Genomic DNA, 54,787 nt, shown 5'->3' with positions numbered 1-54,787 from the left:
CTGACGGCTGCGGGCGGTTCACCGGCTTCGACGGTGGCCACCCGGTCGATCGACTGATCGGCCGGGTGGTTACTGTGCAGTCACTTACCGGCGCGTACACGCGTCCGGACCGACTGCACACCACCATCGGAGGCTCCTATGGTTTCGCCCGGCAGTGAACTCGGCGGATCCGCACCGGTACTCGACAAGGACGGCGTACGCCTGACTGTCGACGAGGCCGTCGCCACGGTGACGCTGGCCAACCCGGCCAAGCGCAACGCCCAATCTCCCGCGCTGTGGAGGGCGTTGGCCGAGGCAGGCCGGATGTTGCCGGGCAGTGTCCGTGTCGTCGTGCTCCGCGGTGAGGGCAAGTCCTTCTCCGCGGGCCTCGATCGCCAGGCGTTCACGCCCGAGGGCTTCGACGGTGAGCCGTCATTCATCGATTTGGCGCGTGGCGACGACGGCGTCCTCGACGCGACGATCGCCGAATACCAGGAGGCGTTCACCTGGTGGCGGCGCAGTGACATCGTGTCCGTCGCCGCCGTCCAGGGGCATGCCATCGGTGCGGGCTTCCAGCTCGCGCTCGCCTGCGATCTGCGGATCGTCGCCGACGACGTGCAGTTCGCCATGCGCGAGACCAGCCTGGGCCTGGTGCCCGACCTCACCGGCACGCACCCCCTCGTGGGACTTGTCGGCTACGCCCGTGCGCTGGAGATCTGCGCCACCGGGCGGTTCGTCCACGCGCCCGAGGCCGAGCGCGTGGGCCTGGCCAACCTCGTCGTGCCCGCGGACCAACTCGACGCGTCCGTGAACGACCTGGCGGCCGCGCTCCTTGCCGCGCCGCGCGACGCGGTCATCGAGACCAAGGCGCTGCTGCAGGGCGTGTCCGGCCGTACGTACGAGGAGCAGCGCACCGCCGAGCGTGCCGCGCAGGGGCGTCGCCTGCGGGACCTGGCGGGGCTCGGCGACTGACGTCGTCACTCCACCGCGGTGACCAGGACGGCGACCGTCGGGTGGTCCGTCGGGTGGTCCGTCAGCGCGTCACCGACCGCCGTGCGGACCGCGAGCGCCACGTCCAGGGCGCGGTGTTCGCGGTCCGTCGCGAGCTCCACGCGCGCGTGGCGGCGCGGCAGGGCGCTGTCCTGCGCCGGTGACGCGTCGAGGTGGACGGCGCTGCCGAAGCCGCCGAGCGCACCCGTCAGCCGCCGCACGCCCGGTACGCCGAGGGCCGCACTCGCCGCGCGGGCCTCGTCGCCGCTTCCGTCCGGCGCCTGCGCCCCGTCCGGTGCCTGCTCCACCTCCCGCGGTACGTCCACGGGGGCCTGCCCCGCGTCGAGCAGCGTCGTCACGCTGAGGTTCACCTCGTCGACCACCAGGCCGAGCCGCTCGTCGGCCGCCGCGAACAGCGCCGCCCGGAGCCGGGCCGCCGCCGCGGGAAGCGGCTCGGTCGGCTCGGCGGCGAACTCCGCCGTGATCCGCAGCGGACCGGGCGGCAGCGCGCTCGGCGGTGACGGCACGGAGGGCGCGTACGCCGTCGAGGGATCGGCGAGCGCCACCCGCAGGCCGCCGAGCCGCACTCCGCTCACCCGATCCGCCGCATGGCGCAGTACTCCGTTCGCGCACGCCTCGGTCAGCCAGGAGCCGTCACGCGGACCTCCCAGGGGGAGAACCCGCCCCAGGCCGAGCTGTCGCCGTACCGCATCGGTCCATCCGTCACCGGTCATTGCCCCAGCCTGCCGCATCCCTGGCGCGCGAGGACGTAACCGCACTTAGTGTGGGCGAAGGAGTAGATCCCCTTTCGAAAGGGACACACGGCGATGACCGACACCGGACAGCGGAACCGGCCTCAGGAGACCCTCACGAAGGAGTCCCCGGACGAGGTGGCCGGCAAGAGCAGTACGACCAAGAGGGGCGGCGGCGACCCCGCGACCCGGGGGCGCACCACCATCGCGGACGGCGTGGTCGAGAAGATCGCGGGGCTCGCGGCCCGCGACGTCGACGGCGTGCACGCGATGGGCGGCGGGCTCGCCAGGACGTTCGGGGCCGTACGCGACCGGGTGCCCGGCGGTTCGGGGTCCAAGTCGGTGTCGCGCGGGGTCAAGGCCGAGGTCGGCGAGGTGCAGACGGCCCTCGACCTGGAGATCGTCGTCGAGTACGGCGTCTCGATCGCGGACGTCGCGCGCGATGTGCGGGAGAACGTCATCGGCGCGGTCGAGCGCATGACCGGGCTCGAGGTCGTCGAGGTCAACATCGCGGTGAGCGATGTGAAGCTTCCGGACGAGGAAGACGATGAGCCGCAAGGCCGCCTTCAGTAGCGTGGTGGCGGTTCGGGAGCCGGGTGTCAGACGCGTCTTGCCAAGGAGCACACGATGAGCATGGCCGTGATCGGCATGGTGGCCGGAATGGCGCTCGGCTTCGCCGGGTACTTCGGCGGGTTCGGGGCGTTTCTGCTGGTGGCGGCCCTGGGCGCCATAGGGTTTGTCGCGGGCCGGTTCCTTGAGGGGGACCTGGAGCTCGGTGACTTCTTCCGTACCCGTGGCGACGACCGGCGGCGGTGAGCCGTGGCGCCACAGGTCGCGCCCGCGGAGCGCGGTGCGACCCGGATCGCCGACCGGGTCGTCGCGAAGATCGCGGCACAGGCGGCACGTGAGGCGCTGACGGCGGTGCCCGCGGACGGCTCCCCGCCGCACGCGACCGTCACCGTGCGCCATGACGTGGCCCGCGTGCGGATCAGCGTCGAACTGGACTACCCCTCGGACATCGGCGGGCAGTGCGGCGCGGTGCGTCGCCAAGTCGCCCAGCGGGTAAAGGCGTTGGCGGGGATGGAAGTGCCGGAGGTCGCGGTCCACGTCGAGCGGCTGCACTCGGCACACATGCATGCCGCGGCGCAGGGGAGGACGCGATGAGCGAGGCTTCGGGGTCTCATGTGGCGGGCGGCGGTGGCGGCACGCAGCCGCTGCCCGTCGTCGAACGCGCCGAGAGCGAACTGGACCAGTCGGCGTCCGCGGCGTCCTACGACGCGCCGCCCACCCTGGCCGACGACGAGGCCAAGGCGACCCGTTTCTGGTCACCGCGGCGCGTGCCCGCCGCCGTCCTCGCGCTGCTGATCCTCGGCGCCGCGGGGCTTTTGCTGTACGACATCGCGGCCGTGCGGGCCGGGCACTCCGCCATGGGATGGCGGCCCGACCTCGCCCGCGAACTCGGCGAGCGGCCCCTGGACAGCACGGCGGTCCTCGTCGGCGCCGGGGTGGCCGCGGCCGCCGGCATCTGGCTGATCTTGCTCGCCGCGACGCCCGGACTCCGGGCGGTCCTCGCGATGCGGCGCGGGGACGAGGACGTGCGGGCGGGGCTGCATCGGGGCGCCGCCGCGATGGTGCTGCGGGACCGGGCGATGGACGTGTCCGGCGTACAGTCGGTGCGGGTCCGCATGACGCGCTCCAAGGTGGACGTCCACGCGGTCTCGCACTTCCGTGAACTGGACGACGTACGAAGTGACTTGGACGCCACGCTGGCCGAAGGCATCAGGGATCTGGGCCTCGGCCGCAGCCCCGGCCTCTCGGTCCGGGTGGCACGGCCTGGCAGGAAGGGCTGAGCTCGCGATGCTGAAGACGGTCAACCGTGTGCTCATCGGCCTGATCGGCCTGGTGCTCCTGCTCGGCGGCGGTTCGGTCCTCGCCGTGGGGCTCGGGGCGTCGCCGCCGTCGTGGTGGATCCACGACGGGAAGCGTGACGTCCTGCTGAGCGACGCGGACCGGGCGCGATGGCGGGACGAGGGCTGGTTCTGGCCCGCGGTGATCGCCGTACTCGCGGTGTGCCTGCTGCTCGCCCTGTGGTGGCTGGTGGCGCAGTTGCGGCGGCGGAGGCTGGCCGAGGTCCTCGTGGAGACCGGGGACGGAGAGGGCGCGCTGCTGCGGGGGCGGGCCCTGGAGAGCGTGCTCGTCGGGGAGGCGGAGTCCCTGGAGGGCGTGCAGCGGGCCGCGGTCTCCCTCACGGGCCGCCGCAACGCGCCGGAGGCACGCGTCTCCCTGCTCCTGGAGCCCCACGCGACGCCCGGCGAGGCGCTGCGGCAGCTCTCCGCGGAGGCGCTGACGCATGCGAGGGACTCGGCGGGGCTCGCCCGGTTGCCCGCGGTGGTGCAGTTGCGGGCGGTCAAGCACCGGGCCGAGCGGGTGAGTTGAGGGAGCCGCTTCTCATGTGACGTCGGCCGGTCCCGAGGCTCGGGACCGGCCGACGTCACACACGGCAGGTGCGGTCAGAACCCGTGCCGTGCCCCGCCGTCCACCGGCAGCATGACCCCTGTCAGATACGACGCCGCGGGCGAGAGGAAGAACGCCGCCGTACGGCCGAACTCCTCCGGAGTCCCGTACCGCCGCAGCGGAATCCGCGACTCGTGTCCCGCCCGAGCGGCCTCGGGATCAGCGGAGAGCGCGTCCAGCTGCCGCACCCGGTCCGTGTCGATACGGGACGGGAGCAGCCCCACGACACGGATGCCCCGGGGGCCGACCTCATCGGCGAGCGACTTCGCGAAGCCGGCGAGTCCCGGACGCAGTCCGTTGGAGATGGTCAGGCCCGGAATCGGCTCGTGCACGGAGGCGGAGAGCACGAAGCCGATGACGCCGCCCTCGCCGAGCTCCGCCGCCGCCGAGCGCGCCAGCCGCACCGCCCCGAGGAACACGGACTCGAAGGCCGACTCCCACTGCTCGTCCGTGTTGTCGGCGGCGAAACCGGGGGCCGGGCCGCCGACGCTGATCAGCACACCGTCGAAGCGCCCGAAGTGCTCGCGCGCGGCGGCGATCAGCCGGCCGGCGACGGCCGGATCGGCGTTGTCCGCCGCGAGGCCGCGGGCGTTGTCGCCGAGCTCGGCCGCGGCCTCGGCCACCGTCTTCTCGTCCCGGCCGGTGATCAGTACCTTCGCGCCGTCCGCGACCAGGGCACGCGCGGCGGCGTTGCCCAGGCCGCGGGTGGCGCCGGTGATGACGTAGACGCGGTCCTTCAGTCCAAGATCCATGGCCCTATCCTGCCGCGTCCCGGCCACGGAACGCGAGGCGCGTCAGACGGCAGCAGGCGTCGACTCCGTCGCGGGCGCCGCCTCCGTGGCGGCCGCGCGGCGGTCCTTCACCTCTCTGCGCACCAGGATCACCCAGCCGATGGGGACGCCCGAGCAGAACAGCCACCACTGGACGGCGTACGCCATGTGCGGGCCGATGTCGCCGTGCTCGGGCTCGCCGATCAGCTGAGGGGAGTTTCCGGGGGACTCCGGCGAGGTCAGCTCGACGTACCCGCCGAGCACCTCCTTGCCGAGGGTGTGCGCCTGCTGCCCGCTGCTGATCAGCATGATCTGACGGTCCGGCAGCCCCTGGAGGTCCTTGATGCCGCTCTGCGCGGACGTCTCGTCGGCCATCAGGCGGCCGGTGACGGTGATCTCGCCCCTGGGCGCCGCGGGGACCTTCGGGAACACGGTCTGCGGTCCGTTCGCCGGGATCCAGCCCCGGTTGACCAGCAGGACCTTGCCGTCGTCGAGGACGAAGGGGGTCAGGACGTGGAAGCCGATCTCCTCGTCGGAGTTCGTGCGCCGCCGCACGACGACCTCGTGCTTCGTGTCGAACGTCCCCTGCGCGCTCACCCGGCGGTAGCGCTCGGAGCGGGTGACGGAGTGACCTGGCGAGGTCAGTTGCTCGGCCGGCACCGGCTCGGCGTCCAGCGCCTCGGAGATCTCGGCGTTCTGCGCGACGCGGTGCTCATGGCGGTGCAACTGCCAGAAGCCCAGCTCGATCATCGTGGGGATGAGGACGAGGCCGATGAGGGTGAGGATCACCCACTGCCGGGACAACAGGAAGCGGTACACCCCACGACGGTACAACTCGGTCGTGGGGTGCCCGGTGGTGGGGTCCGGTCACACCCTGTCGACGATGCCCACCTGCCCCTCCGCCCGGGAGCAGTGCGCACCGCAGTACCACTGCCCCTCGACCTCCACGCCCTGGCCGATGATCCGGCAGCGGCAGTGCTCACAGATGGGCGCCATGCGGTGAATGGCGCAGGAGAAGCAGTCGAAGACGTGCACCGCGCCTTGCGCGTGCACCTCGAACGACATGCCGTAGTCGTTTCCGCAGACCTCGCAACGTGCCATGCGCCACAGGGTGGGACGCGCGGCGCCCGCATGCGAGCAAGCAGGCGGGAACCGGCCCGATAATCACCCGTCTGACGTCCGCGGGCGGCTCAGGCCCCCGTCGCGGGAGCCGCCGGAGCGACGTCCTGGAGGAGCTGGCCGAACGCGGCCTCGTCGATGACGGGCGTGCCGAAGGACCGCGCCTTCACGGTCTTCGACGTGCCCGAGTCCGGGTCGTTCGTGACGAGCAGGCTGGTCAGGCGCGACACGCTCGTCGCGATGTGGAGCCCGGCCTCGACCGCGCGGTCCTCGAGCAGCTCGCGCTCGATGGAGGTGTCGCCGGAGAACGCGACGCGCATGCCCTGTTGGAGTGGTTTGCCCGTTTCGTACCGCCCCGGGTTGGGGTAGGGGCAGGCGGGCCGCTTGCGCGAGGGGCGCCAACTCCCCGGGCCGTACGACGAGTACGAGGAGGCGGCCGGGCCCGGCCCTGTCGACTGGCGGACGATCCGGGCCGCGCCGTCGGACCACTCGGTGAGCGGACGGCACTCCAGGAGGGGAAGTCGCACCCCGCCGCTCGCCGCGGCCTTGAGGCTGGGGCGGAACGCCTCGGCGAGCACGCGCGCGTCGTCGAGGGCGTTGTGCGCGTTGCGCTGTTCCACCCCGAAGTGCGCGGCGAGCGACTCCAGCTTGTGGTTGGGCAGCGGGAGGCGCAGCTCCTTGGAGAGGGCGATGGTGCACAGGCGCTGGCGCACGGGGGCGGTGAGCTCCGCGCGTGCGTACTCCCTGGCGATCATCGACCAGTCGAAGACGGCGTTGTGTGCGACCAGGACGCGGTCGGCGAGGCGCGCGGCGAACTCGTCGGCGATGTCCTTGAAGAGCGGCGCGTCCGCGAGGAGATCGCTGGTGAGGCCGTGGATCCACACGGGTCCGGGGTCGCGCTGGGGGTTGACCAGCGTGTACCAGTGGTCCTCCACCTCGCCCCGGGCGTCCACGCGGTAGACGGCAGCCGACACTATGCGGTCGTCGCGGGCGAGGCCTGTGGTCTCGACGTCGACGACCGCGTACCCCGTTGGGTACGCGGCCGGCCACGAGGCTGCGGACGCTGCGGTCGTCTGGTCTTCGAGCATGGTCCATGAGGATACGGGCCGCGACTGACAGTCAGGTCCCCGGTCCGGTGCGCGGGTCGGCCGCGTGACCGATTCCGTCGCCGCGAGGTGCGGTTCCGTCGGTCTGGGTGCCCAGCAGTCCGGACACCAGTGCCCTCACCGACAGGGTGAACAGCGCCTCGGGGTCGACGGGCCGGGCGAGCGCGCGGGCGAGTGCCGGGTCCTGTTCGGCGGTCCGCGCGCCCCACAGTTCCTCCTCGCCCGGCCGCTGCACGGGCGCGCGTTCGCGGTTGCGCTCGACCAGGAGGTGGCCGACGACATGCACCTGGACCGCGCGCACGGCGTCGGCGGCGCGGGCGCCGCGCAGGCCCGCCGCGTGCACCTCGTGGACGAGGACCTGCTGGGCGGGCAGGAACATCCGCTCGGTGAGGCCGCGTTCGTGCACCATCGCGACGAGGTGCGGATGGTCGCGCAGCTGCCGGCGCAGGGCGCGCGCCACGGAGACGATGCGCCGGTCGGGGGTGCGGCCCGTGGGGTGGATGGCGCCGAGGTCGGCGAGGGTGCGCTCGACGAGGGCGTCGAGGAGCGACTCGCGGTTGCCGACGTGCCAGTAGATCGAGGTGACGGCGGTGCCGAGCTCGGCGGCGAGCTTGCGCATCGTCAGGGCCTGCGGGCCGTGCTGCTTCACGAGGGCCGTGGCGGCGGCGAGGACCTGTTCCCGGTCGAGATGGCCGCGTTCCCGGTCCGGATGCGTACGCGTCTCTTCACTCTTCACGCCTCCTGTTGTAACTGTGTTACAGAACCGCCCGCAAGACCTCTTGTAGTCCTGACGAAGGGTGGTACGACATGGCACGCGTACGTTATGGAGCGCGCACCGATGCGGAGATCACCGCGGCGCGCACCGCGAGCTCGAAGCTGCCCGACATCTGGTCCACCGGTGTGGTGGCCGTCTGGGAGAGCGATCCTGACGCGGTGGCGGCCGTCCTGCCGCCCCCGCTCAAGCCGACGTCCCGCCCCCTGGTGCGGGCCAACATCAGCAAGGTCGACCTGCCCGGGTATCCGCTCGGCGCGGGCTCGGTGGCCGTCGCCGCCGAGCACGGCGGGGTGGAGGGCTGGTATCCGCTGGTCATGCCGATGACCCACGAGCGGGCCCTGATCGGCGGGCGTGAGGTCTTCGGGGAACCGAAGAAGCTGGGCGAGGTCGAGGTGGAGCGCGACGGGCTTGTCGTCCGCGCCTCGCTGGCCCGGCACGGCATCGCGTTCGTGGAGGTGCGCGGCGCGGTCAGCGGCGCCCTGCCCCTTCCCGAGCCGGTCCAGAAGACGGACTTCTACTTCAAGTTCCTCCCGGCGGTGGACGGTTCGGGCTTCGACGCGGATCCGGTGCTCGTGCACTGCGTGCGCAACGAGAAGGTCCGCAAGCTGGAGGGCATCACCGGGGACGTCGTCCTGCGCGAGTCGATGTACGACCCGGTCGCCGACCTCCCCGTACGCGCGCTCGTCGAGATCACCATCGGCGAGAAGACCACCGACCAGAAGGGCCGGGTGGCCGAACGGGTCAGCGCGCAGGCGCTGTTGCCCTACATCCACCAGCGCTACGACGACCCGCAGCAGATCCTCGACGGCCCGCCCGAGGGGAGCGTCTGAGATGGAGCTGCGGGAGGGTCAGGTCGCCGTCGTCACGGGCGCGGCGAGCGGCATCGGCCTCGCCATGGCGCGGCGGTTCGCGGCGGACGGCCTGAAGGTGGTTCTCGCGGACGTCGAGGAGGGCGCCCTGGAGAAGGCGGCCGCCGGGCTGCGCGAGGACGGGGCGAGCGTGCACGCGCGCGTGGTCGACGTCGGCTCCCGGGAGCAGGTCCTCGCGCTCGCCGAAGCGGCGTACGAGGCATTCGGCGCCGTCCATGTGCTGTGCAACAACGCGGGGGTCGGATCGGGCGCCGAAGGGCGCATGTGGGAGCACGAGCCGAACGACTGGAAGTGGGCCTTCGAGGTCAACGTGTGGGGTGTCTTCCACGGCATCCAGGCCTTCGTGCCCCGGATGATCGCGGGCGGCGAGCCGGGCCATGTCGTCAACACGTCCTCCGGCGACGGCGGCATCGCACCGCTGCCGACGGCCTCCGTGTACGCGGTCACCAAGGCGGCCGTCGTGACGATGACGGAGTCCCTGTACGCGCATCTGAGGGCGGAGCACGCGCGTGTGGGTGCCTCCGTGCTGTTCCCGGGGCCGCACATGCTGCGCACGGGGCTGTGGGAGTCGCACCGCAACCGCCCCGACCGGTACGCCAAGTCCCGCCCCCGCAAGACCCCTTACCGCAGCCTCGGCCAGTGGGAGTCCGCGATGAAGGAAGCGGGCCAGGAGGTGGAGTTCACCCCGGTCGAGCAGGTCGCGGACTTCGTGGCGGAGGGGATCGCGGCCGACCGCTTCTGGCTGCTCCCGCCGAGCGAGCACAGCGACCGGCAGATCAACGCCAGGTCGCGGTCGATGCTGGACCGCGCCAACCCGGCGTACCTGGAAAGCTTCATCCTCGACTGACTGAGGGACGTGTGATGACGGCTCAGCAAGGCGCCCGGCAAGGCGCTCAGCACAACGACCCGTACCTGATCATCTCCTCCGACTGCCACGCCGGGCTTCCCACCGAGGAGTACCGGCCCTATCTGGACGGCCGCTTCCACCGGGACTTCGACCAGTTCCTCGGGGAGCGCGACGCCCGCCGCGCGGAGGCGACGCGGCTCGGCATCCGCAACGACGCGTTCGCCGCCAAGTGGTTCCAGGACAACGAAGAGGGCCTGCGCGGCGGTTGGGAGACCTCGCAGCGCCTCAAGGAGCTCGACGGCGACGGGGTGGCCGCCGAGGTCGTCTTCCCCGACGCGGACGCCGTGGACAGCCAGACGGCCGCGCCCTTCGGGGTGGGCCTCGGCCTCTCGGGGGACCAGGACCCGGAGCTCGGCATGGCGGGCGCGCAGGCGCACAACCGCTGGCTCGCCGACTTCGTGTCCGAGCATCCCGAACGGCACTGTGGTGTCGCCCTTTTGCCCATCACCGGGGAGGTCGACCGGGTCGTCGCCGAGGTGCACCGGGCCAAGGAGTCCGGGCTCGGCGCGCTGATGATCCCCTCCATGTGGGTCGACAAGGCGCCCTACCACGACCGCCGTTACGACCCGGTGTGGGCGGCGGCCGCCGAGTGTGCGATGCCGGTGGTGACCCACTCCGGGGCGGCGCCCCGCCATGAGTACGGCGACCATCTGGGGATCTACGTCTCCGAAGTGACCTGGTGGCCCGCGCGGCCGCTGTGGTTCATGCTCTGGTCGGGCGTCTTCGAACGCCATCCGGGGCTGAAGTTCGGCGTCGCGGAGTCCGGCTGCTGGTGGCTGCCGAACCTCCTGTGGTTCATGGACCGCCTCTACCTGGGCGCGCACGGCGGCAAGAAGCTCTCCCCGTTCGCGGAGCTCAAGCGGCCCCCGCACGAGTACCTGGACCGGCAGATCTTCATCTGCGCCACCAACACCAAGCGCCGCGAACTCGCCCAGCGCTACGAGATCGGCGTGGACAACATCCTCTGGGGCAGCGACTTCCCGCACCCCGAAGGGACCTGGCCCGACACACGCGCGTGGCTGAAGAAGACCTTCCACGACATCCCGGTGGGGGAGACCCGCCGGATGCTGGGTCTCGCGGCGGCGGAGGTCTTCGGCTTCGACACCGAGAAGCTGGCGCCGCTGGCCCGCCGCATCGGCCCGACGCCCGCCGAACTCGGCCAGTCCACCGAGGACGCGGCCCAGTCGGCCGTCGAGGCCTCCTGGGCGCGCTCGCGCGACGTGGGCCGCCACTGGCTGACCGACCACGACTTCCCGGTACTGGGGGCGGACACATGAGTTCACAGCGCACGACCGACAAGAGCGCGGAGCGCTACACCGTCATCTCGGCGGACTGCCACGCGGGCGCCGATCTCCTCGACTACAAGCCCTACTTGGAGTCCCGCCACCACGACGCGTTCGACGCGTGGGCGGCCACCTACGTCAATCCGTACGAGGACCTGCTCGCCGACACCGCCGACCGCAACTGGAACTCGGAGCGCCGTCTGGCTGAGCTCGAACAGGACGGCATCGTCGCCGAGGTCGTCTTCCCGAACACCATCCCGCCCTTCTTCCCGACCGCCTCCTTGATGGCACCGGCGCCCACGCGGGAGGAGTTCGAGCAGCGCTGGGCGGGCCTGCGGGCGCACAACCGCTGGCTCGCCGACTTCTGCGCCGCCGCCGACGGCCGCAGGGCGGGCGTCTTCCAGATCCTCCTGAACGACGTGGACGAGGCCGTCAAGGAGATCCACTGGGCGGCCGACGCGGGCCTGAACGGCGGTCTGCTGCTGCCCGGCACACCACCGGGCAGCGGACTCGCCGAGCTCTACTCGGCGACGTACGACCCGATCTGGGCCGCCTGCGCCGAGCGTGGCGTGCCGGTCAACCACCACGCGGGGTCGGCATCGCCGCCGCTGGGCGAGGAACCGGCCGCGCGGGCCGTCTTCATGGTGGAGACGACGTGGTTCTCGCACCGGGCGCTGTGGCACCTGGTGTTCGGCGGAGCCTTCCGCCGCCACCCAGAGCTGCGGCTCGTCCTCACGGAGCAGGGCTCGGGCTGGATCCCGGGCGTGCTGGACATGCTGGATTACTACCACGGGCGCCTGGTCGCGGCGGCGTCGAAGGCGGCCACCGGCGGGACGGCGGAGTCGAAATTCGGTGCGGGCCTCGCCGAATCGATGGGCAAGGGCCCGTCCGAGGTCTGGCGCGAGAACTGCTTCGTCGGCGCGAGCTTCATGCGCCCGCACGAGGCGCAGATGCGGAACAGGATCGGCCTCGACAAGATCATGTGGGGGAGCGACTACCCGCACGACGAAGGCACGCACCCGTTCTCGCGCGAAGGCCTCCGCATCGCCTACGCGGGCCTCCCGAAGGACGAGATAGCGGCCATGGTCGGCGGCAACGCGGCCCGGGTCTACGGCTTCGACCTGGAGCGCCTCGACGCGATCGCGGCGAAGGTCGGACCGACCGTCCAGGAACTGGACGAACCCCTCAAGGAGACGCCCGCCGGCGCGACGAGCCCGGTGTTCGCCCCGGGAGGGTCGGTACGCGTCTGGTGACGGCGTGCCCCTGCCCGCCTCGCTCACCCGGGGGTGAGACCCTCCCCGGGTGAGCGATCAGGCAGCTGAACACGACGAAGCACACGGCGGCGCTCTCGCCTCCCGCCTCAACTGGCTGCGGGCGGCCGTGCTCGGGGCCAACGACGGCATCGTCTCCACGGCGGGTCTCGTCGTCGGCGTCGCGGGCGCCACGGGCGACCGCAGCACGCTGCTCACCGCGGGCCTCGCCGGGCTGCTCGCCGGGTCGATGTCCATGGCCGCGGGCGAGTACGTCTCGGTGTCCACCCAGCGCGACTCCGAGAAGGCCGCGCTCGCCATGGAGAAGCGCGAGCTGCGGGAGCAGCCCGAGGCCGAACTGGCCGAGCTGACGGACCTCCTGGAGGGCCGCGGGCTGAGCCGGGACGTGGCCAGGGAAGCGGCGGAGCAGCTCACCGAGCGGGACGCGCTGCGGGCGCACGCGCGCGTGGAGCTCGGTATCGACCCCGACGACCTCACCAACCCGTGGCACGCGGCCTGGGCCAGTTTCGTGGCCTTCACGGTGGGCGCGCTGCTCCCGCTCCTGGCGATCGTGCTGCCGCCCGCCGACTGGCGCCTCGCGGTCACCTTCGTCTCGGTCCTCGGCGCGCTCGCCCTCACGGGCTGGAGCAGCGCACGCCTCAGCTCCGCGCAGGTGCGGCCCGCCGTGGTGCGCAACATGGCGGGAGGGGCGCTCGCGATGGCGGTGACGTACGGGGCGGGGGCGCTGCTCGGGGCGGTGGGTGTCTGAGCCTCCGCGGGTGCCCGGGGTGCCCGGGGTGCCCGGGGTGCCCGGGGCGTCCGCGGGTGTCCGGTCGTCCGTGGTTGTCCGAGCGTCCGCTTTTGGCGGGGATCACCAACATCCGTCTTCTTACCCCTGGTAATACTTGTCGGTAACTACGTCTAGCGGCGGCCCGCCAGAGGCCTTTACGGTGCACGCATGCCGCCGAACCTGCCCGATGTCGTGCTGTGGTCCATACCTGCCTTCGTGCTGCTCACCGTCGTGGAGATCGTGAGCCACCGGATCCATCCGGACGAGGACGAAGCCGGGTACGAGACGAAGGACGCCGCCACCTCCATCACCATGGGGCTCGGCAGCCTCGTCTTCGACTTCTTGTGGAAGATCCCCATCGTCGCGATCTACACGGCGGTCTACGCACTGACGCCGCTGCACATCCCCGTCCTGTGGTGGACGATCCCGCTGATGCTGCTCGGGCAGGACTTCTTCTACTACTGGTCGCACCGCGGGCACCACGTCATCCGCATCCTGTGGGCCTGCCACGTCGTGCACCACTCCAGCCGCAAGTTCAACCTCACGACGGCGCTGCGCCAGCCCTGGACGAGCCTGACGGTCTGGCCCTTCTACATCCCGCTGATCGCGCTCGGCGTGCACCCTGCGGCGCTCGCGTTCTGCTCGTCGGCGAACCTCGTCTACCAGTTCTGGATCCACACCGAACGCATCGACAAGCTCCCGCGCCCCTTCGAGTTCGTCTTCAACACGCCCTCGCACCACCGCGTCCACCACGCGTCGCAGGGCGGCTATCTGGACCGCAACTTCGGCGGCATCCTGATCATCTGGGACCGCATGTTCGGCTCCTGGGTCGCGGAGACGGACCGCCCGGTCTACGGCCTCACGAAGAACATCACCACGTACAACCCGCTGCGGGTGGCCACGCATGAGTACGCGGCGATAGCCAAGGACCTCCGGGGGGCGACCAGCTGGCGCGAGCGCGGCGGAAGGCTGTTCCGCGGGCCCGGCTGGCAGCCACAGGCCCCCGTGGCACCGCCGCAGGCACCGTCGCAGCCGGAGCCGATGACGGAGCCGATGAAGGAGAGCGCGGCGTGAGCCCCGGTCCCGTCGGGTCCGCCAGGGCCAAGCTGTTCCTCGTGGCGTTCGGCATCGCCGCGCTCGGCGACCTGGGGGCACTGCTGGCGGGCTGGGACACAGGGCACGCCATCTTCAAGCCCCTCCTCATGCCGCTCCTGGCGGGGTACGTACTCACGGTCAAAGGCCCGCCCCTCCTGACCGCGGCGCTCCTCTTCGGCTGGGGAGGCGACACCCTCCTCCTCTTCGACGCCGACCCCGCGTTCCTGGCGGGGATGGGCTCCTTCGCGGCGGGGCACATCTGCTACCTCGCCCTCTTCAAGCGCCACGGCACGGCACGCGCGCGTGGCGCCTGGCTGGTGGCCGGGTACGCCACCGCCCTCATCGCCACCGTCGCCCTCCTCTGGCCGGACCTCCCCGCGGACATGCGCGGCCCGGTGGCGGGCTACAGCCTCCTGCTCACCGCCATGGCGTTCGCCGCCACGCGGCTGGGCCTCACCGCGGCGGCCGGCGGTGCGCTCTTCCTCCTGTCGGACACGCTCATCGCGACCGGCGTCGCCGAATGGCCGCAGGCTCCGCGCCCCGACTTCTGGATCATGCTCACCTACATCGCCGCACAGTTCCTGCTGGTCAGCGGCGTACTGGCAGCGCAGCCCACCCGCCCTACGAAATCCAGCCAGCCCGCGCCGCTCACCAGCGAATCGGCAGCGGCAACGCCGTCAGGAGAGCCGACACCGCCACCACGACACCCAGCGCGATGACCTCCCCCCGCGCGGGGGAGTACGCGGAGGCAGGGTCGGTGGCCCTGCGCAGGCGTCGGCGCGCGAGCAGCGCGAGGACGGCCACGGCCACCACGAGGAGCACCTTGGCGAGCAGCGTGCGTCCGTAGGCCGTGTCCGTCAGCTGGTCGAGCACCGTGCTCGCCGGCATCCGGCGCAGGGTGCTGCACACCCCCGTCACCGTGATCGCGGCGAACAGGACGGCCGCCACGCGCGCGTAGAGCCCCAGTACGGCCGCGCCCGCCTCCGGAGCCGACGTCCGCCACAGCCGCAGCATGCGCAGCACCTGCAGCAGGCCCCCCGCCCACAGCACCCCGCAGGTCAGATGCACCAGCGTCAGACCGGTGCCGACGAGCGCGCTGTCCTCCGCCGGAGGGTGCGCCCGCAGGGCCTCCGCCACGATCACCGCGGCCAGCGGAAGCGCGGCACTGGACGGGCGGCGCGAGCGCGCGCACAGCAGCGCCACGATGAAGGCGTTGACCTCCAGGAGCGCCAGCCTGCCGTCCCTCGACGCGTAGAGACCGCCGATGTCCATGTCGGAGAGCTGATGCGGCACGAGGTTGCCGGTGGCCACCACCGAAGCCAGGCCGAGCGAGGCGACGATGCCCGCCCCCGCCCCGTACGCCGCCCAGCTCCGTGGCTCACGGTCCAGCGGCGCCCCCGGCACCCTGCGGGCCAGACGGATCGCGTACACCTCGCCCAACTGCACGCACAGCGCGGCGAACATGACCGTCCGCAGGAACGTGATCCCGGCGGTGCCGGGCGCTTCGGCCTCCCCGGTGCCGCTCAGCGCCGCCGACGGGCCGAGCAGCGGGACGAGCGCGGCGACGGTCACCAGGACGAGCACGGCGACGGCGCCGCCCGTCGAAGGACGGCGGCGCGGCGCGCGACGGGAGGCGAGGGGCGCGGCGGCGACCGCGTCCGCCGTGGCCTCGCCGCCGGGGTCGGCGGACGGCTGTATGGAGCTCACCACATGATCTTCACCAGGTGTCCCCTTAACGGGCAAGTCCTGGCAAACAACTGGTGGAATCCCCTTCCGCCCGCCGGGCCGCTCTCAGCGCCATTCGGGCGTATCCGCGCCCCAACGGCCGCTCGGGCGAGCCCAGTTCACCGGTCCGCCCGCGAAACTCACCGGCGGCAGCGCGTACCGCAGCCGGCCCAGCGGACCCTCCGTCTCGGCCAGCCAGGCACCGGGATCGTACGAAGAGGCCCCGTCACCCGGGTCGCCCGCCTCGTCCCCCGCCAGCAGCCACCCCGCCGTCCGCGCCAGAGCGACCCGCACGCACCGGGCCCCGCCCTCGCCCGACACCTGCTCGGTGAGCGAGCGCAGGACGGCCGCGGCCAGCAGATAGCCCGTGCCGTGGTCCAGGGCCTGCGCGGGCAGTGCGCCCGGCCCGTCCGCCGCCCCCTCCACGGCCGCGATCCCCGTGGCGACCTGCACCAGACTGTCGAACCCGCGCCGCCGCGCCCACGGCCCGTACCCGCCCCACGCCGACAGCTGCGCCACCACGACCCCGGGTCTGCGCTCGGCCAGCGCCCGAGGGTCGAGCCCGAAGCGGTCGAGGGCGCCGGGCCGGTAGCCGGTGACGACCACGTCGGCCCGCGCGAGCAGCTCGTCGAAGGTGCGCCGGCCGCTGCGCTCCGCCAGGTCGAGCGTCGCCGACCGCTTGCCGAAGCCGGTGTCGGCGTGCTGGTCCGGGAGTTCGGGCAGCCGGGGCGGGTCGACCCGCAGGACGTCCGCGCCGAGCAGCGCGAGCGTGCGGGTCGCGACCGGACCGGCGATGACGCGGGTGAGATCGAGGACGCGGAGCCCCGCGGCGGGCAGCACGGGGGAGCCGGTGAGCGCGGGAAGGGGCCGTGCGGGCCCGTCACCGACCCGCTCGCGGCTCACCAGCGGCCGCTCGGCCACCGCGACGCCCTGCGGGTGCGCGGCCCACTCCTGGGGCGTACGCAGCGCCACCGCGAGGCCCCCGGCGGCGTACACGGCGTCCTCGACGTCCAGGGAGGACCGTTCCGCGAGCCGCGCGGCCACCGCGTCCACGGAGGGGTCCGGGGAGTTCAGCGCGGCCAGCAGCGCCTGCCGGTGGTGGGGGTAGTTGGCGTGCGTCCGCACCCAGCCGTCCGCGGTGCGCCAGAAGCGGGACAGCGGCGCGAAGGAGACGGGGGCGCGACCGTCCACGAGGAGGTGCCGCTCACTGGTGAATGCCGTGGCCACCGCCCCGTCGTCGACCCGCACCCCGGGCACGGCCCGCCCGGTGCGGGCCGCGGTCAGCTCGGCGGCGGCCAGCGCGCAGGCTCCGACGCAGCCGCGGGCCAGCTCGCGCACGGGAAGCCTCGCGGGCAGCGTGCCTCCCCGCACGAGGGGCGTGACACGGGAGAGGAGAGCGGGGTCGCCGCCGAGCGCGGCCCAGGCCGCCCGCGTACCGGCCATCGGTGACTGCGTCATGCCGACGGCTCGGTGGCTGCGGCCGCCCACCCCAGCTTGATCTCCTTCTCCGGCTCGGAGGGCTGCAGGTCCCATCCCAGCGGGGTCGCGGTCCGCACCACGTAGGAGCCGCCGACACCGCGGTAGAACCGCAGCGGGACCACGCACTCCTTGGGCAGCTCCGGGGTCTTGGGGTCCTTCGGGGCCGACAGCTTCTTCGTCCACTTGTCGAGGTGCTTGTCGACCCGCGCGCGGTAGAAGTCGGCGTCCCCTTCGTGCCGCAGCTCCGGCCAGGTCACGGCCCACAGCGGCCACAGCTCCATGCGGCCGAGGGTCGCGTCCATGACCTTCTCGAAGCCGCGCTCGTAGCCGGGAATGATGTACGTGAAGATCTCGGTGATCATCGCGATGCCGATGAGGACGATCGCGAACGCCAGCCACAGCACCCACCACACGGGCAGCACGATCACGGTGGCGATGAACTGGAGCGCCAGCTGCCAGGTGGGCCGGGCGGGCCTGGGCACCCAGCTGTCCGTGTCGACGGAGCCGAATGCGGGGTTCCGATACTCATACATGGGACGAGATCCTCTCGCGAAGGGCCGGGCGGCATGCAACCGCCCGGCCCGGCTCGCCTTGCGAACCCGCTACTTCCGTACGGCGTCGAGGGCGTCGATCATGCCCACGCCGTAGAAGCCGTTCTTGTTCTTGCCGCCCGCGCACACCGCGTCGATCTTGCCGTCGCCGTCGATGTCGTACGGATCGGTGCACTTCATGGCGTCGGCCTCACCGTAGAGCAGCGCCTTCACCGTGGCCGAAGACGCGTGCGGATGGGCCGACTTGACGAGCGCGGCCACGCCCGCGGCGTGCGGTGACGCCATCGACGTACCCGCCTTGTAGCCGAACTTGCCGCCCGGGAGCGTCGACAGGATGCGGCCGTCCGTGGCCGGTGCGTCCGGCGTCTGGAACTTGGTGGAGTCGCCGCCCGGCGCCGCGATGTCGACGACGCCGTTGCCGTAGTTCGAGTACGAGGACTTGATGCCCTTCGCGCCCGTGGCCGAGACGGTCACGACACCCGGAAGCTGCGACGGCAGGTCGAGGCAGTCCGCGGTCTTGATCGTCCGGGGCACCGGGGTGGTGTCGTCCGGGCTCGAGTCGTCGACGATCTCGTCCTGCGCGAGGTCCGTCTCGGCGTTTCCGGCCGCCGCGACGTTCACCGCGCCCTTGCGCTCCGCGTACCGGGTGGCCCGCCCGACGGCGTCGACCAGGGCCTTCTGGTCGGCGTCCGTCTTGCAGTTGAACAGCCACGGGTCGGTGTAGTAGCTGGAGTTGGTGACGTCCACGCCGTGGTCGGCCGCCCACATGAAGCCGCAGACCACGGCCTCCGTGTAGTACATGCCGGTCGCCGGCTCGGCCACCTTCAGGCTCGCCACCTTCACGCCGGGAGCGACACCGGTGACGCCGGTGCCGTTCTTCGCGGCGGCGATCGTGCCCGCCACGTGCATGCCGTGGTCGCTCTCCCCGGACACCGGACGCCACGCGCTGTCCTTCTGCACGGGCACGCCGCCCAGGCAGCTCGCGGACGCCTTCGCGTCGAAGTTCGGCGCGATGTCCGGGTGCGTGTCGTCCACGCCGGAGTCCAGGACGCCGACGGTGACCCTGGAGCTGCCCAGCGACACCTTGTGGGCCTTGTCCGCCTTGATGGCCGGCAGGTCCCACTGGAGCGGCTCCAGCTCGTCCTGACCCGCGCCCGCCTGCCCGGCCGCCTTCTTGGCCTCGGCGGCGGTCAGCGGCCGGTCGGCCTCAAGGGCGTCGTCGGACTGCGCGGACAGCGGCGCGGTGCGGGTGGCCCCCGCCGACGCGACGCCCTTCACCTTGCGGATCTTCTCGGCGAAGTCCGCGTCCGACGCGTGGACGACGATCACGCCGATCCTGTCGTACGCGATGACGACCTTGCCGCCCGCCTTGGTGATGGCCTTCTTCACGTACGCCGACGTCTTGCCGGACGGTGAACCGCCGTGCCCGGAGCGGACGTTGACGACATAGCTCATCGACGTGCCGTCCGCGAGCGCCGTGTCCAGGGCGGACACGGCGGACGACACCGGGCCGCCCGGCCGGGAAGCGGCGTCCGGCTGGGCCGACGCCGTGCCCGGCAGGAAGGCGACGGCCGAGGCCACCGCCATGCCGAGCGGAAGTGCGAGCACGCGCCGGGAGCGCGTGAAAGGTGCGGTCATGGTGTGGGTCCCCATCACTTCTTCACGGCGTCGAGCGCGTCGACGATCCCGCTGCCGTAGAAGCCGTTCTTGTTCTTGCCGCCCTCGCAGACCGCGTCGACCTTGCCGTCACCGTCCGGGTCGTACGGCTCCGTCGGGCAGCCCGGGTTGTCGGCCTGCTTCTTGAGCAGCCGCTGGATCTCGGCGGGGCTCGCCTTGGGGTGCGTCGACTTCAGGAGCGCGGCCACGCCCGCGGCGTGCGGCGATGCCATCGAGGTGCCCTGCAGCCAGCCGTACTGGTTGCCCGGCATCGTGGAGAGGATGCGGCCGTTCTTCGACGGGGTGTCCGCCGGGATCTGGCGGGCGTCGCCACCGGGGGCCGCGACGTCGATGACGCCCTTGCCGTACGTGGAGTAGTACGACTTGAGGTTCTGCACGCCCGTCGCGCTGACCGTGACCACACCCGGCAGCTGCGTCGGGATGTCGAAGCACTCGGACGGGTCGATGGTGCGCGGCACCGGCGTCGAGTCGTCGGGGCTCGAGTCGTCCAGGATCTCGTCGGAGGCGAGGTCGTGGTTGGAGTTGCCCGCCGATGCGAGGTTCAGGGTGCCCTTCTTCTGGGCGTACAGCTGGGCGCGGTTGACCGCGTCGACGATGGCCCGCTGGTCCGGGTCGTCCATGCAGTTGTAGAGCCACGGGTCCACGTAGTAGCTGTTGTTCGTGACCTCGATGCCCTTGTCGGCGGCGAACACGAAGGCACAGACGACGCTCTCCGGGTAGAACAGCTCGCTGACCGGGTCGGCCACCTTGATGCCCGCGACCTTCACGCCGGGCGCGACACCCGCGACGCCCACGCCGTTGCGCGCGGCGGCTATCTCGCCCGCGACATGCGTGCCGTGGTAGTGGTCCGGCTTCTCCGGGCGCCAGGCGCCGGGAGAGGTGTCCGCCTTGCCGCCGACGCAGCTCGCCGACTGCGAGGCCGAGAAGCTGGGCGCGAGGTCCGGGTGGGTGTCGTCGACTCCGGTGTCGATGACGCCGACGGTGACCTTCTTGCTGCCCGGGTTGATCTTCGCTGCCTTGTCGGCGCCTATCGCGCGCAGATCCCACTGGTCGGCCTCGAGCGGCTCGGCGCCCGAATCGGCCTGCGCCTTGAGCGACTTGGCCTCGGCCTTCGACAGGAGGGTCGGGGCGCCCTCCTCCGTCGTGCCCGCAGCGGTCAGGGGCGAGGTGCGGGTCGCGCCCGCGGACTGGACCCCCTTGACCTTGCGCAGCTGCTTGCCGAAGTCGGGGTTGGCCGAGTGCGCGACGATGACGCCGATCTTCGGGTACGCGACGACGACGGAGCCGTCAGCCCTGGCGATCGCCTTCTTGACGTACGCGATCGTCTTGGAGTCCGTGCGGGTGTTGACGACATACGCGAGCTTGGGGGCCTCGGCCTTCGCCGACGCGGTGGCGGGTGCGTCGGCGGGGACCGCGGTCGCGACACCCGGGGCGAAGCCGACCGACGCCGCGAGCGCTATGCCCAGGGGCACGGTGAGCGCGATGCGACGTCTGGAACGCAGATGAGCCATGGGATCTCCACATCATCCGGATACGTGAACTGCCCGAACACAACTTGTGATCGGGCAGGTACATGACGGGTCGTTCAGGGTGAAGCTATCCCCCGAACTCCCAGGCCAGCAATGGATTCCGGAAGAAAGCAGTGCGTCTCGCCGCGCCGGACGTGCCGCCGTGACGTTGAACAAGTAACCGAAGCAACATCGACCCCTGTCGGATCACGTCCTGTGGCCTTAGCATCGCCATCCGTGGCTCACGTGATCCGCGTCACTGCCGGACCGAAGAGAGTCAATGGATCAGCTGTCCGTCCCCACCGCACCCGCACCACGAGGAGAAGACTCCGTGGCCCCCGATGCATCCCCACCGTCCAAGGACGGAGAAGCCCCCGCTCCCCATGCGCCGTCCACGGAAGAATTCCTCCAGGAGCAAGCGAGCCCCGAGTTCGGTGAACTCCGCAAGGCGCACCGCTCCTTCGCCTTCCCGCTGACCGTCGCCTTCATCGTCTGGTACCTGGCGTACGTCCTGCTCTCGAACTACGCGGGCGACTTCATGGGCACCAAGCTGTTCGGCAACATCAATGTCGCCCTCGTCCTCGGTCTCGCGCAGTTCCTGACCACGTTCCTCATCGCCTGGTTCTACTCGCGCCACGCCGCCGCGAAGCTCGACCCCAAGGCCGAGGCCATCAAGTCCCGTATGGAGGGCGGCGCATGAGCCCCGCGCTGAACACCACAGTCCTGGCCGCGACGTCCGACGCCTCCGAGCACCGGGCGCTGATCATCAGCCTCTTCGCGGCCTTCGTCGTCGCGACCCTCTTCATCACCGTCTGGGCCGGTCGCCAGACCAAGAGCGCCGCCGACTTCTACGCGGGCGGCCGCCAGTTCACCGGCTTCCAGAACGGCCTGGCGATCTCCGGCGACTACATGTCCGCCGCGTCCTTCCTCGGCATCGCGGGCGCCATCGCGCTCTTCGGGTACGACGGCTTCCTCTACTCCATCGGCTTCCTGGTCGCCTGGCTGGTGGCGCTCCTCCTGGTCGCCGAGCCGCTGCGCAACTCCGGCCGCTACACGATGGGCGACGTCCTGGCCTATCGCATGCGCCAGCGTCCGGTGCGCACCGCCGCGGGCACCTCGACGATCGTCGTCTCGATCTTCTACCTGCTCGCGCAGATGGCGGGCGCCGGTGTCCTGGTCTCGCTGCTGCTCGGCATCACCAGCGACGCGGGCAAGATCCTGATCGTCGCCCTCGTCGGCGTCCTGATGATCGTCTACGTCACCATCGGCGGCATGAAGGGCACCACGTGGGTGCAGATGGTCAAGGCCGTGCTGCTCATCGCGGGCACCGTCCTGATCACCTTCCTGATCCTCCTGAAGTTCAACTTCAACGTCTCCGACCTGCTCGGCACCGCCGCCTCCAACAGCGGCAAGGGCTCGGCCTTCCTGGAGCCCGGTCTCAAGTACGGCGTGAGCGGCACCTCGAAGCTGGACTTCATCTCGCTCGGCATCGCCCTGGTGCTCGGCACGGCGGGACTGCCGCACATCCTGATCCGCTTCTACACCGTGCCGACCTCCAAGGCCGCGCGTAAGTCCGTGAACTGGGCGATCGGCATCATCGGGTCCTTCTACCTGATGACGATCGTCCTCGGCTTCGGCGCCGCCGCCCTGCTCAAGCCCGGCGACATCATCGCCTCGAACAAGGCGGGCAACACCGCGGCGCCGCTCGCCGCCCTGGAGATCGGCGGCGGTGGCGACTCCACCGGCGGCGCGCTCCTGCTCGCCGTGATCTCGGCGGTCGCCTTCGCCACGATCCTCGCGGTCGTCGCCGGTCTGACCCTCGCCTCGTCCTCGTCGTTCGCGCACGACATCTACGCCAACGTCATCAAGAAGGGCAAGGCCACCGAGAAGGAGGAGATGAAGGCCGCTCGCTGGTCGACCGTCTTCATCGGCATCGTCTCCATCGCGCTCGGCGCCCTGGCCCGTGACCTCAACGTGGCGGGCCTGGTCGCCCTCGCCTTCGCCGTCGCGGCCTCCGCGAACCTGCCGACGATCCTCTACAGCCTCTTCTGGAAGCGGTTCACCACGCAGGGCGCGCTCTGGTCCATCTACGGCGGACTCGTGGCCGCGGTCGGCCTGGTGCTGTTCTCGCCGGTCGTCTCGGGCAAGCCCACCTCGATGTTCCCCGACGCGAACTTCGACTTCTTCCCGCTGGAGAACCCGGGCCTGATCTCCATCCCGCTGGGCTTCCTGCTCGGCTGGCTCGGCACGCTGCTGTCGAAGGAGGAGCCCGACAAGGGCAAGTACGCGGAGCTGGAGGTACGGTCCCTCACGGGAACCGGAGCCCACTGATCCCCTCTGAATGAGCAGGTCAGCGGCCGCGTCGTAGATCGTTGGTAGATCTCTACGACGCGGCCGCACCGCTCCTCGTGGGATCGGGCCCCCGTCGATGTCGGTCCCGTCACGTAGGCTCGTGGTATCTGAACCGGACAGGCTGAATCAGGATCAGGGAGGGGGCCCACGTGCTCATCGACACTTATGGCCGAGTGGCCACCGATCTGCGGGTTTCGCTGACCGACAAGTGCAACCTGCGGTGCACGTACTGCATGCCCGAAGAAGGCCTGCAGTGGCTGTCCAAGTCCGAGCTCCTCAGCGACGACGAGATCGTGCGTCTCGTCCGGATCGCCGTGACACAGCTCGGCATCACCGAAGTCCGCTTCACCGGCGGCGAGCCGCTCCTGCGCCCCGGCCTGGTCGGCATCGTCGAGCGCTGCGCCCAGCTGGAGCCGCGCCCCAAGATGTCCCTGACGACGAACGGCATCGGTCTCAAGCGCACCGCCGCCGCCCTCAAGGCCGCCGGCCTGGACCGGGTCAACGTCTCCCTGGACACGCTGCGCCCCGACGTCTTCAAGACCCTCACCCGCCGCGACCGGCACAAGGACGTCCTGGACGGTCTCGGGGCGGCCCGTGACGCGGGCCTGACCCCGGTCAAGGTGAACACGGTCCTGATGCCCGGCCTGAACGACGACGAGGCCCCGGACCTCCTCGCCTGGGCCGTCGAGAACGACTACGAACTTCGTTTCATCGAGCAGATGCCGCTGGACGCCCAGCACGGCTGGAAGCGCGACGGAATGATCACCGCCGGTGACATCCTGCAGTCTCTGCGTACGCGCTTCGAGCTCACCGAAGAGGGCTCCGGCGAGCGCGGCTCCGCGCCGGCCGAGCGCTGGGTCGTGGACGGCGGGCCGCATCGCGTCGGCGTCATCGCCTCCGTCACCCGCCCGTTCTGCTCGGCCTGCGACCGCACCCGGCTCACGGCCGACGGCCAGGTCCGCACCTGCCTGTTCGCCACCGAGGAGACCGACCTGCGGGCGGCCCTGCGGGCGAACGGCGAGGACAGCGAGGCCGGTTCGGACGAGGAGATCGCGCGCATATGGAAGCTCGCGATGTGGGGCAAGAAGGCGGGCTCGGGCCTGGACGACCCGACGTTCCTGCAGCCGGAGCGCCCGATGTCGGCGATCGGCGGCTAGTCCTCCGGGGCTTCCCAGTCGGCCAGCGGCACGGTGTCCTTCAACATGCCGCGCACACCGAGGAATTGGGAGAGGTGCTCGCGGTGTTCCTCACATGCGAGCCACGTCTTGCGGCGCTCCGGAGTGTGGATCTTCGGGTTGTTCCACGCGAGCACCCACACGGCGTCGGCGCGGCAGCCCTTGGCGGAACAGATCGGTGTTTCGTCGCTCACAGATAACGTCCAAGTGCGTTCAAAACAAGGCGACGCCGAGCAGCCACGGGGGGAGCTGCCCGGCGTCGGTCTGTCGCTCCGACGGGGGATGCGGAGCGCGTACGAAGTATGTCATGGGGGACCCGCTGCCTGGCACCGGAACTACATGATTGATCTGAGCTTTTCTTGAGCTTGGCGCAACGTCGACGGTCAGTTCTGGTGGCCCGACGGAGCGTTGGGCTCGCCCCGCGCGGGGCCCGTGCCGGCTTCCGGGACGGGTTCCGCGGACTCGTCGCGCGCGAGGGGCGGCGCGAGCATCGGCCGGGACGGCGCCGGTACGAAGGTCGACGGCAGTGAAGGGGCGTTCTCCCGGCCCGCGTTGGCGATCACCACGGAGACGTACGGCAGGAGGATGCCGAGCACCAGTGCGACGAAAGCAACGTGCCGCTCGACGTTCCACAGCACCGCCGCGGCAATGACCGAAAGCGTTCGGATCGACATCGAGATCACGTACCGCCGCTGCCGGCCGCGCACGTCGTCCTCGAGTCCCTGCCGGGCCCCTGTGATCCGGAAGACCTGGGCGCCGCTCTGCTTCCGCATCACATTCCACCGCCTGCTCACAAGAAGCCGGGCACTCCCCGGCCCGGACCCGCTCCACGTTACGCCGGGGCTGCGCAGCCTTCGAGACCGGGGCAGGTTGCTTCTCGGTGTCCTGACTGCGTCATGCCACGTATGGGGGTGCCCGACATGCGCCGTATGGAGGATCGGCCGACACTGACCGTAATGCTCATGTTGAGCCGAATGAGGAGGCAGCTATGAGCTGGTTGTGGGCCATCGTCGTCGGATTCGTGCTGGGGCTGATCGCCAAGGCGATCCTGCCCGGAAAGCAGCACAGTCCGCTCTGGCTGACCACGATCTTCGGCATCATCGGCGCGATCATCGGCAACTCGCTTGCCTCTGGATTCGGCATCGATGACACCAAGGGCATCGACTGGGGCCGGCACGCCCTCCAGCTGGTGGCGGCCCTCGTCGTCGTGGGCGTCGGAGACATGGCGTACAAGATGATCAGGGGTAACAAACAGCGGGCCTGACCTGCGGGTACGCGGCATGCGAGAGGGGCCGGTCCGTGTGGGCCGGCCCCTCTCGTGCGTCTGCGGGAACGCGGGTCAGCCCGCGGTGACCTCGACCGCCGCCAGGTTCTTCTTGCCCCGGCGAAGCACCAGCCAGCGGCCGTGCAGGAGCTCGTCGCGGGACGGTACGGCGTCCTCGGAGGCGACCTTCGCGTTGTTCACGTAAGCACCGCCCTCCTTGACCGTGCGCCGGGCCGCGGACTTGCTCGCCACCAGGCCGACCTCCGCGAGGAGGTCCACCACCGGGCCGAGCTCGGCGACCTGGACACGCGGCAGCTCGGAGAGGGCCGCGCTCAATGTCGCTTCGTCGAGGTCGCCGAGCTCACCCTGGCCGAACAGCGCCTTGGACGCGGCGATGACCGCGGCGCACTGGTCGGCGCCGTGCACCAGCGTCGTCAGCTCCTCGGCGAGCGCGCGCTGGGCCGCACGGGCCTGCGGACGCTCCTCGGTGAGCTTCTCCAGCTCTTCGAGCTCCTCGCGGGACTTGAAGCTGAGGATGCGCGAGTACGTCGAGACGTCCCGGTCGTCCACGTTCAGCCAGAACTGGTAGAAGGCGTACGGCGTGGTCATCTCCGGGTCGAGCCAGACGGCGCCGCTCTCGGACTTGCCGAACTTGGTGCCGTCCGCCTTGACCATCAGCGGCGTGCCGACGGCGTGCACCGTGGCGTCCGGCTCCAGGCGGTGGATCAGGTCGATGCCCGCCGTGAGGTTGCCCCACTGGTCGCTGCCGCCGGACTGCAGCGTGCAGCCGTAGCGCCGGTAGAGCTCCAGGAAGTCCATGCCCTGCAGCAGCTGGTAGCTGAACTCCGTGTACGAGATGCCCTCCTGGGACTCCAGGCGGCGGGCCACGGAGTCCTTGGTGAGCATCTTGTTCACGCGGAAGTGCTTGCCGATGTCCCGCAGGAACTCGATCGCGGACATCCCCGCGGTCCAGTCCAGGTTGTTGACCATCAGCGCGGCGTTCTCGCCCTCGAAGGACAGGAACGGCTCGATCTGCGAGCGAAGCCGGGCCACCCAGTTCGCGATCGTCTCCGGGTCGTTCAGGGTGCGCTCGGCCGTCGGCCGCGGGTCACCGATCTGACCCGTGGCGCCGCCGACCAGCGCGAGCGGACGGTGCCCGGCCTGCTGGAGGCGGCGGACCGTGAGGACCTGCACCAGGTGTCCGACGTGCAGGCTGGCCGCGGTGGGGTCGAAGCCGCAATAGAACGTGACAGGGCCGTCCGCGAGCGCCTTGCGCAGTGCATCTTCGTCCGTGGACAGGGCGAAAAGCCCGCGCCACTTCAGCTCGTCGACGATGTCCGTCACGGTCTTGTGTCTCCTTGAGAGGCTGCTGGAAAAGCTCTGGCCGGTACCGGTTGGTACCGGCCAGTCTATGGGCGTCACACGCCTTGGCTGACCGAGCTCATGTTGAAGTCGGGGATGCGCAGGGCGGGCATCGCGGCCCTGGTGAACCAGTCGCCCCACTCCCTGGGCAGCGTCTTCTCCGTGCGCCCCGCCTCGGCGGCCCGCGAGAGCAGGTCGACCGGCGACTCGTTGAAGCGGAAGTTGTTCACCTCGCCCACGACCTCGCCGTTCTCGACGAGATAGACGCCGTCCCGGGTGAGCCCGGTGAGCAGCAGGGTGGCCGGGTCGACCTCGCGGATGTACCAGAGGCAGGTCAGGAGCAGTCCTCGCTCCGTGCTCGCGACCATCTCCTCCAGGGAGCGGTCGGTGCCGCCGTCCAGGATGAGGTTGTCGATGGCCGGGGCCACCGGCAGGCCGGTCAGGGCCGCGCTGTGCCGGGTGCTGGTCAGATGCGAGAGCTCGCCGGCGCGCATCCACTCGGTGGCGGTCAGCGGCAATCCGTTGTCGAAGACGGAGGAGTCGCCGCCGGACGCGTGCGCGAGGACGAACGGGGCGGACTCCAGGCCCGGCTCGTTCGGGTCGCTGCGCAGCGTCAGGGGCAGCTCGGCGAGCCGGTCGCCGACGCGGGTGCCCCCGCCGGGCTTGGAGAACACCGTCCGGCCCTCGGCCGCGTCCCGGGCCGACGCCGACCACAGCTGGTAGATCAGCAGGTCCGCGACCGCGGTCGGCGGCAGGATCGTCTCGTACCGCCCGGCCGGCAGGTCGATGCGCCGCTGGGCCCATCCCAGGCGCTTGGCGAGCTCGGCATCGAGCGCCGCCGGGTCGACGTCCTTGAAGTCCCGGGTCGCGCGCCCCGCCCACGCGGACTTCGTGCGGTCCGGGGACTTGGCGTTGAGCTCAAGGGTGCCGTTGGGCTGGTCGTGCCGCAGGCGCAGCCCCGTCGACGTACCGAGATAGCTCGTCGCGTGTTCGTGGTTCGCGAAGCCGTACAGCTCGCGCCCGCCCGCGCGGGCGGCGGCGAACGCCTCGCCGAGCGCGGGGGCGAAGTCCGCGAAGACCGCGGACGACGTCTCGACGGGGGCGTCCCTGAAGTCCGCGGACTCCTCGGACCCGGCCACCAGCGGCTGCGCGTCCTCGGCGGGAGCGGCCCCGCGCGCGGCGTGCTCGGCGGCGCGGACCAAGGGCTCCAGCTCGGCGGCGGTCACGGCCGAGCGGGAGACGACGCCGGATGCGGTGCCTTCCTTGCCGTCGACGGTCGCGACGACGGTGAGGGTGCGGCCGCGGGTGACGCCGTTCGTGGTCAGGGAATTGCCCGCCCAGCGCAGGTTCGCGGTCGAGTGCTCGTCGGCGATGACGACGCAGCCGTCGGCGGTGGACAGTTCGAGTGCGCGCTCGACGATCTCGTGCGGCTTGTTCATCCGGCTTGTCCGGTTCGTACGAGAGGTCATCGCCCTGCCTCCTGCGTCGTGTTGAGGATGTTGACGCCTCGGAACAGGGCCGAGGGGCAGCCGTGGGAGACCGCGGCGACCTGGCCCGGCTGGGCCTTGCCGCAGTTGAAGGCGCCGCCGAGCACGTACGTCTGCGGGCCGCCGACCGCCGCCATCGAACCCCAGAAGTCGGTGGTCGTCGCCTGGTACGCGACATCGCGCAGCTGGCCGGTGATGCGGCCGTTCTCGATGCGGTAGAAGCGCTGCCCGGTGAACTGGAAGTTGTACCTCTGCATGTCGATCGACCAGGACCGGTCGCCCACCACATAGATGCCGCGGTCGACGCCCCCGATCAGGTCCTCCGTGGAGAGCCCGCCGGGATCCGGCTGGAGCGACACGTTCGCCATCCGCTGCACCGGCACATGGCCGGGGGAGTCCGCGTAGGCGCAGCCGTTGGAGCGCTCGAAGCCGGTGAGTTTCGCGATCCGCCGGTCCAGCTGGTAGCCGACCAGGGTGCCGTCCTTCACCAGGTCCCAGGACTGCGCGGCCACGCCCTCGTCGTCGTACCCGATGGTCGACAGGCCGTGCTCGGCCGTCCTGTCGCCCGTCACATTCATGATCGACGAGCCGTACGCGAGCTTGCCGAGCTGGTCGAAGGTGGCGAACGACGTCCCCGCGTACGCCGCTTCGTAACCGAGCGCGCGATCGAGCTCGGTGGCGTGGCCGATGGACTCGTGGATGGTCAGCCAGAGGTTCGATGGGTCGACGACCAGGTCGTACGAACCGGCCTCCACGCTCGGCGCCCGCATCTTCTCGGCGAGGTGCTCGGGGATGCGGGCCAGCTCGGCGTCCCAGTCCCAGCCGGTTCCCGTGAGGTACTCCCAGCCGCGCCCGGCCGGCGGCGCGATGGTCCGCATCGAGTCGAACTCGCCGCTCGACTCGTCGACCGCGACCGCGGTGAGCTGCGGGTGGAGCCGGACCCGCTGCTGCGTGGTCACCGTCCCCGCGGTGTCCGCGTAGAACTTGTTCTCGTGCACGGTCAGCAGTGAGGCGTCGACATGCGAGACGCCGTCGGCGGCCAGGAGGCGGGAGCTCCACTCGGCGAGCAGCCCGCTCTTCTCCTCGTCCGGCACGGAGAAGGGGTCGATCTCGTACGAGGAGACCCACGTCCGGTCCGCGTGCACGGGCTCGTCGGCGAGCTCCACCCGCTCCTTGGACCCCGCCGCCTTGATGACTTTGGCCGAGAGCTTCGCCATCGCCACGGCCTGGGACGCGACCTTCGCCGCCGCGTCCATCGTCAGATCCACGCCCGACGCGAACCCCCAGGTCCCGCCGTGCACGACACGGACCGCGTACCCGAGGTCCGTGGTGTCCGACGTACCGGACGGCTTGGCGTCCCGCAGCCGCCAGGACGCGCTGCGCACCCGCTCGAAGCGGAAGTCCGCGTGGTCCGCGCCCAGGGCACGCGCGCGGGCCAGCGCGGCGTCGGCGAGAGCCCTGAGCGGCAGCGCCGTGAAGGCTTCATCGATGGAATGAGGCACGGATGTCTCCCTGCTGTCGGCACCGGTCGGTCAGATCATGTCGCGCGTGAGGGCCCGGCGGCCAGAGTTTTCTGTAGGGACCCGACAGTGAGTCCGGTAAGCCACTGTCGGTCGTCGATTCTCCGTATGGAGCACCGTACCGATAGGTTTTCGAGGTACCAGACCGCTATCGAAAGGGTGATCCGTTGAGCCGCTCGGTTCTCGTCACCGGAGGAAACCGGGGCATCGGCCTCGCCATCGCCCACGTCTTCGCCGACGCCGGTGACAAGGTCGCGATCACCTACCGCTCGGGTGAACCGCCCCAGGCCCTCACCGAGCTCGGAGTCCTCGCCGTCAAGTGCGACATCACTGACACCGAGCAGGTGGAGCAGGCCTACAAGGAGATCGAGGAGAAGCACGGCCCGGTGGAGATCCTGGTGGCGAACGCCGGGATCACCAAGGACCAGCTCCTCATGCGGATGTCCGAGGAGGACTTCACGTCCGTCCTCGACACCAACCTCACCGGCACCTTCCGTGTCGTGAAGCGCGCCAACCGCGGCATGCTGCGCGCCAAGAAGGGCCGCGTCGTGCTGATCTCCTCCGTCGTCGGCCTGATGGGCGGCCCGGGGCAGGCGAACTACGCCGCCTCCAAGGCGGGCCTGGTCGGCTTCGCGCGCTCGCTCGCCCGGGAACTCGGGTCGCGCAATCTCACTTTCAACGTCGTGGCGCCCGGTTTCGTCGACACCGACATGACCAAGGCGCTCACCGACGACCAGCGGTCGAACATCATGGCGCAGGTGCCGCTCGGCCGTTACGCGCAGCCCGAGGAGATCGCCGCCGCGGTGAAGTTCCTCGCCTCGGACGACGCCTCGTACATCACTGGAGCCGTCATCCCGGTTGACGGCGGATTGGGCATGGGTCACTGATCACCATGAGCGGAATTCTCGACGGCAAGAAGATTTTGATCACGGGCGTTCTGATGGAGTCCTCCATCGCGTTCCACGCGGCCAAGGTCGCGCAGGAGCAGGGCGCCGAGATCATCCTCACCGCCTTCCCGCGGCCCACGCTCACCGAGCGCATCGCCAGGAAGCTGCCCAAGCCCGCCAAGGTCATCGAGCTCGACGTGACCAACCAGGAGCACCTGGACCGGCTCGCGGGCCTGGTCAAGGACGAGCTCGGCGGCCTCGACGGCATCGTGCACTCCATCGGCTTCGCTCCGCAGGGCGCCTTCAACTTCCTCGAGGCGACCTTCGAGGACGTCGCGACGGCGATGCACGTCTCGGCGTTCTCGCTGAAGTCGCTCACCATGGCCTGCCGCCCCCTGATGCCGAACGGCGGCTCCGTCGTGGGGCTGACCTTCGACGCGCAGTTCGCCTGGCCGAAGTACGACTGGATGGGCCCGGCCAAGGCGGCCCTGGAGGCCACCTCGCGCTACCTCGCCCGCGACCTGGGCAAGGAGAACATCCGCTGCAACATGATCTCCGCGGGTCCGATCGGCTCCATGGCGGCCAAGTCCATCCCGGGCTTCGCCGACCTCGCGGACGTCTGGAACACCCGCTCCCCGCTGGACTGGGACATGGCCGACCCGGAGCCCGCGGGCCGCGGCATCGTCGCGCTGCTCTCGGACTTCTTCCCGAAGACCACGGGCGAGATCATCCACGTCGACGGCGGCGTGCACATGATGGGTGCCTGAGCAGGCATTACGTACGTTCCTGACGCCCCGTCCCCGCGATGAGCGGGAGGCGGGGCGTCACCCGTTCGGTCCACCGGCCAGGCGGGGCCGGGGCGCAGGCGCGCACCCTGAGGTGTGCGCCCGTCACCTCCTGCGGTGCTCGCCGCTCTCACCCTGCTGATCGCCCTGCCGTACGGCGCCGCGTCGCATGCCGTCGGAGAGGCGAAGGCTCCACGCGCGCGCGTGGAGGCCGTCGAACCGCGGCCGTTCGGCTCGGAGTGCCGCACCAGCGTCGAGGGTTCGGAAGCGGTCGTCCACTGCCACAACCCGTACCCCGAGACCGACCGGGTCCGGCTGCACGTCGAGTGCGAGCAGTGGTGGGACATCGACAGCGACGGCGTCTCCGTGGCGGCCGGGCCCGCCGAGACCGTGCGGCTCACCGGACGGTGCTGGAAAGAGATCCGGTCGGTGTGGGTCAGCCACCAGAAGTGACGGTCACGGTCGTGCGGAGTCGTCGAACAGCTCCCGGCGGCACATGAAGGGGTAGCCGGCGGCCTCCTTGGCCGCCGCCTCCGCGTCGTTCTCCCGGATCGCGTCGACGAGCCGGGCGTGATCCATGTGGCTCTCGGGGGTGAGTTCCTCGCCGATGTCCTCGCGCAGCCAGTCCACCATGACCTCGCCGAGGTCCGCGTACATCGCCGTCATCGCGTCGTTGTGGGACGCGGCCACGACGGCCAGGTGGAAGGTCGCGTCGGCCGCCACGAAGGCTTCCGCGTCACCCGATGCCCACGCCTCCTCGCGGCGCTCCAGGAGGGCGTCCAGCTGCTTGAGGTCGCGCTCCGTGCGGCGCTGTGCGGCCAGTTTCGCCGCGCTCGACTCCAGCGTGCTGCGCAGTTCCGCGATGTGCCGCGGATCCGTTTCGGCGAATCTGCGCTGCATGACGCCGGCCAGTTCGCTCGTCGCGACCACATAGGTGCCTGAGCCCTGGCGGATGTCGAGGAGGCCGTTGTGCGCGAGGGCGCGGACCGCCTCGCGGACGGTGTTGCGCGCCACGCCGAGCTGCTCGACCAGCTCAGGCTCGGTGGGGATGCGGGAGCCGACCGGCCACTCTCCCGAGGAGATCTGGTTACGCAGCTCGGCGATGACCTGTTCGGAGAGCGCCGAGCGGTGAGGGGTGGTCAGCGGCATGACGTTCCTTCGTGCGCGAGGGGAGAGACGGGACCGGAGTGGGCGGGCTGTGCGGGACGAGGTTACGGAAGATGTGACGCGATCGGATTGGACAGCCAATCATCCCATGATTCTATGATGGCCCCATGGCTAGTGAGGAAACCACGACGATGACACCGGCACAGACGACACCGATACGTACCGAAGCGGCGCACGGGGCAGCGGAGAAACAGCCCTCCACGCGCGCGTGGACGACGCGTCTGGTCATGGTCGGCATCGTCCTGGCCGCCCTCAACCTCCGTCCCGCCATCACCAGCCTCGGCTCCCTCCTCGAAGAGGTGCGTGACGGGCTCGGCATGAGCGGCACGCTCGCCGGTCTCCTCACCTCCGTCCCGCCGCTGTGCTTCGCGGTCTTCGGTGTCATGGCGCCGCGGCTCGCCCGCCGGTTCGGCCCCAGCGCCGTGGTCTGCGCGGGCATGGTCGCCATCGCCACGGGCCTGGTGATCCGCCCCTTCCTGGGTGGCACCGCGGGCTTCCTCGCTGCGAGCGCGCTCGCCCTCATGGGTATCGCGGTCAGCAACGTCCTGATGCCGGTGATCGTCAAGCGCTGGTTCCCGGACCGGGTCGGCTCGATGACCGGGCTCTACTCGATGGCGCTCGCGCTCGGCACGTCGATGGCGGCCGCCATCACGGTGCCCATGACCGATGCCATGGGCGGCAGTTGGCAGTCCGGGCTCGCGGTGTGGGCGGCGCTCGCCGTCGTCGCCGTCGTGCCGTGGGTGCCGCTCGTGCGCGACAAGAGCGCGGCGTCCGCGGCCCCGGAGCACGTCAGCTCCGAGGTGCGCAAGGAAGACGCCGGGCTGCGCATCACACGCAGCCGTACGGCGTGGGCGCTGGCCTGCTTCTTCGGGCTCCAGGCCACTGCCGCGTACATCACCATGGGCTGGATGCCGCAGATCTTCCGTGACGCGGGAGTCCCGGCGGGCGAGGCCGGTGTGCTGCTCGCCGTCACCATGGCGATGGGCGTGCCGCTGGCCTTCGTCATCCCGCGGGTCGCCACACGGCTGCCGAACCAGGGCCCCGTGGTGGTCGTGCTCGGCGCCTGCGGCCTCGCCGGATACGCGGGCCTCTACCTCGCCCCCGAGGGCGGCGCCTGGGTGTGGGCCCTGCTGCTCGGCGTCTCCAACTGCGCCTTCCCGCTGGCCCTGACCATGGTCGGCATGCGGGCCAAGAGCAGTGTGGGGGTCGCCAAGCTCTCGGCCTTCGCGCAGAGCACCGGCTACCTGATCTCGATCCCGGGGCCGCTCCTGGTGGGTGTGCTCTACCAGCACAGCGGCGGCTGGGGGCTGCCGATCGCCCTCATGGCGGGTCTGATGGTGCCGCAGATCGTGGTGGGCATCCTGGCGGGCCGCAACCGCACGGTCGAGGACGAGGTCGCCGCGGCTGCCTGACGCCCGTGCCGAATGCTTTGCTCCCGGGCAGCCGGGGCGGCGGCCGCTCCCGCATTCCGGGGGCGGCCGTCCCGCATCCCGGGGGCGGCCGTCCCGCCGCATCGGGGTCGTCCACGCCGTTCACGCCGTTCACGCAACCCCGGCGGCGAACCCTCGGACAAAGGGTGCGAGACTCTCCCCATGCCAGTGCTCGACCCGAACCCCCAGAACGGCCAGAAGAAGCTGCTCATCGTGCTCGGCACGATGCTGGCCATCACCGTCGTCATCGGAGTCATCGCCTCCATCGCCTCGCCGTGAACTGCCCCCGGCCGGGCGGATGGTGGGGCTAGCACCACCATCCCCTAGGGGGCCAGTGTCAGGGTCAAGTGGGTGGATCGCCGGATGTGCTGAGGGTCGCCGGATCCGTACCTTCGAGATGTGGCCGCGAGGACGCGGCACGGAGGACTCGAAGACCACGGAGGCGGCATGTCGGCCCGTTCGCACATCCAGCGCGACCCGGGAGCCCCCAAGGACTCTGCGAGCGTCGAGATCCAGCTCCCCTGGTGGGCCATCGCCCTTCCCGCCATCGCCTTCGCGGCCCTGCTCCTGCTGATACTGAACCCCGCCGACGCACACGCGGCGAGCGGTGATCCTGTTGTCACGCACGTACTCGAGCGCATCCAGGAGACGGTCTTCCGTACGACCCCGTGACCTGCCCCGGGTGGACGCCGTCACCCGTGCCGGGGGAGCACGCCAACTCCTTGCGCCCGCTGGCGCCTTTCATGCGAAGCTGGGATGCATGAGCGTCGCAGAACCCCGCAGGATTGTCCTTTTCCGGCATGCGAAGGCCGACTGGCCGCAGGTGTCCGACCACGAGCGCCCGCTCGCGGAGCGCGGCCGCAAGGATGCCCCCGTCGCCGGGCGCAAGCTGGCCGACAGCGGCATCCCCTTCGACCTGGCCCTCTGCTCGACCGCCGCCAGGACCCGCGAGACATGGAAGCTCGCCGTCCATGAGCTGCCGCACAGGCCCAAGACCGTCTACGAGGATCGGCTGTACGAGGCTTCGCCCGGCGAGCTGATCGCCGTGCTCAACGAAACCCCGGACGACGTGCAGAACGTCGTGCTGATCGGCCACAACCCCGGAGTGCAGGGGCTGGCCGACGTCCTCGCGGGCGACGCCGAGGGCGACGCCCGTACTCGGATGAACCGCCGCGGCTTCCCGACCTCGGCCTTCGCCGTCCTGACGTACTCCGGATCGTGGAAGGCCCTGGAGCCGGGAGTCGGCACGCTGGCCGACTACTGGGCGCCGTCCGAGTAGTCCCGACGCAGGTACGCCGATGGGCCCCGAACCGCTGCGGTTCGGGGCCCATCGGCGTACGACGTGACGCAGGAGCGGCCCGACGTCAGTCGGTGTGCGTGTCCGCCGCTTCGACCTCTTCGCGGGTGACGCCGAGGAGGTAGAGGACGGTGTCGAGGAAGGGGACGTTCACCGCCGTGTGCGCGGCCTCGCGGACGACGGGCTTGGCGTTGAAGGCGACACCGAGACCGGCCGCGTTCAGCATGTCGAGGTCGTTGGCGCCGTCGCCGATCGCGACGGTCTGCTCCAGCGGGACCCCGGCCTCATCGGCGAAGCGGCGCAGCAGCCGGGCCTTGCCCGCGCGGTCCACGATCTCGCCGGTCACCTTGCCGGTGAGCTTGCCGTCGACGATCTCCAGGGTGTTGGCCTGGGCGAAGTCGAGGCCGAGGCGTTCCTTCAGATCATCGGTGACCTGGGTGAACCCGCCCGACACGACGCCCACTTGGTAGCCGAGGCGCTTGAGCGTGCGGATGAGGGTGCGGGCGCCGGGGGTGAGGCGGACCTCGGAACGGACCTTGTCGACGACCGAGGCGTCGAGCCCGGCGAGCAGCTCCACGCGGGCGTGCAGCGACTGCTCGAAGTCCAGCTCTCCGGCCATCGCGGCGGCGGTCACCTCGGCGACCTTGTCCTCGCAGCCTGCGTGCGCCGCGAAGAGTTCGATCACCTCGTCCTGGATCAGGGTCGAGTCGACGTCCATCACGATGAGCCGCTGGGCGCGGCGGTGCAGGCCCGCGGCGACGACGGCGACGTCCACGCCGAGCCTCGCGGCCTCCAGGGCGAGGGCGGTGCGCAGCGGCTCGGTCTCCGTGCCGGAGACGGCGAACTCGACTGCGGTGACCGGGTACTTGGCGAGGCGGAAGATGCGGTCGATGTTGCCGCCGGTATCGGTGATGCGGGCGGCGATCGCGGCGGTCGACTCGGCGGTCAGGGGGTGGCCGAGCACGGTGACGTGGGAACGGCCGAGGCCACGGGGACGGTTGTCACCGATGCCCGAGATGATCTCGGCCTGCATCCTCAGGGAATCGGCCCAGCTGTGCACGGTGGACCGCAGGTCTCCCTCCAGGCCGACCGGCGGCGCGGTCACGAGCGCGCACAGCACTATGCGGCCACGGGTGACGACCTGCTCGATGTCGACCACGTCGACGGAGTAGGCGGCGAGGGTGTCGAAGAGGCCTGCGGTGATTCCGGGGCGGTCCTTGCCGAAGATCTTGACGAGGAGCGTGGGGACGTCGGCGGGCTGCGGGGGCTGCGAAGCGCTCATGGTGATCCCACCGTATCCGGCGGTGCGGCTCAGCTGCCGGGGTGGTCCGCGTGCCGGACACGCCGTGGGCTGGGACGCGTCGTCACCCGCCGCCAGGCGGGACACCTTCAACCGCCGCTGCGCGGCGGATTCCTCCCTTCCCCTCCCGGCCCACCGGTTTGCCCGGCGACGGCCTTCTCCCGCCCGCCCGTCTGTCCTCCGGTGGTTTTCTCCTGCCGACCTGCCGACCTGCCGACCTGCGACCCGCCGACCTGCGACCTGCCGACCCGCCCACCTGCCCGTCGGCCCTGCTGTGGTTCCCACCCGGCTGCCCGCTTGCCCTGCGGTGGTCTTTCTCCCGCCGACCTGCCGACCTGCCCGTCGGCCCTGCTGTGGTTCCCACCCGGCTGCCCGCTTGCCCTGCGGTGGTCTTTCTCCCGCCGACCCGCCCACCTGCCCGTCGGCCCTGCTGTGGTTCCCACCCGGCCGCCCGCTTGCCCTGCGGTGGTTCTTCTCCCACCCGCCCGCCCCTCTTTACCCAGCGCCGCCCACCCCCCATCCACCGCGGGGTGCTCGGGTGGGTGGGCGGGAAAGGATCCGCCGCGAAGCGGCGGCACAGGCACACCCCGCTAGCCGGAGGAGACCGGCGTTACCGCCCCTGCCGCCCGGAGGCGTGGTGGCGCGGCGGCACAGGCACAGGCACACCCCGCCCCCCCCGGAAGGGAAAAGCCGACCTACCCCCTACCGCCCCGGCCGCCCGCAGGGCCCCGCCCCGGAGGAGGCGGTGGCGGTGGCGGCGGGGGAGGCCAGTCGCCGTTCCCTGAGGGGCGAGGCCGCGGCTTCGGTTGCGGGGGAGGCGTGACCGGTCCCACCACCGTCGGCGCCCCGGAGACATCACGCGGCGGCCGGAGGTAAGGGTTGGTGTCAGGGTTCGCGGGCCGGTACGGATCGCCGGGGCTGTACGGCCCCGGAACGGGAGCCCGCACCCCACCCGCCGCCACCCCGGCAGGCGGCGCAACCCCAGGCGCCCCCTCGGCAAGGGCAAGCGGCGCAACCCTGCCCCCCGCGGCCCCGCTCGCCACCGCGAGCAACGCCCCCACCGCTCCCGCACCGGCGCCCCACGCCGCACCCAGCAGGAACGCCATCCCCAGCCGACCGTGCAGATCGATCCCCGCCCCGAACGCGTCGAAGCCGAGCACCGACAGCGAGGCGTCCGCGGACACCCCCGTCAGCCACACCATCAACGGCAGCGCGAGCGCGGTCACCGCGCCGAGCCGCACCGCGCACTGCCCCGCGAACCTCAAGGCACCCGTCCGGCCACGTGAGTAGGGGGTGCGGACAGCCGTGAGCACCCCGGCGAACAGGATCATCAGCGCCGCCGCGACGCCGAGGAGCCAGACCCGGCTGTCGAGTTCCGCGAGCCGCCCCAGCGTCACCGCCTCGTTCCCCGAGCCGCCCGACCCCGTCAGGAGGTCGTCCAGCGGATCCGGGAGCAGCTTCGCCAGCTCACCCGTCGCCTCGCCGTCCCACGGCACGAAGAGCCCGATCGGCACCCCGAGCCACACCCCGTTCGGCGCCCCGAGCAGCGCGGCCCCCGCGATGCGCTTGGGATGGGCGTCGCCGATCATCGCGTACAGCGCCGCCGTGAGCCCGGCGAGCACCGCCACGAGCGCCACCGCGACCAGGCCGGAGGCGGCGGGCCGCACCACGCGGTGCACGGCGTTCCACCCCCGCGGCAGCGGCGTACGGCGTGAGGCGAGCAGCGCGATCAACAGGACGCCGATGACCCACACCGCGCCCCCGAGCAGCGTCGGACCCGTGTCCACGGTGAAGCCGACCGCGGCCTTCGCCTGCGCCAGATCGCCGAGCCGGTCGGGCAGCAGGCCGCCGACGTCACCGAGCCCGTCGGGGAGTTTGTCCGTGATGTCGTCCGGGAGCTGGTCGAGTCCCTCGCCGATGCCCTTGTCGATCCCCAGCTGGTCGCCGTCGATCGTGATGATGTCGTGACCTGCCCATGCCAGCCCGCCGAGCATCGCCACAAAGAGGACGATCACCGCACCCGCGCGCGCGGCCAGTTCGGCGGGAGTGATCACAACTCCCGCCGCGCGCAAGGAACGTAGGAAGAAATACGCCAGCAGTACCGCCCCCGCGAGTCCGACGCCCAGCGGCGCGATGTCGATGGCGGTGGTCGCATCGGCCCCTTCGAGCCCGAACGCCGAGACGTCACCGGACGGGGTGACCGAGCCCCCCGCGCCGAGCGCGACCACAGCGGCCGTCATCGGCCCCAGTGACCCCACCGTGTCCGCGCCGAGCAGATGCAGACCGAGCGCCGCCGTGCCGGCCATGCCGACAAGAGCCCAGCTCACGGCGGCGATCGCGGAGAGCAGCACATCGCCCCACCGCACGCCCCGGCCTTCGGCTTGTTTCCCGCCGGTCTCCATGAGGACCCCCCGACTTCCGCCGCGTCGCCCTATTGAATGCGGAATGTGCGCAATGCGCATGATCCGTATGCACTCGTGGGCGGTTACTACTCTCCGGGGCGGTTTCTGCCCCGTCAACGGGGCGGTCGCTCAGGCCCGTACGCAGTCTTCACAAGGCCCGACTTTCGGTCAGAGGCCTCCGCCTGAAATAGTTCCTCCCGATGTTCGACATCCCTAGACTCCCCATATGGGGGCTAGCTCGGGGGACAACTCAGTGGGGCTGGAGTGCCGGAACTCGTACTGGAATTGAATGGAAGGACCTGGACGCTCGATCCGTCCAGGTCATACACCCTCGGACGTGATCCGCAGGGAGATCTCGCGCTTGACGACGCCAGGGTGTCCTGGCGTCACGCCACGATCAGCTGGAGCGGCCGCAGTTGGGTCATCGAGGACCACGGCAGCACCAACGGCACCTTTGTGCAGGGCCAGCGGATCCACCAGATGGAAATCGGCCCCGGCTCGGCCGTGAACCTCGGCAACGCGACCGACGGCCCGCGGCTGAATGTGTCCGGCAGCGCGTCGGGTGCCGCCGCCGTGTCCGCGCCGCAGCAGGCCGCTCAGCAGGCACCGGCCCATCAGGCGCCGCAACACCAGGCACCGCAGCACCACGCGCAGCAGCAGGGCGGACCCGGCTGGGCCGCCCAGGCACCCCAGCAGCAGGCGCCGCAGCACCACGCGCCGCAGCAGATGCCCCAGCAGCAGGGCTGGCAGCAGCAGCCCCAGCAGCAGGCTCATCACCAGCAGCCTCAGCAGCCGCAGGTCCCGCAGCAGCAGGGCCCCGGTGCGGGTTCCGGCGGTGTCGCGGGGGCCCCGCCGGTCTACGGAGACCGCAGCCCGACGACGTTCCACCAGCTCTCGCTCGGCCGCAAGATGCGCATCGGCCGTGCCCTGGAGAACGAACTGGTCGTCTCCGACCTCCAGGTCTCGCGGCACCACGCCGAGTTCACGGCCACTCCGGACGGCCGCTTCGAGATCCACGACCTCGGCTCGCACAACGGCACGTACATCAACGGTCAGCCGATCGCGAAGTCGGGCACGGCCCTCATCGGCCCGAACGACATCGTCAGCGTCGGTCACTCGACGTTCCGGCTCGTCGGCGACCGGCTCGAGGAGTTCGTCGACACCGGTGAGGTCTCCTTCTCCGCCCGCCACCTGACGGTGACGGTCGACGGCGGCAAGGACATCCTCAAGGACGTCTCCTTCGGCGTCCCGGAGAAGTCGCTCATCGCGGTCATCGGCCCCTCGGGCTCCGGAAAGTCCACCCTCCTCAAGGCGCTCACCGGCTACCGGCCCGCCAACAAGGGCGACGTCCTCTACGACAACCGGAACCTCTACAAGCAGTTCGCCGAGCTGCGCCAGCGCATCGGTCTGGTCCCGCAGGACGACATCCTGCACAAGGAACTGACCGTCAAGAAGGCCCTCAAGTACGCCGCCAAGCTGCGCTTCCCCTCGGACACCAGCGAGCAGGAGCGCGAGCAGCGCATCGACGAGGTCCTGCGCGAGCTCAAGCTGGACATCCACAAGGAGAAGAAGGTCACCTCCCTCTCCGGTGGCCAGCGCAAGCGTGTGTCGGTGGCCCTTGAGCTGCTCACCAAGCCGTCGCTGATCTTCCTGGACGAGCCGACCTCCGGCCTCGACCCGGGCATGGACCGCGACGTCATGCAGCTCCTGCGCGGCCTCGCCGACGACGGCCGTACGGTCCTGGTCGTCACGCACTCGGTCGCCGAGCTTGCGATCTGCGACAAGCTCCTGGTGATGGCGCCGGGCGGCTCGGTCGCGTACTTCGGTCCGCCAGAGGAAGCGCTCAACTTCTTCGGCTACCAGACGTGGGCGGACGTCTTCTCGGCGTTCGAGAACTACCGCGACTACGACTGGGCGGGCCGCTGGAAGGGCTCGCAGCACTACCAGATGTACGCCGCCGACATCGACGCCGTGGCCGCGCAGTCGGTCCACATGCCGCCGCCGCAGGCGATCAGGCCGCCCAAGCCGCAGGGCTGGGGCTCCCAGCTGTGGACCCTGATCCGCCGCTACACCTCGGTGATCGCCTCCGACAAGGGCTTCCTGGGCCTGATGGTGATCCTGCCCGCGGTCCTCGGCATCGTCAGCGTCGTCATCCCGGCCGACTTCGGGCTCGGCCCGCCCAAGCCGCCGGCGAAGTTCAACGGCGACGCGGGCACGATCATGCTGATCCTCGCGGTCGGCATGTGCTTCTCGGGCGCGGCCAACTCCGTACGTGAGCTGATCAAGGAACGGGTCATCTACGAACGGGAGCGGGCCACCGGCCTTTCCCGCTCGGCGTACCTGATGTCCAAGGTCATCGTCCTCGGCGTGATCACGGCCTTCCAGGGCGTCATCATCTGCGGCATCGGCTTCGCGACCCGCGACATGCCCGAAGAGGGCCTGATCATGCCCCCGGCCGTCGAGATCTGCCTGGTCATCATCGCGCTGGGCTTCACCTCGATGATGTTCGGCCTTGTCATCTCCTCGCTGGTGAAGACCTCCGAGAAGACCATGCCGCTCCTGGTGATGTTCGCCATCGTCCAGGTCGTCTTCACCGGCGTGCTCTTCCAGGTCTACGGCTCGCCGGGCCTGGAGCAGTTCGCCTGGCTGATGCCCTCGCGCTGGGCCATCGCCGGCGCCGGCGCCACGCTGGACCTGGCACACCTCATGCCGCCGTGGGACCCGAAGAAGCCGGGCGACCTCGACCCGCTGTGGGAGCACTCGGCGGGACAGTGGGGCATGAACATCACGATCCTGCTCGCGATCGGCGTCATCTGCGGCTTCGCGGTCGCGCGACTGCTGCGCCGCCACGAGCCTGAGGTCATGCGCAAGTAGTCACGTCCGCCCGCGGACACGGGCAGACGAGAAGGGCGGCACCCCCGGTGGGGTGCCGCCCTTCGGCGTCTGACGAGCCTCGGCGAAGAGGTCCGTTGATCAGGAGATCAGGCTCAGTAGGCGCCGTTCACGTTGTCCATCGAGCCGTACCGGTCGGCCGCGTAGTTGGCCGCGGCCGTGATGTTGGCGACCGGGTCGTAGATGTTCGTGGACGTGCCCTCGACGTGGTACGCGTTGAACGTGGGCTGGATGACCTGGAGCAGGCCGACCGACGGGGTGCCGTTGATGGCGTTGATGTCCCAGCCGTTCTTGGCGTTCGGGTTGCCCGCGGACTCACGGATGATGTTGCGGTGCAGGCCCTCGTAGGAGCCGGGGATGCCCTTGGCCTTCATGATGTCCAGGGACTGGCGGATCCAGCCGTCGAGGTTGTTGGCGTAGACCGGCTTGCGCGCGGCGGCACGGCTCGCGGCTTCCTTGGCCTTGCGCTCGTCCTCGGCCTTCTTCTTGGCCGCGGCCTCCTCGTCGGCCCGCTTCTTCGCGGCGGCGTCGGCCTCGGCCTTCGCCTTCGCGGCGGCGGCGTCCTTGGCCTGCTTGTCGGCGGTGTTCTGCTGCTTGATGACACCGGCGTGGACGGCCTGCTGGGCGTCGACGTTCTGCTTGAAGGCCACCGGGGCCGCTTCGAGGCTCTGCGTCTGCGTTCCCGCATCGGCGCTGCCCGGCACGAGGGAGAACGCGAGGGCGGCGGCGCCGAGCGTGGCGACACCGGCGATCGAGAACTTCTGGGTCTTGGTCAGCGCGGGGCGACTATGACCAGGGGTGCTGTGCTGGGACATGGCTGATGGACCTCTTCGAATCGCGGAGGTCGCTCTGGCCGGCGGGGGACATTTGCTTCTCCGGCACAAACGCCGCGGTGCGAGACCGCGGCGCCGAGCGACGGGAGCAATTCTTAGCGGGCGCAAAATTCTGTGGCAAAGCAGTGACGTACGAAGCCGGATAGTGGATCAGGGGGTCCGGCGTACGCTTTGACGGCATTGCGCCCCGTACAGATAAAGGGATATCTCATCCACTAGGGGACTTCGTACGTGACGTGCGTCCTATGCGCGGGCTCACATAGGACGCGTAACAACCTCACCAACAGTTGCCCTCGCAACTCTCTGTGTGAGCAAACTCCTCCGGAAGGAGGAGATGTACGTCGCCGAACTCGTGCCAGAGGTAGAGACGGCGTACCGCCTCCGCGTAACCCCGGTCCACGGCGGCCCGGCCCGCGACCGCCTCCAGCATCAGCAGATGCGAGGCCTGCGGCTCGTGCAGCCCCGTGAGCAGTCCGTCCACCACGCGCACGCCCCGCTCAGGCGTCACCACGAGCTCCGTACGGCCCGCTGACACCCGGACCACCCCGTCGGACCCCGTGGCGGACTCGACGGCGCGCACGGCCGTCGTGCCCACCGCGATGACCCGCCCGCCGCCCGCCCTCGCGGCATTGACCAGCCGCGCCGACGTCTCCGGCACCTCGAAGAGCTCGGGGTACGGCGGCTCGGGCGCCTCGGGCGACGCCACCCCCGTGTGCAGGACGACCGGCGCGAACTGCACACCCCGGCTCACCAGGCGTGCCACGAGGCCCGCGGTGAAGGGCCGCGCCGCGCTCGGCATCTCCGCGCTGCCCGTCCCGTCGGCCGTCGGCAGCGCGAACACGGTCTGGTGGGCGGAGAGCGGCTGGTCCCTGTCCGTATAGGAGTAACGGATGGGACGCCCGTGCCGCCGCAGCAGCGAGGGCACATCGGCCGACACCCGGGCCCACCACAGCCGCCCGCTCCCCGGGGCCAGCGGCTCGTCGAGGACGAGGCGTACGTCCCCGGGGAGCCGCACGACTGAATTCGCGGGCCCGCCCGCGCGCGCCCGCGTGGTGCCCCGGCCATCAGGATCCCGCAACTCGACGGCCCACCGTCCGTCGTCGCCCCGGGTCGAGAAATGCACCACCACGCGCGCGTGCCATGCGGTTCCGACGGCCTTGACGGTTCCGTCGACCGCGGCGGGCAGCGTCTGTGAGGTGTTCACGATCAGCAGGTCCCCGGCCCGCAGCAGCGCGGGCAGGTCGGCGAACGCGTGATGGGACACCTCCGTCCCGTGCGACACCAGCAGCCGCACCGCGTCCCTGCCGAGCCCCGGACCCCGCTGCTCGGCGGGGACACGGGCCGACAGCTCATCGGGCACCCGCACGGCCAGTGTCATCGCGCGTCCAGAAGAGAAGGAGCGGCGTAGCGCCCGCTCGCCGGGCGCTCGTCCAGCAGCCGCAGGAAGGAGGGCACCACCGTCTCGGGCAACGGGCGGCCCGACGCGTCTTCGTCGTCCGGAACGGCCGCCTCGTAGAGATCGGTCCGCATGTCACCGGGATCGACCGCCCACACCCTGAGCCCCGGCTCCTCCACGGCAAGGACCGCCGACAGATGATCGAGAGCGGCCTTGGACGCTCCGTACCCGCCCCACGTCTCGTACGCCTCGACGGCCGCGTCGGAGCTGACGTCGACCACCGCCCCCGCCCCCGAGGCCCGCAACAGAGGCAGCGCCTCCTGGACAAGCCCCAGAGCCGCCACCACATTGGTCTCCAGCGCCTCCCGCAGCCCGTCGAGCGTGAGCTCCTCAAGGCGCACGAGAGGCTCCGCACCCAGCGCGCTCGCGTTGTTCACCAGCAGATCGAGACCGCCCAGCTTGTGCGCCGCGGTCACCAGATCCGCCCGGTGCCCGGCATCCGTGACATCCCCGGCGACGGCCTCCACGCGCGTGCCGTGCCCCGCCAGGTCCCGTGCGGACCCATCGAGCGCGTCGGCCGTTCTCGCGTCGAGCACGAGATCCCAGCCGCGCTCGGCGAGCGCCGCCGCCAGCGCACGCCCCAGTCCCTTCGAAGCCCCCGTGATGATCGCTACCGGCATGACATCCGTCCCCTCGGGTCGCCCTGGCAGCCGCTTCTCCAGCGGATGACCCCACGGTAGGAACGGACCCGTCCCCGGCGCCTCGTGCGCGGGCCGCAACGCCTCAGGGCCCTTCGGCCTACGCCCACGGGCCTAGGCTCCGGCCGCCACAGGTCCGATACGCACTGTCACACCCCGCCGGTACGGTGAGGCCATGAGTCAAGGTCACCGGTCCGGCCTGAACGCGGTGAGCTCCGCGCTTCTCGCCATGAGCAGGCAGCTGGAGGTGCGCGACGTCCTCAAGACGATCGTCGCCTCGGCCCGCGAGCTGCTCGACGCGGAGTATGCGGCGCTCGGTGTCCCGGACGACCACGGAGGGTTCGCCCAGTTCGTCGTCGACGGCGTCAGCGACGAGCAGTGGCGAGCCATCGGCCCGCTGCCCCGTCAGCACGGCATCCTCGCCGCGATGCTGCACAAGGCCGAGCCCGAGCGTCTCGCCGACGTGCGCACGGACCCGCGTTTCGAGGGCTGGCCGTCCGCCCACCCGGACATGTCCGACTTCCTGGGCCTGCCGATCCGGTACGGGGACGAGACACTCGGCGCGCTCTTCCTCGCCAACAAGAAGTGCCCCAAGCCGGACGGCGGTTGCGGTTTCACCGCCGAGGACGAGGAGCTTCTCTCGCTCCTCGCCCAGCACGCCGCGATAGCCCTCACGAACGCCCGGCTCTACGAACGCAGCCGCGAGCTGACCATCGCCGAGGAGCGCTCACGCCTCGCGCATGAACTGCACGACGCCGTCAGCCAGAAGCTGTTCTCGCTGCGCCTGACGGCCCAGGCCGCGGCGGCCCTGGTGGACCGCGACCCCTCGCGCGCCAAGGGCGAACTGCAGCAGGTGGCCGTGCTCGCGGCCGAGGCCGCCGACGAACTGCGCGCCGCCGTCGTGGAGTTGCGCCCCGCGGCCCTGGACGAGGACGGCCTGGTCGCCACCTTGCGCACGCACACGCAGGTCCTGGACCGCGCGCACTCCGCCGAAGTCACCTTCGAGAGCGGCGGAATCCGCGCCCTGCCGGCATCCCAGGAGGAGGCGATGCTGCGGGTCGCCCAGGAGGCCCTGCACAATGCCTTGCGCCACTCCGGCGCGGAACGCGTCTGCGTGACCCTGGTGCGTCGCGGAGCGGGAGCCGTGCTGCGCGTCACCGACGACGGCAGCGGCTTCGACCCGCGCGCGATCCGCCGCGCGGGGCGGCACTTGGGCCTGGTCTCCATGCGGGACCGGGCCGGCGGGGTCGGCGGACGGCTGACCGTGGAATCGGAGCCCGGAAAGGGCACGACGATCGAGATGGAGGTTCCCGGTGGCTGACGCTGTGCTCAATCCGAAGACAGGGATCCGGGTGCTGCTGGTCGACGACCACCAGGTGGTCCGCCGCGGTCTGCGTACGTTCCTCGAGGTGCAGGACGACATCGAGGTCGTGGGCGAGGCGTCGGACGGCGCCGAAGGGGTCGAGCAGGCCGAGAAGCTGAAACCGGACGTCGTCCTCATGGACGTCAAGATGCCGGGCATGGACGGCGTCGAGGCGCTGCGCAAGCTCCGCGAACTGGCCAACCCCGCGCGCGTGCTCATCGTCACCAGCTTCACCGAGCAGCGCACGGTGGTCCCGGCCCTGCGCGCGGGCGCCGCCGGGTATGTCTACAAGGACGTCGACCCGGAGGCCCTGGCGGGCGCCATCCGCTCCGTGCACGCGGGCCATGTGCTGCTCCAGCCCGAGGTGGCGGGGGCGCTGCTGTCCCAGGAGGAGGCCAACACCGGGCAGGGGAGGGGCGGTTCGCTCACCGAGCGGGAGCGCGAGGTCCTGGGGCTCATCGCCGACGGCCGCTCGAACCGCGAGATCGCGCGTGCGCTCGTGCTCTCCGAGAAGACCGTCAAGACCCACGTCTCGAACATCCTGATGAAGCTGGACCTCGCCGACCGCACCCAGGCCGCCCTGTGGGCCGTACGACATGGTGTGACCGGCTGATCCACGCTCCGGCGCACTCCGTCAACCGGCAGAACGGAACGTCGCGTTCCGGGCTGAGATTCATACCGTCGTGTGGATGTCCCTCGTTTGGCGCAACCTGTGAGCCGCCCGGCCGTTCTCCAGTGCGTGCTGCGGCGGCTGGCCGCAGCGATCGCAAGGAGGGTCCAGAAGTGAAGAACCTGAAGAAGGCCGCTGCTGTCACGATGGTGGCGGGTGGCCTCGTCGTCGCCGGTGCCGGTCTCGCCTCCGCCACGGGCGGCGCGCACGCGGACGGCAAGGCCGTGAAGTCGCCCGGCGTCGGCTCGGGCAACCTCGTCCAGGCGCCGGTGCACATTCCCGTGAACGCTGTGGGCAACACCGTGTCGGTCATCGGTGCCCTCAACCCGGCCTTCGCGAACAACGGCCTCAACACCTGAGGCACGCCCCAGGCGCAGCAGTGACTACCGGCCTCCCGGGTGCTTCCCCGGGGGGCCGGTCTGCTGTGCCCCGAAGGGGCGCGGAGAACCGTGCGACTGCGTCCCGCAAGGGGCGCGGGGAACTGCGCGACAAGCCACGACGCTCCCGCACCCGACAGTCTTTCCAGAACACACGGCACCGGAGCTCTGGCCGCTCCCGGGGCAGCGGGGCTAGCCCCGCTCCCGCTCCTCCACGTAAGCGTTATAGGCGGCCACCTGAGCCCGCCGAGCCGTCCGTTCGACCGGACGCAACGCCGCACCCCTCGCCGCCATCTCCGAGGCGCTCACGGCCCCGCCATGGCCGTTCTCGAACGCCACCGAGATCAGCAGGCCGACCCGCTGGGCCAGCTCCAACACCCGTACCGCACGCGGCGGGTATCCCGGTGCGAGAGCCTCACGCCCCCGCTCGGCCCGTGCCCGGTACGCGTCCACCGCCGCCTCCGCGACCGGACCCGAGCCCGCGACGTCGAGCTTCGAGAGCACCTCCGTCGCCTCCCGCAGCGCCTCGGTGAGCTCACGCTCCGCCTCGCCCAGCGAGGGCACATCGGCCGGCGGCGCCTCCCGTACCGGCAGGCAGTGCCAGAGGACCTCCACGTGGACATCACCGGCGGGCCCCGCCTCGGACACCTCGGGCACGAGGCCGTACGGCGCCCCGTAGGCGACGACGGCCTCCTCCGCCTCCAGCGCCCGCGCGTTGAAGGCGGGCGGCCCGCTGAGGCCGAGCGGATGGCCGGGCGCGGGCAGCGCGAGCCGGAGCCCGGTCACCCCCAGCGTGCGCAATCGTCCGAGGGCGAGTGTGAGACCGACAGGCCCCGACTCGCCGGGAAGACCTTCGACCCGGTGCACGGCGTCGTCGCCGACCATCGCGAGCACCGCGTCGTCCGGCGAGACAAGTCCGGCAAGAAGGGCATTTCCCCATGCTGCCAAGCGTCCTGAGCGTGGTTCCGAGAGCATGCGTACAGCCTAAGGACCGGGCTAAGGGCTGGAGCGCTCGGCCGGTGGCGTAGGTTTTCTCCCAGGGGACTGCGTCCACAGACGCAAGCGACAGCCGAGACTGCAATGGGAGACAACGCGCTCATGAGCGATGTACTGGAGCTGGAGGACGTATCCGTGGTCCGCGAGGGCCGGGCTCTGGTGGACCAGGTCTCCTGGTCGGTCAAGGAGGGTGAGCGATGGGTCATCCTCGGGCCGAACGGCGCGGGCAAGACCACCCTCCTGAACGTCGCGTCCAGCTACCTCTACCCGAGCACCGGCACCGCCACCATCCTCGGCGAGACCCTCGGCAAGCCCGGCACGGACGTCTTCGAGCTCCGCCCGCGCATCGGCGTCGCCGGCATCGCGATGGCCGAGAAGCTGCCCAAGGGCCAGACCGTGCTCCAGACGGTGCTCACGGCCGCGTACGGCATGACCGCCGGCTGGCACGAGAACTACGAGGACGTCGACGAGCAGCGCGCCCGCGCCTTCCTCGACCGCCTCGGCATGACCGACTACCTGGACCGCAAGTTCGGCACCCTCTCCGAGGGCGAGCGCAAGCGCACCCTGATCGCGCGCGCCTTGATGACGGACCCCGAGCTGCTCCTCCTCGACGAGCCCGCCGCGGGCCTCGACCTCGGCGGCCGCGAAGACCTCGTACGCCGCCTCGGCCGCCTCGCCCGCGACCCGATCGCCCCCTCGATGATCATGGTCACGCACCACGTCGAGGAGATCGCCCCCGGCTTCACCCACGTCCTCATGATCCGCCAGGGCAAGATCATGGCCGCGGGCCCGCTGGAGCTCGAACTGACCTCCCGCAACCTCTCCCTGTGCTTCGGACTGCCCCTGGTGGTCGAGGAGCGGGGCGAGCGCTGGAGCGCGCAGGGTCTCCCGCTCGGCTGACACCGGCGCGAACGGCAGGGCCCGCTCCGGCCGATAGATCACGTGCCCTGTGCGAGAAGGTCCCGCGGTCCTACCATGACCATGTGGACATCGACGCATGGGTGTGGTGGCTGATCGGCGCCGCCGCGCTCGGAATCCCGCTCGTACTGACCGCGATGCCGGAGTTCGGCATGCTCTCCGTGGGCGCCGTCGCGGGCGCCGTGACCGCGGGCCTCGGCGGCGGCACCGTACTCCAAGTCATCGTCTTCGCCGCGGTGTCGGTCGCGCTCATCGCGGTCGTACGCCCCGTGGCGGCGCGCCACCGCTCCCAACGGCCCGAACTGGCCACGGGAGTGGACGCGTTGCGGGGCAGGACGGCAGTCGTCCTGGAACGGGTCGACGCCTCAGGGGGCCGGATCAAGCTCGCCGGCGAGATCTGGTCGGCCCGCTCGCTGGACACCTCGCAGAGTTACGAGGCGGGACGCGAGGTGGATGTCGTCGAGATCGACGGAGCGACGGCCGTCGTCATGTGAATCCACCACGGCTTGTGCGACTGTCTGACAGACTCGACCAGCAAGATCTTCGCCGACCCGCGTTCCGGCTCTGCGGATCTTCCGGGAACACCGAGCAAGAGGGGTACGGGGAACAACGATGCAACCAATCATCATCGTCCTGATCATTCTGGTGGTGCTGGTCTTCATCGCCCTGATCAAGACGATCCAGGTGATTCCGCAGGCCAGCGCGGCGATCGTCGAGCGCTTCGGCCGCTACACACGCACGCTGAACGCGGGCCTGAACATCGTCGTCCCGTTCATCGACTCGATCCGCAACCGCATCGACCTCCGTGAACAGGTCGTCCCGTTCCCGCCCCAGCCGGTGATCACCCAGGACAACCTCGTGGTGAACATCGACACCGTCATCTACTACCAGGTGACCGACGCCCGCGCCGCGACGTACGAAGTCGCCAGCTACATCCAGGCGATCGAACAGCTCACCGTCACCACGCTCCGCAACATCATCGGTGGCATGGACCTGGAGCGGACCCTGACGTCCCGCGAGGAGATCAACGCCGCGCTGCGCGGCGTCCTCGACGAGGCAACCGGCAAGTGGGGCATCCGCGTCAACCGCGTCGAGCTCAAGGCGATCGAGCCGCCGACCTCCATCCAGGACTCGATGGAGAAGCAGATGCGCGCCGACCGCGACAAGCGCGCGGCGATCCTCCAGGCCGAAGGTGTCCGGCAGTCGGAGATCCTGCGCGCCGAAGGTGAGAAGCAGTCCGCGATCCTGCGCGCCGAAGGTGAGGCCAAGGCCGCGGCCCTGCGCGCCGAGGGCGAGGCCCAGGCGATCCGCACGGTCTTCGAGTCCATCCACGCCGGTGACGCGGACCAGAAGCTCCTCGCGTACCAGTACCTCCAGATGCTCCCGAAGATCGCCGAGGGCGACGCGAACAAGCTCTGGATCGTGCCCAGCGAGATCGGCGACGCACTCAAGGGCCTCGGCGGCGCGTTCGGCAACTTCAACCCCACGGGCGGCGGTTCCGGCGGCGCCCCCAAGGAACGCCGCGAACAGCCGCCGATCGACTGACGCAAGAAACCCGCGCCCCAAGGGGCGCGGGTAACTGCGCGCTCAGCCGGGAATCACCCGCACGCGGCTAAGCGGCAGACGTCGCCAGCCACTTCGGCAGCGTCGCCAAGCCGTCCCGCCCGAGCGCCAGCAACATCGCATCCGCAGGAGTCGGCTCGAAGGGCTGCCGCAGCAAGGGCATTCCGGCCTCCTCCGGCGTACGGTCCGCCTTGCGGTGATTGTCCGTCGCGCACGAAGCGACCGTGTTCATCCAGGAGTCCCTGCCGCCCTGCGCCCGCGGCACCACGTGGTCCACGGTCGTCGCCCGCCTCCCGCAGTACGCGCACCGGTGCTGGTCCCTCACGAGAACACCGCGCCGCGACCACGGAGCCTGTCTTCGGAACGGCACCCGTACATACCTGGAGAGCCTGATCACCCGCGGCACCGGTATCTCGACCGCTGCCGCGCGCACACGGAGTCCGGGGTGGGCCTGCTCCACGACAGCCTTGTCGCTGAGGACCAGCACGACGGCACGGTTCAGCGTCACCGTCGACAGCGGCTCGAAGCTCGCGTTCAGCACCAGCGTGTCCCGCATTTCGCCCACCTCCCGTATGCACACCGACCCACCCCCTGGCGGGCTGGGATCAACTCTGGCCGGGCACGCCGAGATGGACAACGCAATAAAAAATGCCCGCCCCTGATCACTTCCATGACCAGGGGCGGGCAAACGTTCAGTGAACGCTCAGCTACCGGCGGGAGCCGCGTACTCGGCGAGCACCTGCGCGCGCCCGAGCGTGTGGAACCGGAGGTTGAATCCGATGACGGCAGGCGAAGCGTCGGAGTCCGGCCCGAGCTTCTCCTGGTCCACCGCGTACACGGTGAACACATAACGGTGCGCCGGGTCACCGGGCGGCGGCGCCGCGCCCCCGAATTCCTTCGTCCCGTAGTCGTTCCGCACCTGCACCGCGCCCTCGGGCAGTCCCTCGAACTTGCCGCTGCCCGCACCGGTGGGCAGTTCGGTCACCGACACCGGGATGTCGATGACGGACCAGTGCCAGAACCCGCTACCGGTGGGAGCGTCCGGGTCGAAGCACGTCACGGCGAAGCTCTTGGTCTCCGGCGGGAAGCCCTCCCACCGCAGGTGCGGCGAGGTGTTCCCGGCCGCATGGACCTGAGCGTCCTTAAGGACCGCCCCCGGCTCGAAGTCCTCGCTCACGACCGTGAACGACGCCACGGGCGGATGGAAGTCATGGGGAAGCGGCGGCCTCTTGAGCTCGGTCACGTCGGCACCTCCTGGTTGGTTCCTGATCGGCGGTAGCTCTGCAGCTCTGCTCTCCCGAGCCTAGAACCAGTTGCGCTTGCTGCCGACCTGGGACAGCCACTCGTTGAGGTACGCCGCCCAGTCCGTGCCCTGGAAGTCGTTCAGGCCGACCTTGAACGACCGGAACGAGTCGCTGCCCTCGCTGAAGAGACCGGGCTTCTTGTCCATCTCCAGGATGACGTCCATCTCGCGGTCGTCGGCCACGAAGCTCAACTCGACCTGGTTCAGGCCGCGGTACTGCTGCGGCGGGAAGAACTCGATCTCCTGGTAGAACGGCAGCTTCTGCCGCGTGCCGCGGATGTGCCCGCGCTCCATGTCGGCGCTCTTGAAGCGGAAGCCCAGCTGGATGAAGGCGTCCAGGATGGCCTGCTGCGCCGGCAGCGGGTGCACGTTGACCGGGTCCAGGTCACCGGAGTCCACGGCCCGCGCGATCTCGAGCTCGGTGGTCACACCGATGTTCATCCCGCGCAGCTGCTGCCCGTCGATGGAGGTGATCGGCGTCTCCCAGGGGATCTCGAGGCCGAACGGCACCGCGTGCACCTGGCCCGCCTGGAGCGTGAAGGCCCCACCGAGGCGCAGCTTCGTGAACTCGATGTCCTGCTTCGTCTCCTGGTCGTTGCCCTCGACCTCGACCCGCGCCTGCAGACCGACGGACAGACCCTCGATCTCCTGGTCCACGGACCCGCCCTGGATGCGCACCTCACCCTGGACGACACCACCGGGTACGACATTGACCTCGGTCAGCACCGTCTCCACCGAGGCACCGCCGGCACCCAGGCTCGCAAGCAGCTTCTTGAACCCCATGACTCTCCTCCCCAGGCCCCGCCTGTGGTTCGACTCGACTCGACTTGAATCCTTGATCCATACAAACGCGGTGAACCCACGTCCGGTTCCGCGTCCTCACCCTGGCCATTAGTACGGCCGGTGACCACCTACCCGTACAGACCGTCTCCATTAGGCTCGGACGCCATGATCGAGGCCCTTGACCGTACGCCCCTCACACGTGACTTCTTCGAGCGCCCTGTCCTCGACGTGGCCCCGGATCTACTGGGCCGCATCCTCGTCCGCACCTCGCCGGACGGTCCGATCGAGCTGCGCCTGACAGAGGTGGAGGCGTACGCGGGCGAGGCCGATCCCGGGTCACATGCCTATCGCGGCCCCACCGCCCGCAACAGCGTGATGTTCGGTCCGCCCGGACACGCGTACGTCTACTTCACCTACGGCATGTGGCACTGCCTCAACGTGGTGTGCGGCCCGGAGGGCAAGGCGAGCGGAGTCCTGCTCAGGGCCGGGGAGATCACGACAGGCGCCGAGATCGCCCGCAAGCGTCGACTCTCGGCCCGCAACGACAGGGAACTGGCCAAAGGCCCGGCGCGCCTGGCCACAGCCCTTGACGTGGACCGAAGCCTGAACGGCACCGACCTCTGCGCGAACCGGGACGCCCCGCTCACCCTCCTTACGGGGACCCCCGTCCACCCCGACCAGGTCAGCAACGGCCCCCGCACGGGAGTCGGGGGCGACGGAGCCGTCCACCCCTGGCGCTTCTGGACCCCCAACGACCCGACGGTGAGCCCTTATCGGGCCCATACGCCCCGACGCCGCCGAACTTGACGCGGCCCATGGCGGACCGTAATGTGGCCCGAGCCGCTTGACCCGGGTACGGCAATCTGCCAGCAGCCGGAAGCGGCCAACCACTACCTACGACTTCCCCTCAGCGGGGGCGAATTTGGCGTGCTCGCATGCCTGAATTCGAACTCGCGGAACTCGATTATGAGTTGCCGAGGGAATCCGCTAACGTAGTGAACACGCCGAAAGGCAAAGGCCCTCCAACGGCCACCGGAAATGAAATCCGAACCGGAAACGGAACGGAAAACGGATCTGGTAAGGTTGGAAGCACGAAATACCGAAGGGAAGCGCCCGGAGGAAAGCCCGAGAGGGTGAGTACAAAGGAAGCGTCCGTTCCTTGAGAACTCAACAGCGTGCCAAAAGTCAACGCCAGATATGTTGATACCCCGTCTTCGGCCGTCATGGTCGGGACGAGGTTCCTTTGAAGAAAACATCAGCGAGGACGCTGTGAACCGGAAGATTATTCCTCTTCCTGGTTCCGCTCAACGCGGATGTCGTCCCGATTACGGGAAAACATTCACGGAGAGTTTGATCCTGGCTCAGGACGAACGCTGGCGGCGTGCTTAACACATGCAAGTCGAACGATGAAGCCCTTCGGGGTGGATT

59 protein-coding genes and 1 rRNA gene (1 of these 60 cut by a window edge) are annotated in these 54,787 nt (G+C 70.5%); 34 read left to right on the top strand and 26 right to left on the bottom strand.

Annotated elements, in window-relative coordinates:
* Positions 1–4, top strand: the final stretch of a protein-coding gene (locus tag AC07AG_RS33805; protein WP_249590717.1) for a helix-turn-helix domain-containing protein. Its footprint begins 218 nt before the window's first position; only the last 4 of its 222 coding nucleotides appear in the window; its start codon lies off the left edge, out of view; it ends in the stop codon at positions 2–4.
* Positions 5–138: 134 nt separating this feature from the next.
* Positions 139–951 (top strand): enoyl-CoA hydratase/isomerase family protein, encoded by an 813-nt coding sequence (locus AC07AG_RS33800; RefSeq protein WP_478760053.1) that lies wholly within the window; start codon positions 139–141, stop codon positions 949–951.
* A gap of 5 nt (positions 952–956) precedes the next feature.
* Here the strand turns inward: AC07AG_RS33800 and AC07AG_RS33795 are convergent, their stop codons facing one another.
* Entirely contained in the window at positions 957–1,703 is a 747-nt protein-coding gene (locus AC07AG_RS33795) for a nucleopolyhedrovirus P10 family protein (RefSeq protein ID WP_478760051.1), read from the bottom strand.
* A 93-nt stretch (positions 1,704–1,796) separates the two neighbouring features.
* Between AC07AG_RS33795 and AC07AG_RS33790 the strand changes: the two genes are divergently transcribed.
* Genes AC07AG_RS33790 through amaP form a run of 5 tightly spaced genes read left to right on the top strand, consistent with a single transcriptional unit; the run spans position 1,797 to position 4,157 of the window.
* Complete coding sequence (locus AC07AG_RS33790) at positions 1,797–2,294, top strand: Asp23/Gls24 family envelope stress response protein (RefSeq protein ID WP_478760050.1); 498 nt, start codon at positions 1,797–1,799, stop codon at positions 2,292–2,294.
* Positions 2,295–2,348: 54 nt separating this feature from the next.
* Positions 2,349–2,537 carry a hypothetical protein gene (locus AC07AG_RS33785; protein ID WP_249590721.1) on the top strand — a complete coding sequence of 63 codons (189 nt, stop codon included), beginning with the start codon at positions 2,349–2,351 and terminating at the stop codon, positions 2,535–2,537.
* A 3-nt stretch (positions 2,538–2,540) separates the two neighbouring features.
* The gene (locus AC07AG_RS33780) at positions 2,541–2,885 is read left to right on the top strand and encodes an Asp23/Gls24 family envelope stress response protein (protein ID WP_478760048.1); all 345 of its coding nucleotides are present in this window, start codon (positions 2,541–2,543) and stop codon (positions 2,883–2,885) included.
* Positions 2,882–3,571, top strand: a complete 690-nt coding sequence (locus AC07AG_RS33775) for a DUF6286 domain-containing protein (protein WP_478760046.1) — start codon at positions 2,882–2,884, stop codon at positions 3,569–3,571. Before AC07AG_RS33780 ends, AC07AG_RS33775 begins: the two co-directional genes overlap by 4 nt.
* 7 nt (positions 3,572–3,578) lie before the next feature.
* On the top strand, positions 3,579–4,157 hold the full coding sequence (amaP, locus tag AC07AG_RS33770) for an alkaline shock response membrane anchor protein AmaP (protein ID WP_478760044.1): 579 nt from the start codon (positions 3,579–3,581) through the stop codon (positions 4,155–4,157).
* Between the two features lie 74 nt (positions 4,158–4,231).
* On the opposite strand, the gene AC07AG_RS33765 is transcribed toward amaP, so the two are convergent.
* The 5 genes from AC07AG_RS33765 to AC07AG_RS33745 form a co-directional block, all read right to left on the bottom strand.
* Positions 4,232–4,987: an SDR family oxidoreductase gene (locus AC07AG_RS33765; RefSeq protein ID WP_249590725.1), complete on the bottom strand. Its 756-nt coding sequence runs from the start codon at positions 4,985–4,987 to the stop codon at positions 4,232–4,234.
* 42 nt (positions 4,988–5,029) lie between these two features.
* A complete protein-coding gene (locus AC07AG_RS33760; protein WP_478760042.1) occupies positions 5,030–5,824 on the bottom strand; it encodes an SURF1 family cytochrome oxidase biogenesis protein in 795 nt (264 codons plus the stop codon).
* A 48-nt stretch (positions 5,825–5,872) separates the two neighbouring features.
* Positions 5,873–6,106, bottom strand: coding sequence for a hypothetical protein (locus tag AC07AG_RS33755; protein WP_249590727.1), 234 nt, complete (start codon positions 6,104–6,106; stop codon positions 5,873–5,875).
* A gap of 89 nt (positions 6,107–6,195) precedes the next feature.
* Entirely contained in the window at positions 6,196–7,212 is a 1,017-nt protein-coding gene (locus AC07AG_RS33750) for a DEDDh family exonuclease (RefSeq protein WP_478760040.1), read from the bottom strand.
* Positions 7,213–7,243: 31 nt separating this feature from the next.
* Positions 7,244–7,966: a TetR/AcrR family transcriptional regulator gene (locus tag AC07AG_RS33745; RefSeq protein ID WP_478760039.1), complete on the bottom strand. Its 723-nt coding sequence runs from the start codon at positions 7,964–7,966 to the stop codon at positions 7,244–7,246.
* 71 nt (positions 7,967–8,037) lie between these two features.
* Here AC07AG_RS33745 and AC07AG_RS33740 point away from each other — a divergent pair, with 71 nt between their 5' ends.
* The 7 genes from AC07AG_RS33740 to AC07AG_RS33710 all read left to right on the top strand — a co-directional run bounded on the left by AC07AG_RS33740 (position 8,038) and on the right by AC07AG_RS33710 (position 14,918).
* Entirely contained in the window at positions 8,038–8,835 is a 798-nt protein-coding gene (locus AC07AG_RS33740) for an acetoacetate decarboxylase family protein (protein ID WP_478760038.1), read from the top strand.
* Position 8,836: 1 nt separating this feature from the next.
* Positions 8,837–9,721, top strand: coding sequence for an SDR family NAD(P)-dependent oxidoreductase (locus AC07AG_RS33735; protein WP_478760036.1), 885 nt, complete (start codon positions 8,837–8,839; stop codon positions 9,719–9,721).
* A gap of 14 nt (positions 9,722–9,735) precedes the next feature.
* Complete coding sequence (locus AC07AG_RS33730; protein WP_478760035.1) at positions 9,736–11,058, top strand: amidohydrolase family protein; 1,323 nt, start codon at positions 9,736–9,738, stop codon at positions 11,056–11,058.
* Positions 11,055–12,317, top strand: coding sequence for an amidohydrolase family protein (locus AC07AG_RS33725; RefSeq protein WP_478760033.1), 1,263 nt, complete (start codon positions 11,055–11,057; stop codon positions 12,315–12,317). Before AC07AG_RS33730 ends, AC07AG_RS33725 begins: the two co-directional genes overlap by 4 nt.
* A 49-nt stretch (positions 12,318–12,366) precedes the next feature.
* Positions 12,367–13,083, top strand: coding sequence for a VIT1/CCC1 transporter family protein (locus AC07AG_RS33720; RefSeq protein WP_478760032.1), 717 nt, complete (start codon positions 12,367–12,369; stop codon positions 13,081–13,083).
* A 189-nt stretch (positions 13,084–13,272) separates the two neighbouring features.
* Positions 13,273–14,178, top strand: a complete 906-nt coding sequence (locus AC07AG_RS33715; RefSeq protein ID WP_478760031.1) for a sterol desaturase family protein — start codon at positions 13,273–13,275, stop codon at positions 14,176–14,178.
* Complete coding sequence (locus AC07AG_RS33710; protein WP_478760029.1) at positions 14,175–14,918, top strand: lysoplasmalogenase; 744 nt, start codon at positions 14,175–14,177, stop codon at positions 14,916–14,918. Before AC07AG_RS33715 ends, AC07AG_RS33710 begins: the two co-directional genes overlap by 4 nt.
* On the opposite strand, the gene AC07AG_RS33705 is transcribed toward AC07AG_RS33710, so the two are convergent.
* The 5 genes from AC07AG_RS33705 to AC07AG_RS33685 form a co-directional block, all read right to left on the bottom strand.
* Entirely contained in the window at positions 14,848–15,906 is a 1,059-nt protein-coding gene (locus AC07AG_RS33705) for a CopD family protein (RefSeq protein ID WP_478760028.1), read from the bottom strand. The two genes, AC07AG_RS33710 and AC07AG_RS33705, sit on opposite strands and share 71 nt — an antisense overlap.
* An 84-nt stretch (positions 15,907–15,990) precedes the next feature.
* Positions 15,991–17,367, bottom strand: a complete 1,377-nt coding sequence (locus tag AC07AG_RS33700) for a CoA transferase (RefSeq protein ID WP_478760628.1) — start codon at positions 17,365–17,367, stop codon at positions 15,991–15,993.
* Between the two features lie 11 nt (positions 17,368–17,378).
* Positions 17,379–17,936: a hypothetical protein gene (locus tag AC07AG_RS33695; RefSeq protein ID WP_478760026.1), complete on the bottom strand. Its 558-nt coding sequence runs from the start codon at positions 17,934–17,936 to the stop codon at positions 17,379–17,381.
* A gap of 69 nt (positions 17,937–18,005) precedes the next feature.
* Entirely contained in the window at positions 18,006–19,592 is a 1,587-nt protein-coding gene (locus AC07AG_RS33690) for a S8 family peptidase (RefSeq protein WP_478760024.1), read from the bottom strand.
* A 14-nt stretch (positions 19,593–19,606) separates the two neighbouring features.
* On the bottom strand, positions 19,607–21,142 hold the full coding sequence (locus AC07AG_RS33685; protein WP_478760023.1) for a S8 family serine peptidase: 1,536 nt from the start codon (positions 21,140–21,142) through the stop codon (positions 19,607–19,609).
* A gap of 328 nt (positions 21,143–21,470) precedes the next feature.
* Between AC07AG_RS33685 and AC07AG_RS33680 the strand changes: the two genes are divergently transcribed.
* The 3 genes from AC07AG_RS33680 to moaA all read left to right on the top strand — a co-directional run bounded on the left by AC07AG_RS33680 (position 21,471) and on the right by moaA (position 24,648).
* Positions 21,471–21,839, top strand: coding sequence for a DUF485 domain-containing protein (locus AC07AG_RS33680; RefSeq protein WP_249590740.1), 369 nt, complete (start codon positions 21,471–21,473; stop codon positions 21,837–21,839).
* Positions 21,836–23,470, top strand: coding sequence for a solute symporter family protein (locus AC07AG_RS33675; RefSeq protein ID WP_478760021.1), 1,635 nt, complete (start codon positions 21,836–21,838; stop codon positions 23,468–23,470). Before AC07AG_RS33680 ends, AC07AG_RS33675 begins: the two co-directional genes overlap by 4 nt.
* A 170-nt stretch (positions 23,471–23,640) precedes the next feature.
* Positions 23,641–24,648 carry a GTP 3',8-cyclase MoaA gene (moaA, locus tag AC07AG_RS33670; RefSeq protein WP_478760019.1) on the top strand — a complete coding sequence of 336 codons (1,008 nt, stop codon included), beginning with the start codon at positions 23,641–23,643 and terminating at the stop codon, positions 24,646–24,648.
* Here moaA and AC07AG_RS33665 read toward each other — a convergent pair.
* Positions 24,645–24,860 carry a hypothetical protein gene (locus AC07AG_RS33665; RefSeq protein ID WP_478760018.1) on the bottom strand — a complete coding sequence of 72 codons (216 nt, stop codon included), beginning with the start codon at positions 24,858–24,860 and terminating at the stop codon, positions 24,645–24,647. The genes moaA and AC07AG_RS33665 overlap by 4 nt on opposite strands.
* Before the next feature lie 189 nt (positions 24,861–25,049).
* Positions 25,050–25,439, bottom strand: a complete 390-nt coding sequence (locus AC07AG_RS33660) for a DUF3099 domain-containing protein (protein WP_478760016.1) — start codon at positions 25,437–25,439, stop codon at positions 25,050–25,052.
* A 215-nt stretch (positions 25,440–25,654) separates the two neighbouring features.
* On the opposite strand from AC07AG_RS33660, the gene AC07AG_RS33655 reads away from it, so the two are divergent.
* Positions 25,655–25,930: a GlsB/YeaQ/YmgE family stress response membrane protein gene (locus AC07AG_RS33655; RefSeq protein ID WP_351161794.1), complete on the top strand. Its 276-nt coding sequence runs from the start codon at positions 25,655–25,657 to the stop codon at positions 25,928–25,930.
* Positions 25,931–26,005: 75 nt separating this feature from the next.
* On the opposite strand, the gene tyrS is transcribed toward AC07AG_RS33655, so the two are convergent.
* From tyrS to AC07AG_RS33640, 3 genes are all read right to left on the bottom strand, one after another.
* A complete protein-coding gene (tyrS, locus tag AC07AG_RS33650) occupies positions 26,006–27,274 on the bottom strand; it encodes a tyrosine--tRNA ligase (protein ID WP_249590746.1) in 1,269 nt (422 codons plus the stop codon).
* A 74-nt stretch (positions 27,275–27,348) separates the two neighbouring features.
* A complete protein-coding gene (locus AC07AG_RS33645) occupies positions 27,349–28,761 on the bottom strand; it encodes a metallopeptidase TldD-related protein (RefSeq protein WP_478760014.1) in 1,413 nt (470 codons plus the stop codon).
* Positions 28,758–30,281: a TldD/PmbA family protein gene (locus AC07AG_RS33640; protein ID WP_478760012.1), complete on the bottom strand. Its 1,524-nt coding sequence runs from the start codon at positions 30,279–30,281 to the stop codon at positions 28,758–28,760. The genes AC07AG_RS33645 and AC07AG_RS33640 overlap by 4 nt, the downstream gene beginning before the upstream one ends.
* A 185-nt stretch (positions 30,282–30,466) precedes the next feature.
* Here AC07AG_RS33640 and fabG point away from each other — a divergent pair, with 185 nt between their 5' ends.
* From fabG to AC07AG_RS33625, 3 genes are all read left to right on the top strand, one after another.
* A complete protein-coding gene (gene fabG, locus AC07AG_RS33635; RefSeq protein WP_478760010.1) occupies positions 30,467–31,186 on the top strand; it encodes a 3-oxoacyl-[acyl-carrier-protein] reductase in 720 nt (239 codons plus the stop codon).
* A 5-nt stretch (positions 31,187–31,191) separates the two neighbouring features.
* A complete protein-coding gene (gene fabI, locus AC07AG_RS33630; protein WP_249590752.1) occupies positions 31,192–31,953 on the top strand; it encodes an enoyl-ACP reductase FabI in 762 nt (253 codons plus the stop codon).
* Positions 31,954–32,088: 135 nt separating this feature from the next.
* Entirely contained in the window at positions 32,089–32,424 is a 336-nt protein-coding gene (locus AC07AG_RS33625) for a hypothetical protein (RefSeq protein WP_478760008.1), read from the top strand.
* A 3-nt stretch (positions 32,425–32,427) separates the two neighbouring features.
* On the opposite strand, the gene AC07AG_RS33620 is transcribed toward AC07AG_RS33625, so the two are convergent.
* Positions 32,428–33,120, bottom strand: a complete 693-nt coding sequence (locus AC07AG_RS33620; protein WP_478760006.1) for a FadR/GntR family transcriptional regulator — start codon at positions 33,118–33,120, stop codon at positions 32,428–32,430.
* 125 nt (positions 33,121–33,245) lie between these two features.
* On the opposite strand from AC07AG_RS33620, the gene AC07AG_RS33615 reads away from it, so the two are divergent.
* The 4 genes from AC07AG_RS33615 (at position 33,246) to AC07AG_RS33600 (ending at position 35,847) form a co-directional block, all read left to right on the top strand.
* Positions 33,246–34,550, top strand: a complete 1,305-nt coding sequence (locus AC07AG_RS33615) for a CynX/NimT family MFS transporter (protein ID WP_478760005.1) — start codon at positions 33,246–33,248, stop codon at positions 34,548–34,550.
* Positions 34,551–34,730: 180 nt separating this feature from the next.
* Positions 34,731–34,847: an SGM_5486 family transporter-associated protein gene (locus AC07AG_RS33610; RefSeq protein WP_478760003.1), complete on the top strand. Its 117-nt coding sequence runs from the start codon at positions 34,731–34,733 to the stop codon at positions 34,845–34,847.
* Between the two features lie 168 nt (positions 34,848–35,015).
* Positions 35,016–35,240, top strand: coding sequence for a hypothetical protein (locus AC07AG_RS33605; protein ID WP_478760002.1), 225 nt, complete (start codon positions 35,016–35,018; stop codon positions 35,238–35,240).
* An 88-nt stretch (positions 35,241–35,328) separates the two neighbouring features.
* Positions 35,329–35,847: a SixA phosphatase family protein gene (locus AC07AG_RS33600; RefSeq protein ID WP_478760000.1), complete on the top strand. Its 519-nt coding sequence runs from the start codon at positions 35,329–35,331 to the stop codon at positions 35,845–35,847.
* An 85-nt stretch (positions 35,848–35,932) separates the two neighbouring features.
* Here AC07AG_RS33600 and serB read toward each other — a convergent pair whose 3' ends face one another.
* A complete protein-coding gene (gene serB / locus AC07AG_RS33595) occupies positions 35,933–37,147 on the bottom strand; it encodes a phosphoserine phosphatase SerB (protein ID WP_478759999.1) in 1,215 nt (404 codons plus the stop codon).
* Positions 37,148–37,860: 713 nt separating this feature from the next.
* On the bottom strand, positions 37,861–39,567 hold the full coding sequence (locus AC07AG_RS33590; RefSeq protein WP_478759997.1) for a streptophobe family protein: 1,707 nt from the start codon (positions 39,565–39,567) through the stop codon (positions 37,861–37,863).
* 264 nt (positions 39,568–39,831) lie between these two features.
* Between AC07AG_RS33590 and AC07AG_RS33585 the strand changes: the two genes are divergently transcribed.
* Positions 39,832–42,441, top strand: coding sequence for an ABC transporter ATP-binding protein/permease (locus AC07AG_RS33585; RefSeq protein ID WP_478759995.1), 2,610 nt, complete (start codon positions 39,832–39,834; stop codon positions 42,439–42,441).
* Between the two features lie 113 nt (positions 42,442–42,554).
* On the opposite strand, the gene AC07AG_RS33580 is transcribed toward AC07AG_RS33585, so the two are convergent.
* From AC07AG_RS33580 to AC07AG_RS33570, 3 genes are all read right to left on the bottom strand, one after another.
* The gene (locus AC07AG_RS33580) at positions 42,555–43,274 is read right to left on the bottom strand and encodes a transglycosylase SLT domain-containing protein (RefSeq protein WP_478759993.1); all 720 of its coding nucleotides are present in this window, start codon (positions 43,272–43,274) and stop codon (positions 42,555–42,557) included.
* 295 nt (positions 43,275–43,569) lie between these two features.
* Positions 43,570–44,670, bottom strand: coding sequence for an S-adenosylmethionine:tRNA ribosyltransferase-isomerase (locus AC07AG_RS33575; protein ID WP_478759991.1), 1,101 nt, complete (start codon positions 44,668–44,670; stop codon positions 43,570–43,572).
* Positions 44,667–45,368, bottom strand: a complete 702-nt coding sequence (locus AC07AG_RS33570; RefSeq protein WP_478759989.1) for an SDR family NAD(P)-dependent oxidoreductase — start codon at positions 45,366–45,368, stop codon at positions 44,667–44,669. Before AC07AG_RS33570 ends, AC07AG_RS33575 begins: the two co-directional genes overlap by 4 nt.
* 193 nt (positions 45,369–45,561) lie before the next feature.
* Here AC07AG_RS33570 and AC07AG_RS33565 point away from each other — a divergent pair, with 193 nt between their 5' ends.
* From AC07AG_RS33565 to AC07AG_RS33555, 3 genes are all read left to right on the top strand, one after another.
* A complete protein-coding gene (locus tag AC07AG_RS33565) occupies positions 45,562–46,707 on the top strand; it encodes a GAF domain-containing sensor histidine kinase (RefSeq protein ID WP_478759987.1) in 1,146 nt (381 codons plus the stop codon).
* Complete coding sequence (locus AC07AG_RS33560; protein WP_478759985.1) at positions 46,700–47,362, top strand: response regulator; 663 nt, start codon at positions 46,700–46,702, stop codon at positions 47,360–47,362. The genes AC07AG_RS33565 and AC07AG_RS33560 overlap by 8 nt, the downstream gene beginning before the upstream one ends.
* A gap of 170 nt (positions 47,363–47,532) precedes the next feature.
* Positions 47,533–47,778 (top strand): chaplin, encoded by a 246-nt coding sequence (locus AC07AG_RS33555; RefSeq protein WP_249590764.1) that lies wholly within the window; start codon positions 47,533–47,535, stop codon positions 47,776–47,778.
* 210 nt (positions 47,779–47,988) lie between these two features.
* Here AC07AG_RS33555 and AC07AG_RS33550 read toward each other — a convergent pair whose 3' ends face one another.
* Positions 47,989–48,771, bottom strand: coding sequence for a hypothetical protein (locus AC07AG_RS33550; protein ID WP_478759983.1), 783 nt, complete (start codon positions 48,769–48,771; stop codon positions 47,989–47,991).
* 123 nt (positions 48,772–48,894) lie between these two features.
* Here AC07AG_RS33550 and AC07AG_RS33545 point away from each other — a divergent pair, with 123 nt between their 5' ends.
* The 3 genes from AC07AG_RS33545 (at position 48,895) to AC07AG_RS33535 (ending at position 51,255) form a co-directional block, all read left to right on the top strand.
* Entirely contained in the window at positions 48,895–49,692 is a 798-nt protein-coding gene (locus AC07AG_RS33545; protein ID WP_478759981.1) for an ABC transporter ATP-binding protein, read from the top strand.
* Positions 49,693–49,775: 83 nt separating this feature from the next.
* Positions 49,776–50,204, top strand: a complete 429-nt coding sequence (locus AC07AG_RS33540) for an NfeD family protein (RefSeq protein WP_249590767.1) — start codon at positions 49,776–49,778, stop codon at positions 50,202–50,204.
* Between the two features lie 118 nt (positions 50,205–50,322).
* A complete protein-coding gene (locus tag AC07AG_RS33535) occupies positions 50,323–51,255 on the top strand; it encodes an SPFH domain-containing protein (RefSeq protein ID WP_344518813.1) in 933 nt (310 codons plus the stop codon).
* 67 nt (positions 51,256–51,322) lie between these two features.
* Here AC07AG_RS33535 and AC07AG_RS33530 read toward each other — a convergent pair whose 3' ends face one another.
* From AC07AG_RS33530 to AC07AG_RS33520, 3 genes are all read right to left on the bottom strand, one after another.
* Positions 51,323–51,829 carry an HNH endonuclease gene (locus AC07AG_RS33530; protein WP_478759979.1) on the bottom strand — a complete coding sequence of 169 codons (507 nt, stop codon included), beginning with the start codon at positions 51,827–51,829 and terminating at the stop codon, positions 51,323–51,325.
* A gap of 147 nt (positions 51,830–51,976) precedes the next feature.
* Positions 51,977–52,516, bottom strand: coding sequence for a YbhB/YbcL family Raf kinase inhibitor-like protein (locus tag AC07AG_RS33525; protein WP_249590770.1), 540 nt, complete (start codon positions 52,514–52,516; stop codon positions 51,977–51,979).
* 60 nt (positions 52,517–52,576) lie between these two features.
* Positions 52,577–53,359 carry a sporulation protein gene (locus AC07AG_RS33520; protein WP_249590771.1) on the bottom strand — a complete coding sequence of 261 codons (783 nt, stop codon included), beginning with the start codon at positions 53,357–53,359 and terminating at the stop codon, positions 52,577–52,579.
* Between the two features lie 165 nt (positions 53,360–53,524).
* On the opposite strand from AC07AG_RS33520, the gene AC07AG_RS33515 reads away from it, so the two are divergent.
* The gene (locus AC07AG_RS33515; RefSeq protein ID WP_478759977.1) at positions 53,525–54,166 is read left to right on the top strand and encodes a DNA-3-methyladenine glycosylase; all 642 of its coding nucleotides are present in this window, start codon (positions 53,525–53,527) and stop codon (positions 54,164–54,166) included.
* Positions 54,167–54,697: 531 nt separating this feature from the next.
* A 16S ribosomal RNA gene (locus tag AC07AG_RS33510) occupies positions 54,698–54,787 on the top strand; the annotation flags it as partial.

The organism is Streptomyces sp. NPDC044044 (genome assembly GCF_056434405.1).
The sequence above is the reverse complement of the archived record's forward strand: the minus strand, read 5'-3'. Positions and strand labels throughout refer to the sequence as shown.

What these genes read in the sequence shown, in the direction of transcription:
- AC07AG_RS33605 (WP_478760002.1), top strand. Translation starts at nt 35,016, where the DNA reads ATGTCGGCCCGTTCGCACATCCAGCGCGACCCGGGAGCCCCCAAGGAC.
- AC07AG_RS33645 (WP_478760014.1), bottom strand. Translation starts at nt 28,761, where the DNA reads ATGACCTCTCGTACGAACCGGACAAGCCGGATGAACAAGCCGCACGAG.
- AC07AG_RS33785 (WP_249590721.1), top strand. Translation starts at nt 2,349, where the DNA reads ATGAGCATGGCCGTGATCGGCATGGTGGCCGGAATGGCGCTCGGCTTC.
- AC07AG_RS33520 (WP_249590771.1), bottom strand. Translation starts at nt 53,359, where the DNA reads ATGGGGTTCAAGAAGCTGCTTGCGAGCCTGGGTGCCGGCGGTGCCTCG.
- amaP (WP_478760044.1), top strand. Translation starts at nt 3,579, where the DNA reads ATGCTGAAGACGGTCAACCGTGTGCTCATCGGCCTGATCGGCCTGGTG.
- AC07AG_RS33765 (WP_249590725.1), bottom strand. Translation starts at nt 4,987, where the DNA reads ATGGATCTTGGACTGAAGGACCGCGTCTACGTCATCACCGGCGCCACC.
- AC07AG_RS33590 (WP_478759997.1), bottom strand. Translation starts at nt 39,567, where the DNA reads ATGGAGACCGGCGGGAAACAAGCCGAAGGCCGGGGCGTGCGGTGGGGC.
- AC07AG_RS33530 (WP_478759979.1), bottom strand. Translation starts at nt 51,829, where the DNA reads ATGCGGGACACGCTGGTGCTGAACGCGAGCTTCGAGCCGCTGTCGACG.
- AC07AG_RS33735 (WP_478760036.1), top strand. Translation starts at nt 8,837, where the DNA reads ATGGAGCTGCGGGAGGGTCAGGTCGCCGTCGTCACGGGCGCGGCGAGC.
- AC07AG_RS33620 (WP_478760006.1), bottom strand. Translation starts at nt 33,120, where the DNA reads ATGCCGCTGACCACCCCTCACCGCTCGGCGCTCTCCGAACAGGTCATC.
- AC07AG_RS33515 (WP_478759977.1), top strand. Translation starts at nt 53,525, where the DNA reads ATGATCGAGGCCCTTGACCGTACGCCCCTCACACGTGACTTCTTCGAG.
- fabI (WP_249590752.1), top strand. Translation starts at nt 31,192, where the DNA reads ATGAGCGGAATTCTCGACGGCAAGAAGATTTTGATCACGGGCGTTCTG.
- AC07AG_RS33750 (WP_478760040.1), bottom strand. Translation starts at nt 7,212, where the DNA reads ATGCTCGAAGACCAGACGACCGCAGCGTCCGCAGCCTCGTGGCCGGCC.
- AC07AG_RS33755 (WP_249590727.1), bottom strand. Translation starts at nt 6,106, where the DNA reads ATGGCACGTTGCGAGGTCTGCGGAAACGACTACGGCATGTCGTTCGAG.
- AC07AG_RS33700 (WP_478760628.1), bottom strand. Translation starts at nt 17,367, where the DNA reads ATGGCCGGTACGCGGGCGGCCTGGGCCGCGCTCGGCGGCGACCCCGCT.
- AC07AG_RS33655 (WP_351161794.1), top strand. Translation starts at nt 25,655, where the DNA reads ATGAGCTGGTTGTGGGCCATCGTCGTCGGATTCGTGCTGGGGCTGATC.
- AC07AG_RS33715 (WP_478760031.1), top strand. Translation starts at nt 13,273, where the DNA reads ATGCCGCCGAACCTGCCCGATGTCGTGCTGTGGTCCATACCTGCCTTC.
- AC07AG_RS33795 (WP_478760051.1), bottom strand. Translation starts at nt 1,703, where the DNA reads ATGACCGGTGACGGATGGACCGATGCGGTACGGCGACAGCTCGGCCTG.
- AC07AG_RS33580 (WP_478759993.1), bottom strand. Translation starts at nt 43,274, where the DNA reads ATGTCCCAGCACAGCACCCCTGGTCATAGTCGCCCCGCGCTGACCAAG.
- AC07AG_RS33550 (WP_478759983.1), bottom strand. Translation starts at nt 48,771, where the DNA reads ATGCTCTCGGAACCACGCTCAGGACGCTTGGCAGCATGGGGAAATGCC.
- AC07AG_RS33565 (WP_478759987.1), top strand. Translation starts at nt 45,562, where the DNA reads ATGAGTCAAGGTCACCGGTCCGGCCTGAACGCGGTGAGCTCCGCGCTT.
- AC07AG_RS33690 (WP_478760024.1), bottom strand. Translation starts at nt 19,592, where the DNA reads ATGACCGCACCTTTCACGCGCTCCCGGCGCGTGCTCGCACTTCCGCTC.
- AC07AG_RS33675 (WP_478760021.1), top strand. Translation starts at nt 21,836, where the DNA reads ATGAGCCCCGCGCTGAACACCACAGTCCTGGCCGCGACGTCCGACGCC.
- AC07AG_RS33800 (WP_478760053.1), top strand. Translation starts at nt 139, where the DNA reads ATGGTTTCGCCCGGCAGTGAACTCGGCGGATCCGCACCGGTACTCGAC.
- AC07AG_RS33615 (WP_478760005.1), top strand. Translation starts at nt 33,246, where the DNA reads ATGGCTAGTGAGGAAACCACGACGATGACACCGGCACAGACGACACCG.
- AC07AG_RS33570 (WP_478759989.1), bottom strand. Translation starts at nt 45,368, where the DNA reads ATGCCGGTAGCGATCATCACGGGGGCTTCGAAGGGACTGGGGCGTGCG.
- AC07AG_RS33660 (WP_478760016.1), bottom strand. Translation starts at nt 25,439, where the DNA reads ATGCGGAAGCAGAGCGGCGCCCAGGTCTTCCGGATCACAGGGGCCCGG.
- AC07AG_RS33575 (WP_478759991.1), bottom strand. Translation starts at nt 44,670, where the DNA reads ATGACACTGGCCGTGCGGGTGCCCGATGAGCTGTCGGCCCGTGTCCCC.
- AC07AG_RS33775 (WP_478760046.1), top strand. Translation starts at nt 2,882, where the DNA reads ATGAGCGAGGCTTCGGGGTCTCATGTGGCGGGCGGCGGTGGCGGCACG.
- AC07AG_RS33725 (WP_478760033.1), top strand. Translation starts at nt 11,055, where the DNA reads ATGAGTTCACAGCGCACGACCGACAAGAGCGCGGAGCGCTACACCGTC.
- AC07AG_RS33790 (WP_478760050.1), top strand. Translation starts at nt 1,797, where the DNA reads ATGACCGACACCGGACAGCGGAACCGGCCTCAGGAGACCCTCACGAAG.
- AC07AG_RS33695 (WP_478760026.1), bottom strand. Translation starts at nt 17,936, where the DNA reads ATGTATGAGTATCGGAACCCCGCATTCGGCTCCGTCGACACGGACAGC.
- AC07AG_RS33600 (WP_478760000.1), top strand. Translation starts at nt 35,329, where the DNA reads ATGAGCGTCGCAGAACCCCGCAGGATTGTCCTTTTCCGGCATGCGAAG.
- AC07AG_RS33685 (WP_478760023.1), bottom strand. Translation starts at nt 21,142, where the DNA reads ATGGCTCATCTGCGTTCCAGACGTCGCATCGCGCTCACCGTGCCCCTG.
- AC07AG_RS33535 (WP_344518813.1), top strand. Translation starts at nt 50,323, where the DNA reads ATGCAACCAATCATCATCGTCCTGATCATTCTGGTGGTGCTGGTCTTC.
- AC07AG_RS33730 (WP_478760035.1), top strand. Translation starts at nt 9,736, where the DNA reads ATGACGGCTCAGCAAGGCGCCCGGCAAGGCGCTCAGCACAACGACCCG.
- AC07AG_RS33740 (WP_478760038.1), top strand. Translation starts at nt 8,038, where the DNA reads ATGGCACGCGTACGTTATGGAGCGCGCACCGATGCGGAGATCACCGCG.
- serB (WP_478759999.1), bottom strand. Translation starts at nt 37,147, where the DNA reads ATGAGCGCTTCGCAGCCCCCGCAGCCCGCCGACGTCCCCACGCTCCTC.
- AC07AG_RS33610 (WP_478760003.1), top strand. Translation starts at nt 34,731, where the DNA reads ATGCCAGTGCTCGACCCGAACCCCCAGAACGGCCAGAAGAAGCTGCTC.
- AC07AG_RS33545 (WP_478759981.1), top strand. Translation starts at nt 48,895, where the DNA reads ATGAGCGATGTACTGGAGCTGGAGGACGTATCCGTGGTCCGCGAGGGC.